The 57671-nt window shown below is 65.2% G+C and carries 43 protein-coding genes, 1 pseudogene and 1 other annotated feature (2 of these 45 running past the window's edge); of the genes and pseudogenes, 16 read left to right on the forward strand and 28 right to left on the reverse strand.

From position 1 onward, the window contains the following. Positions 1-3070, reverse strand: the 5' portion of a protein-coding gene (locus P7644_RS11270; RefSeq protein WP_404299157.1) for a type I restriction endonuclease subunit R. The gene continues 143 nt to the left of window position 1, outside the view; the window shows 3070 of its 3213 coding nt (coding positions 1-3070); the start codon lies at positions 3068-3070; its stop codon lies beyond the left edge, outside the window. Positions 3071-3124: 54 nt separating this feature from the next. Next, entirely contained in the window at positions 3125-4198 is a 1074-nt protein-coding gene (locus tag P7644_RS11275; RefSeq protein WP_404299158.1) for an McrC family protein, read from the reverse strand. Between the two features lie 416 nt (positions 4199-4614). Between P7644_RS11275 and P7644_RS11280 the strand changes: the two genes are divergently transcribed. Further along, positions 4615-5849 (forward strand): IS3 family transposase gene (locus P7644_RS11280; protein WP_085947515.1). Its coding sequence is split into 2 segments (ribosomal slippage): positions 4615-4903 and positions 4903-5849, totalling 1236 coding nucleotides; the frame shifts between segments, so codons are not numbered across the junction. Next, positions 4893-5009, forward strand: a sequence feature (AL1L pseudoknot). Its footprint overlaps the gene before it by 117 nt. On the opposite strand, the gene P7644_RS11285 is transcribed toward P7644_RS11280, so the two are convergent. From P7644_RS11285 to P7644_RS11295, 3 genes are all read right to left on the reverse strand, one after another. Continuing rightward, positions 5841-6494 carry an McrB family protein gene (locus P7644_RS11285; RefSeq protein ID WP_404299159.1) on the reverse strand — a complete coding sequence of 218 codons (654 nt, stop codon included), beginning with the start codon at positions 6492-6494 and terminating at the stop codon, positions 5841-5843. The two genes, P7644_RS11280 and P7644_RS11285, sit on opposite strands and share 9 nt — an antisense overlap. A gap of 146 nt (positions 6495-6640) precedes the next feature. Continuing rightward, positions 6641-7737, reverse strand: a protein-coding gene (locus tag P7644_RS11290; RefSeq protein ID WP_404299148.1) for an IS3 family transposase whose coding sequence is annotated in 2 segments (ribosomal slippage) — positions 6641-7485 and positions 7485-7737 — 1098 coding nt in all. Because the reading frame shifts where the segments join, the coding sequence is not laid out codon by codon here. Beyond that, positions 7715-8479: a DNA-binding protein gene (locus P7644_RS11295; protein WP_404299160.1), complete on the reverse strand. Its 765-nt coding sequence runs from the start codon at positions 8477-8479 to the stop codon at positions 7715-7717. The genes P7644_RS11290 and P7644_RS11295 overlap by 23 nt, the downstream gene beginning before the upstream one ends. Before the next feature lie 131 nt (positions 8480-8610). Between P7644_RS11295 and P7644_RS11300 the strand changes: the two genes are divergently transcribed. Continuing rightward, a complete protein-coding gene (locus tag P7644_RS11300; protein WP_404299161.1) occupies positions 8611-9663 on the forward strand; it encodes a tyrosine-type recombinase/integrase in 1053 nt (350 codons plus the stop codon). A 196-nt stretch (positions 9664-9859) separates the two neighbouring features. Here the strand turns inward: P7644_RS11300 and P7644_RS11305 are convergent. Next, positions 9860-10855 (reverse strand): annotated as a pseudogene (locus P7644_RS11305) (methionine synthase). 104 nt (positions 10856-10959) lie between these two features. Then, a complete protein-coding gene (gene metE / locus P7644_RS11310) occupies positions 10960-13254 on the reverse strand; it encodes a 5-methyltetrahydropteroyltriglutamate--homocysteine S-methyltransferase (protein WP_404299162.1) in 2295 nt (764 codons plus the stop codon). Between the two features lie 101 nt (positions 13255-13355). Between metE and P7644_RS11315 the strand changes: the two genes are divergently transcribed. Next, entirely contained in the window at positions 13356-14255 is a 900-nt protein-coding gene (locus tag P7644_RS11315) for a LysR family transcriptional regulator (protein ID WP_404299163.1), read from the forward strand. Between the two features lie 52 nt (positions 14256-14307). Here the strand turns inward: P7644_RS11315 and P7644_RS11320 are convergent, their stop codons facing one another. The 5 genes from P7644_RS11320 to P7644_RS11340 form a co-directional block, all read right to left on the reverse strand. Further along, positions 14308-15168, reverse strand: a complete 861-nt coding sequence (locus tag P7644_RS11320) for an oxaloacetate decarboxylase (RefSeq protein ID WP_404299165.1) — start codon at positions 15166-15168, stop codon at positions 14308-14310. Positions 15169-15255: 87 nt separating this feature from the next. Beyond that, a complete protein-coding gene (gene prpF, locus P7644_RS11325; RefSeq protein WP_404299166.1) occupies positions 15256-16443 on the reverse strand; it encodes a 2-methylaconitate cis-trans isomerase PrpF in 1188 nt (395 codons plus the stop codon). A gap of 39 nt (positions 16444-16482) precedes the next feature. Beyond that, complete coding sequence (gene acnD / locus P7644_RS11330) at positions 16483-19110, reverse strand: Fe/S-dependent 2-methylisocitrate dehydratase AcnD (RefSeq protein ID WP_404299167.1); 2628 nt, start codon at positions 19108-19110, stop codon at positions 16483-16485. A gap of 115 nt (positions 19111-19225) precedes the next feature. Beyond that, the gene (prpC, locus tag P7644_RS11335) at positions 19226-20395 is read right to left on the reverse strand and encodes a 2-methylcitrate synthase (RefSeq protein ID WP_404299169.1); all 1170 of its coding nucleotides are present in this window, start codon (positions 20393-20395) and stop codon (positions 19226-19228) included. Positions 20396-20397: 2 nt separating this feature from the next. Then, positions 20398-20790: an acyl-CoA thioesterase gene (locus tag P7644_RS11340; RefSeq protein WP_404299170.1), complete on the reverse strand. Its 393-nt coding sequence runs from the start codon at positions 20788-20790 to the stop codon at positions 20398-20400. Positions 20791-20906: 116 nt separating this feature from the next. Between P7644_RS11340 and P7644_RS11345 the strand changes: the two genes are divergently transcribed. The 4 genes from P7644_RS11345 (at position 20907) to P7644_RS11360 (ending at position 25475) form a co-directional block, all read left to right on the forward strand. Continuing rightward, complete coding sequence (locus tag P7644_RS11345) at positions 20907-22319, forward strand: short-chain fatty acyl-CoA regulator family protein (protein WP_404299172.1); 1413 nt, start codon at positions 20907-20909, stop codon at positions 22317-22319. Between the two features lie 187 nt (positions 22320-22506). Then, complete coding sequence (locus tag P7644_RS11350; protein ID WP_404299174.1) at positions 22507-24528, forward strand: ribonucleoside triphosphate reductase; 2022 nt, start codon at positions 22507-22509, stop codon at positions 24526-24528. Between the two features lie 36 nt (positions 24529-24564). Further along, positions 24565-24756: an anaerobic ribonucleoside-triphosphate reductase gene (gene nrdD, locus P7644_RS11355; RefSeq protein ID WP_404299176.1), complete on the forward strand. Its 192-nt coding sequence runs from the start codon at positions 24565-24567 to the stop codon at positions 24754-24756. Continuing rightward, positions 24756-25475 (forward strand): anaerobic ribonucleoside-triphosphate reductase activating protein, encoded by a 720-nt coding sequence (locus tag P7644_RS11360; RefSeq protein WP_404299178.1) that lies wholly within the window; start codon positions 24756-24758, stop codon positions 25473-25475. Before nrdD ends, P7644_RS11360 begins: the two co-directional genes overlap by 1 nt. 318 nt (positions 25476-25793) lie before the next feature. On the opposite strand, the gene P7644_RS11365 is transcribed toward P7644_RS11360, so the two are convergent. The 3 genes from P7644_RS11365 to P7644_RS11375 all read right to left on the reverse strand — a co-directional run bounded on the left by P7644_RS11365 (position 25794) and on the right by P7644_RS11375 (position 28764). Then, on the reverse strand, positions 25794-26735 hold the full coding sequence (locus P7644_RS11365; protein ID WP_404299180.1) for a ribose-phosphate diphosphokinase: 942 nt from the start codon (positions 26733-26735) through the stop codon (positions 25794-25796). Positions 26736-26737: 2 nt separating this feature from the next. Next, positions 26738-28267, reverse strand: a complete 1530-nt coding sequence (locus tag P7644_RS11370; protein ID WP_404303185.1) for a thymidine phosphorylase family protein — start codon at positions 28265-28267, stop codon at positions 26738-26740. A gap of 158 nt (positions 28268-28425) precedes the next feature. Continuing rightward, positions 28426-28764 carry an ArsR/SmtB family transcription factor gene (locus P7644_RS11375; protein ID WP_404299183.1) on the reverse strand — a complete coding sequence of 113 codons (339 nt, stop codon included), beginning with the start codon at positions 28762-28764 and terminating at the stop codon, positions 28426-28428. 106 nt (positions 28765-28870) lie between these two features. On the opposite strand from P7644_RS11375, the gene P7644_RS11380 reads away from it, so the two are divergent. The 7 genes from P7644_RS11380 (at position 28871) to P7644_RS11410 (ending at position 37781) form a co-directional block, all read left to right on the forward strand. Next, the gene (locus tag P7644_RS11380) at positions 28871-29902 is read left to right on the forward strand and encodes an efflux RND transporter periplasmic adaptor subunit (RefSeq protein WP_404299185.1); all 1032 of its coding nucleotides are present in this window, start codon (positions 28871-28873) and stop codon (positions 29900-29902) included. 1 nt (position 29903) lies between these two features. Beyond that, complete coding sequence (locus P7644_RS11385; protein ID WP_404299187.1) at positions 29904-33122, forward strand: efflux RND transporter permease subunit; 3219 nt, start codon at positions 29904-29906, stop codon at positions 33120-33122. A gap of 68 nt (positions 33123-33190) precedes the next feature. Next, positions 33191-34543 carry a TolC family outer membrane protein gene (locus P7644_RS11390; protein ID WP_404299189.1) on the forward strand — a complete coding sequence of 451 codons (1353 nt, stop codon included), beginning with the start codon at positions 33191-33193 and terminating at the stop codon, positions 34541-34543. 54 nt (positions 34544-34597) lie between these two features. Next, on the forward strand, positions 34598-35875 hold the full coding sequence (locus P7644_RS11395; protein ID WP_404299191.1) for an NAD(P)/FAD-dependent oxidoreductase: 1278 nt from the start codon (positions 34598-34600) through the stop codon (positions 35873-35875). 57 nt (positions 35876-35932) lie between these two features. Beyond that, positions 35933-37066 (forward strand): NAD(P)/FAD-dependent oxidoreductase, encoded by a 1134-nt coding sequence (locus P7644_RS11400; protein ID WP_404299193.1) that lies wholly within the window; start codon positions 35933-35935, stop codon positions 37064-37066. Positions 37067-37100: 34 nt separating this feature from the next. Beyond that, entirely contained in the window at positions 37101-37310 is a 210-nt protein-coding gene (locus tag P7644_RS11405; protein ID WP_404299195.1) for a DUF2892 domain-containing protein, read from the forward strand. A gap of 24 nt (positions 37311-37334) precedes the next feature. Continuing rightward, positions 37335-37781: an OsmC family protein gene (locus P7644_RS11410; protein WP_404299198.1), complete on the forward strand. Its 447-nt coding sequence runs from the start codon at positions 37335-37337 to the stop codon at positions 37779-37781. 6 nt (positions 37782-37787) lie between these two features. On the opposite strand, the gene P7644_RS11415 is transcribed toward P7644_RS11410, so the two are convergent. From P7644_RS11415 to P7644_RS11425, 3 genes are read right to left on the reverse strand one after another with little or no spacing between them, the layout of a single operon-like run. Further along, positions 37788-38759, reverse strand: a complete 972-nt coding sequence (locus P7644_RS11415) for a tripartite tricarboxylate transporter substrate binding protein (protein ID WP_404303186.1) — start codon at positions 38757-38759, stop codon at positions 37788-37790. Beyond that, positions 38756-40153, reverse strand: coding sequence for a sensor histidine kinase (locus P7644_RS11420; RefSeq protein WP_404299200.1), 1398 nt, complete (start codon positions 40151-40153; stop codon positions 38756-38758). The genes P7644_RS11415 and P7644_RS11420 overlap by 4 nt, the downstream gene beginning before the upstream one ends. Next, positions 40128-40799, reverse strand: a complete 672-nt coding sequence (locus P7644_RS11425; RefSeq protein ID WP_404299202.1) for a response regulator — start codon at positions 40797-40799, stop codon at positions 40128-40130. Before P7644_RS11425 ends, P7644_RS11420 begins: the two co-directional genes overlap by 26 nt. A 105-nt stretch (positions 40800-40904) precedes the next feature. Between P7644_RS11425 and P7644_RS11430 the strand changes: the two genes are divergently transcribed. Then, complete coding sequence (locus P7644_RS11430) at positions 40905-41912, forward strand: Bug family tripartite tricarboxylate transporter substrate binding protein (protein WP_404299204.1); 1008 nt, start codon at positions 40905-40907, stop codon at positions 41910-41912. 63 nt (positions 41913-41975) lie between these two features. On the opposite strand, the gene bioB is transcribed toward P7644_RS11430, so the two are convergent. The 6 genes from bioB to scpA all read right to left on the reverse strand — a co-directional run bounded on the left by bioB (position 41976) and on the right by scpA (position 50956). Beyond that, positions 41976-43031, reverse strand: coding sequence for a biotin synthase BioB (bioB, locus tag P7644_RS11435; protein WP_404299205.1), 1056 nt, complete (start codon positions 43029-43031; stop codon positions 41976-41978). A gap of 363 nt (positions 43032-43394) precedes the next feature. After that, the gene (locus P7644_RS11440; protein ID WP_404299207.1) at positions 43395-43859 is read right to left on the reverse strand and encodes a VOC family protein; all 465 of its coding nucleotides are present in this window, start codon (positions 43857-43859) and stop codon (positions 43395-43397) included. A gap of 59 nt (positions 43860-43918) precedes the next feature. After that, the gene (locus P7644_RS11445) at positions 43919-45967 is read right to left on the reverse strand and encodes an acetyl-CoA carboxylase biotin carboxylase subunit (RefSeq protein WP_404299209.1); all 2049 of its coding nucleotides are present in this window, start codon (positions 45965-45967) and stop codon (positions 43919-43921) included. Between the two features lie 153 nt (positions 45968-46120). Further along, entirely contained in the window at positions 46121-47653 is a 1533-nt protein-coding gene (locus P7644_RS11450; RefSeq protein WP_404299211.1) for an acyl-CoA carboxylase subunit beta, read from the reverse strand. Between the two features lie 56 nt (positions 47654-47709). Beyond that, positions 47710-48717 (reverse strand): methylmalonyl Co-A mutase-associated GTPase MeaB, encoded by a 1008-nt coding sequence (gene meaB, locus P7644_RS11455; RefSeq protein WP_404299213.1) that lies wholly within the window; start codon positions 48715-48717, stop codon positions 47710-47712. 79 nt (positions 48718-48796) lie between these two features. Then, complete coding sequence (scpA, locus tag P7644_RS11460; RefSeq protein ID WP_404299215.1) at positions 48797-50956, reverse strand: methylmalonyl-CoA mutase; 2160 nt, start codon at positions 50954-50956, stop codon at positions 48797-48799. Positions 50957-51083: 127 nt separating this feature from the next. On the opposite strand from scpA, the gene P7644_RS11465 reads away from it, so the two are divergent. Further along, entirely contained in the window at positions 51084-51719 is a 636-nt protein-coding gene (locus P7644_RS11465) for a GntR family transcriptional regulator (RefSeq protein ID WP_404299217.1), read from the forward strand. A 112-nt stretch (positions 51720-51831) separates the two neighbouring features. Here the strand turns inward: P7644_RS11465 and P7644_RS11470 are convergent, their stop codons facing one another. From P7644_RS11470 to P7644_RS11485, 4 genes are all read right to left on the reverse strand, one after another. Beyond that, complete coding sequence (locus tag P7644_RS11470; protein ID WP_404299219.1) at positions 51832-52968, reverse strand: saccharopine dehydrogenase family protein; 1137 nt, start codon at positions 52966-52968, stop codon at positions 51832-51834. Between the two features lie 339 nt (positions 52969-53307). Beyond that, a complete protein-coding gene (gene alaS, locus P7644_RS11475) occupies positions 53308-55932 on the reverse strand; it encodes an alanine--tRNA ligase (RefSeq protein ID WP_404299221.1) in 2625 nt (874 codons plus the stop codon). 194 nt (positions 55933-56126) lie between these two features. Further along, positions 56127-57458 (reverse strand): HD-GYP domain-containing protein, encoded by a 1332-nt coding sequence (locus P7644_RS11480; protein WP_404299223.1) that lies wholly within the window; start codon positions 57456-57458, stop codon positions 56127-56129. A gap of 145 nt (positions 57459-57603) precedes the next feature. After that, a protein-coding gene (locus P7644_RS11485; protein ID WP_404299225.1) for a 3-oxoacid CoA-transferase subunit B crosses the window boundary here: on the reverse strand, positions 57604-57671 show its 3' portion. Its footprint extends 571 nt past the window's final position; only the last 68 of its 639 coding nucleotides appear in the window; its start codon lies off the right edge, out of view; the stop codon is at positions 57604-57606.

Consider the following 57671-nt stretch of genomic DNA (forward strand, 5'->3'; position numbering starts at 1 on the left):
CCCAGTCCACGGTGATGTTCTTTTTAAGGTTCTCGGTGAGCTCGTGGGCAATTTTCTTGAGGGTCTCGTCGGTCAGTTCCTTGACGGCCGACTCGTTGTTGGCCAACGCGTCGTAGAAGCGCACCTCATCATCTGACAGGCCTAACTGCTCTCCCCTGCTCGCGGCCTCCTTGAACTTCTTGGCCATTTCCACCAGCTCTTCCATCACCTGCGCGGTTTCGATGCTGCGGTTCTGGTAGCGGGTGATGACATTGCTCAGCAGGTCGCTGAACTTCTTTTGCTGAACCACGTTGGTGGCGAATTTGCTCTTGATTTCGCCTTCCAGCAGCCGTTCCAGCAGTTCCACGGCCAAGTTGCGCTCGGGTAGGTTTTTCACCTGAGCGAGGAAGTCATCGTCCAGCAGGCCGATGTTGGGCTTGTCCAGGCCCACGGCGTCGAAGATGTCCACGACGCTTTCGCTCACCACCGCCTGGCTGATGATTTGCCGGATGGCGACCTCGCGCTGCTCGTCGGTCTTCTTTTGGGTACTGATGTCGCGCTTGGTTAGGATGACCTTGACCGCCTGCAGGAAGGCCACCTCCTCGCGTAGGGCCTTGGCTTCGTCCAGGGTGCAGCAAAGGCTGAAGGCCTTGCTCATGGCCAGCGCATTGTCAGCAAAGCGCTTCTTGCCGTCACGCTTGCTGTCCTTGCCCTCGGACTTGATGCCCAAAACGTGGTTGGCTGCACCCGCCAGGGTCTTGTGGCCACCTGTGAGGAAGCCTGAGTAGTCATACCCGTGCAGCATGGCGCGCAGCACGTCCATCTTCTCCAGCAGCACCGACAGGGCCTCGTGGGCATCCACGGTAGGCTTGCCGCGGCCCTGGCTGGCGGTGTACTCCTTCATGGCAGCCTTCAGCTCATTGCCGATACCGATGTAGTCCACCACCAGACCGCCCTGCTTGTCCTTGAATACACGGTTGATGCGGGCAATCGCCTGCATCAGGTTGTGCCCCTTCATAGGCTTGTCCACGTACATGGTGTGCACGCAGGGGGCGTCGAAGCCAGTCAGCCACATGTCGCGCACGATGACCAGGCGCAACGGGTCCGTGGGGTCCTTGAAGCGTTTTTCGAGGCGTTTCTTGACCTGTGCGCTGTAGATGTGGGGGCGCAGCAAAGCTTTGTCGCTGGCGCTACCAGTCATCACAATCTTGATGGCACCTTTTTCTGGGTCGCTGCCGTGCCATTCGGGGCGCAGCTTCACGATTTCGTTGTACAGGTGCACGCAGATGTCCCGGCTCATGGCGACCACCATGGCCTTGCCGTCCTGGGTCTTGTTGCGCTCCTCGAAGTGCGCCACCAGGTCAGCGGCCACGCTGGCCACGCGGGGCGTGGCGCCCACCACCTTTTCCAGCGCGGCCCAGCGGCTTTTGAGTTGCGCCTGGGTACTTTCTTCTTCGTCCTCGGCCAACTCGTCCACTTCATCATCAAGAAAGGACAGGTCCTCTTCCTTGAGTCGAAGCTTGGCCAGCCGGCTTTCGTAATAGATGGCGACCGTGGCCCCGTCTTCCTTGGCCTGCTGCATGTCGTAGACCGAGATGTAGTCACCAAAAACAGCACGGGTGTCGCGGTCGGTACTGCTGACGGGCGTGCCGGTGAAGGCCACGAAGGTGGCGTTCGGCAAGGCATCGCGCAGGTGCTGGGCATAGCCGACCTGGTACTTCGTGAGGTACTCCGGCTCCGCAAAGTCGGCGGTAACGGCTGCTCCCGAGGTCTCACCGTCGGCCAGGACCAGCGCCTTGGCGGCACTGGCACCCTTGTTCTTGATGGTCTTGAGTTTGGCCTCGAAGCCGTACTGGGTGCGGTGGGCTTCGTCGGCAATCACCACGATGTTGTGGCGCTCTGAGAGCACAGGGAACATGTCCTCATCCTCGCCCGGCATGAACTTCTGGATGGTGGCGAACACAATGCCGCCCGAGGGCCGATTGCTAAGCAGTTGCCGCAATTGCTGCCGGGTGCTGGCCTGGGCGGGCTGCTCGCGCAGCAGGTCTCGCGCCAGGCTGAACACTCCAAACAGTTGCCCGTCCAGGTCGTTGCGGTCGGTGATGACGACGATGGTGGGGTTGGCCATCGCGGGCTCTTGCATCACCCGGGCGGCAAAGCATGTCATGGTGATGCTCTTGCCGCTGCCTTGGGTGTGCCACACCACCCCGCCCTTCCCTCGCTGGTTGGCGGCACTGTCAGGCCGGGAGGCGGCCACCACATGCGCGATGGCAGAGCGCACAGCATGAAACTGGTGGTAGCCAGCAATTTTCTTAACAAGGCTGCCGTCGTCTTCGAACAGGACGAAGTAGCGCAGGTAGTCCAGCAGGTACGGGGGCGCCAGGGCGCCGCGCACCAGCGTTTCCAGCTCGTTGAACTCCCCCAGCGGGTCTAGGTTCACGCCGTCGATTGTGCGCCATTGCATGAAGCGCTCGGCATTGGCTGACAGGGAACCGAGCCGCGCCTCGGTGCCATCCGAGATGACTAGCACCTCGTTGTACTGAAAAACGTCCGGTATCTGCTCCTTGTAGGTCTGAATCTGGTCATAGGCTTTCCAGATGTCGGCGGCCTGGTCAGCAGGGTTCTTTAGCTCCAGCAAGACCAGCGGCAGGCCGTTGACGAACAAGATGATGTCGGGGCGGCGCGTGTGGTGCGGCCCCTTGATGGTGAACTGATTGACGGCCCAGAACTCGTTGCGCGACACCTCCGACCAATCAACCAAGCGAACAAAGTCACCACGGGTTTCGCCATCCTTCTGGTACTGCACCGGCACGCCACCGACCAGCAGCTTGTGGAATGCCCGGTTGGCCGACAGCTGGGATGGGATGCCCAAATCCAGCACCCGGTGCAGGGCGTCCTCACGAGCTACCGTCGGGATGAGCGGATTCAGGCGCTGGATAGCTTCGCGCAGTCGGAACGACAGGACGACCTGGCGGTAATCGGCACGTTGAGGGTTGCCGCCGTCCGGGGCGATATCCAGCCCATTGTGGAGCGAGTAGCCAACATCAGCCAGCCAGCCCAGGGTTTCCTTTTCCAGTTGGTCTTCAGTCATGTCTCACTATTAGCTTGATTCAGTACCGTGACGGCTGCAACTTTGATGTGAAGTTCAGGCCAGACGTTGACTTACCACCTCAATGACGGGGGATTGATGCCAAAAGCTGTCGGAGATACAGAGCTTGTCATTCTCCACATCAAATCGAAGTACTTCCATCCGTAACCCAGGCCCCATTTCAAACATCGGCAGCGGAACATCAAACCCCGTCCAGGCTGGATAAATCAGCGCCAGCTTTCCCTGCCCCGTCAGATAGCGCTGACCATAGGCCAGCATCTGATAGAAGTCTCCCTGGGCCAGTCCATAGTTGTTGGCGCGGTTGTCTGCCTCCAGTCGCTTCCATTTGGTGTCCAAAACCATCACAGCGGCACCGTTGTGGTTGCGCAGCAGCAGGTCAGGGCGCAACTGGAACATCCGGCGGCCGTCATGCCAGCAAAGGTACTCGCTGGCGGCCTGCGCAGTCAGGCATAGATGCTGCGGCAGGTGCTTGAGTAGCCAGCGGGCCACGTAGGATTCGAAGAGCTTTTCCATCGGAAACAACAGGCTCAGCCCCTGTTGGTCACCGGCAAGCGCAACGGGCATGCCTTGCCCCAGCACCAGTTGGCACCAAGGATAGATAGGCTGATAGTGCTGCATCAAGCGTGTGCGGGACCACGCCCGCCAGTCCTGCTGTGGCTGTGTGCTGGCGGGCACCTCGTGTAGGCGTGCACTCAGCTCTTGGGCCAATCGCCAGTTGTCGGCCTGGTTGGTTGCGTGGCGCACACGCTCCAGAGCCAGCTTGAGGAGACGGTTCTCCGCCCGGTCTGGCACGAAAACATCATGGCGCACATGGAAGTGATGGGCGCGTCCAGGAAGCTGACGCATTTGGGCGGTCGTGTGAAGTTGGCCCCGCAGGTAGGGCAGCTCTTCCTCCACGCGCACATAGTCTTGTCGCAAGCCCTGCTGTACCAATCTCTGCAAGGCCAGCAGAAATTGGCGCATGACCCATTCGGTCAGCGGCACATCAAAATGCTCAAGCGCAGCCTCCCCCGCTTCTTTTGCGGGAAGGTCCAACAACGACGCAACCATCTTACGGAGCATGGCCCGGCTACAAGAGGCATCGTCTTCATGGTCATGCGTCTTCGGCAAGATTTCTATGGTAGTGCCGCATGGTGTCTGAATCACGCCTACTAGACTGTCCAAGCGCAACCATTGCCGGCCCTCCACCTCCAGAAGGCTTGCGCCCCCCGGGCGCAAGCGTGACTGCAAAGTGCACAGCCAATCAAATGCGGTGGGGCTGACATGGTGAGTATCCAGGCTGTCAATGCAGCTACCTGTAGTCAGGCGTGCGTGCTCTCGGACGGTGACCATGCACGTTTTCACTGCGCCAGCACACTTTCCTTGCTGTCCTCTTTGACCAGAGCGCTTGCCTGGGGCGAGGGCGTGACCGCTGCCGCATTCAAAATTGCAGCGTAGCTGTCCAAACGGTCAAACGCGTCTGCGTTGACGGCCCAGTGAACCGCCCCGGGTTTTGAGGAGGCTCCAACACTTGAGAAGATGGAGCTATGAACAAGTCACCGAAGTTCTCCCCGGAAGTGCGCGAGCGCGCCGTGCGCATGGTGCAGGAGCACCGAGCCGACTACCCGTCGCTGTGGGCAGCGATTGAATCGATTGCCCCCAAGATTGGCTGCGTGCCACAGACCTTGAACGACTGGGTCAAGAAGGCCGAGGTCGACAGCGGCCAGCGCCCCGGCACCACCACCTCGGATGCGCAGCGCATCAAGGAACTGGAGCGTGAGGTCAAAGAATTGCGCCGGGCCAACGACATCCTGAAGACGGCCAGCGCGTTTTTCGCGCAGGCGGAGCTCGACCGCCGACTCAAGTCGTGAAGGCCTACATCGACCGCCACCGTGATGACTACGGGGTCGAGCCCATCTGCCGGGCGCTGCAGATGGCCCCGTCGTGTTACTGGCGCCACGCAGCCCGGCAACGCAACGCGCAACTGCGCAGTGCACGCGCCCAGCGTGACGAGGGTTTGAAGGCCGACATTCAGCGCGTGTGGCACGCCAACTGGCAGGTCTACGGAGCCGACAAGGTCTGGCTGCAGATGAACCGCGAGGGCATCGTGGTGGCGCGCTGCACGGTCGAGCGTCTGATGCGTGCCATGGGCTTGCAAGGGGCACGCCGTGGCAGGGCGGTGCGCACCACCACGCCGGATACCTCGGCCCCGTGCCCGCTGGACCACGTCAACCGGCACTTCCATGCCAGCCGTCCCAACGAGCTATGGGTGTCGGACTTCACCTATGTCTCCACCTGGCAAGGCTGGTTGTATGTGGCCTTTGTGGTGGATGTGTACGCTCGGCGCATCGTGGGCTGGCGCGTCAGTCGCAGCATGCAGACGGACTTCGTGCTCGATGCCCTGGAGCAGGCTCTGTACGAACGCCAGCCAGCGGCCCATGTCTTGACGCACCATTCCGACAGGGGCAGTCAGTACGTCAGCATCCGCTACACCGAACGCTTGGACCAGGCGGGCATACAACCTTCGGTGGGCAGCAGGGGAGACAGCTATGACAACGCGCTGGCCGAGACCATCAACGGTCTGTACAAGGCCGAGTTGATTCACCGCCGGGGACCTTGGAAGACCAGGGAATCCGTGGAACTGGCCACCCTGCAATGGGTGCACTGGTTCAACCACGTCCGACTGCTCACGCCGATTGGGGGCATCCCTCCGGCAGAAGCTGAGGCAAACTACTGGAGGCAACTCGCCGCCAGCGACACCTCGACAGAAGTGTCAACTTAAACCAATCGGCCTCCTCGAAAGCCGGGGCGGTTCACAGCTTTGGCGGTGCCGAGGCACTTGCACATCCGAGCCAAAAAGTGCGTCAAACGATGGTCCGCTGGCTTGTACAAATGTCAGCGCAGCCGCCTTCTTTCGATGGTCGTTAAGCACCCAGCGGATACGCTCCCAATCATCAAAGAAGTATTCCTGCAGCAAGGGCAGCACCTGCTGGCGGAAGATGTGCGCCAACGTCGAAAGTGTGGGCGACTGCCGCAATGGCATGAAGTACGCATGGCCCAGCGTGTGCTCACGGTCCAGCAAAGCCTCGATGCGCTGGTTCATCACCTTAAGCAGCTCGCCCACAGATACGGAGATGCCGCCGACACTCACGCTCACTCCCTCCAGTAACTCAGGCTTGGGCATCAGCTCTTCAAATACAAAGCGCCTGCGCAGCGCCACATCCAGCCCGGCCAGTGAACGGTCAGCAGTATTCATCGTGCCCAGCAAGTGCACGTTTCGCGGCACGCTGAAGCGTTCCTTGGAATACGGCAACACAACTTCCAGAGCCTCATGGGCGCCGGCGCGTTTAGAGGGTTCGAGAAGCGTAATCAGCTCGCCAAAGATGCGCGAGACGTTCCCCCGGTTGATTTCATCAATGATGAGCACATACGGTTCCAGGGCTTTGGAGACGGTGGGCTGAAGTCCATGCAACGAAATTTTGGCGTGGAGCAGGGCCTCGTGCAGCTTGGGCCATGACACATTCCACAACCGGTACACAGTCTGAATGAAGTCCCCTCGAATTCCTGAGCCAGTCAGAAGTAGAGGTTGGGGAACAGTTTGACACGGTACTCGACCGGGGGGATTCGGCCTAGGGATTCATGTGGTCGGTAGTGGTTGTAACGGCGCAGCCAGTCGGCCGTCATGTCGCGCACTTCCTGCAGTGACTCGAACACGTAGCAGTCCAGCACCTCGGTGCGGTAGGTCTTGTTGAATCGTTCCACATAGGCGTTCTGCGTGGGCTTTCCAGGCTGGATGTGGTTGAGGGCAATGCCCTTGGACTGCGCCCATTTCGCCAGCGCATCGGCGATGAACTCGGGCCCGTTGTCCAGGCGAATCGACAGCGGCGCACCTCGGACTTCCACCAACTCGTTCAAGGCGCGGATGACCCGCGCAGCGGGCAGGCTCGTATCGACCTCGATGCGCAGCCCTTCGCGGTTGAACTCGTCGATGACATTGAAGGTTCTGAAGCGCCGGCCAGACCACAAGGCATCGGACATGAAGTCGCAGCTCCAGCCCTGATTGGGCTGGCCCGCAGCCACTAAAGGCTGTTTGATGCGCGACGGCAGTCGTTTCTTGCCCCGCCGGGGCAGGTTCAGCTTCAGCTCGCAATACACGCGCCACAGCACCGTCTTGCCCCAGGGTTTGCCTTGGTGGCGGGCACTGTCGTACAGCAGCCCGAACCCGTGACGCGGATTGAGCGCCATGTAGGTCTGGATGAAGGTGATGACCCCGGAGTCGTCGCGTGGCACAGGCCGGTAGCGCAGCGTGGAGCGGGCAATACCGCTGGCGGCACAGGCCCGGCGCTGGCTCATGCCATGTTCGGTCATGAGGCTTTGAACGACCATCTCGCGACGCTCCGGGGTCAGAGCTTTCGGTCAACGACATCCTTGAGCACGTGGTGCATCAGCGCCAGGTCGGCGTACATGCGCTTGAGCTTGGCGTTCTCTTCCTGCAGCTCGCGCAACTGGGCCAGGTGTGAGACCGTCATGCCCGAGAACTGACTCTTCCACTTGTAGTAGGTCGGTTCGCTGATGCCGTGCTTCCTGCACGTCTCGCCGACCTTGGCGCCCATCTCGACCTCCTTGAGGAGGCCGACTATCTGGGTTTCACTGAATCTGGATTTCTTCATGTAGAGACTCCGGCTGGGGGAATTCTCTACTTCCGGGTGGTTCAGGTTTTCGAGGGGACTTCATTCGGTCAACCTCGGCATGGAGTCTGCGCTCTTGGGCTTGCGCGCGTTCTTCGATGCGGGAGCGCTCGATCTGGTGCTCTGCATCTTTGGAATCATTTCGCCGGCGCTCTGCTTCCGCAACTTGTCGCATTTGCGCGCCTTCTGAGCGCGCGCTGTCTAGTTGCTGTTGGCACCCAAGCAGTTGCTGTTGCAGTTCCTGTGCCTGGCGGGATAACTCGGCAATCTGGGCGTCCTTGGCCCCCATGGCGACCGCATAGGCCTCGCTCCGGTCTTTGAGACGCTGCTGCTCGCGTTTGAACTCTTCCTCAGCCTGGCGCAGTTCTTCGGCGCGCTCCTCCAGTTCAGCGCGGGTGTTCGAAAACTGGGCCGTGGCGCTTTCGTGAGCTTGCTGCAGGGCCCGTCCCCACAAGGTCTTTGCAGCCTTAAGGACAGAATTAGGCAACTGATTGTCGGGGTCTTGGACGCCCTCCACCCCGTCCGCCGGTGTCTGCAGCCGCTTGGCTAGCGATCCGTACCATCCGTCGAGCATAGGCCCCACCGTGTTGGGAGAGCCTCGACCCAGCTGCTGCCGCACACGTTCAATCGTGGGACGCTCCCCCAATCCCAGAACGGTGTCTGCCGCAGCCCAAACCTCTTCCATCTGCACGCCACGAGGCCCTCTAACATTTCTAAGTTGCATCGCCCTACTCCAGCGTCAAAATTGACCACGATAATTGATGGTTATCGTGGCTTATCTGTTAATTATGTTGTAAACAATACATCATATGTAGTGTTATTGGAAATACTGCTCAACCAACCCTTGTTTTGACCATGCGCCTGCCGTCTTTGAGAAATGCTCCGTCCCTGGAACCGTCCGCCCTGTCGCAGGTGACGGCGCAGGCCGTCGAAGAGCTGATGCGTGAGGGCGAGTCGGCGAACACGCTGGCCAGCTACCGCTCCGCGTTGCGCTACTGGGCGGCTTGGTTTGGCCTTCGGTATGGCCAGGCCGTCACGTTGCCGCTACCAGCCAATGCGGTTCTGCAGTTCATCGTGGACCACGCGCAGCGGACCACGGCCGATGGCCTTGTTCACGAGCTTCCGCGCGCGATTGACCAGGCACTGGTGGATGCGGGATTCAAGGGAAAGCCGGGCCCGATGGCGCTCAACACCTTGATCCACCGAATTGCGGTGCTGTCCAAGGCTCATCAACTGCGTGAGCTCAAGAACCCGTGCCAGGATCCCAAGGTGCGTGAGTTGTTGGCCAAGACGCGCCGCGCCTATGGCAAACGGGGGGCGCTACCGCAAAAGAAGGATGCGCTGACCAAGGATCCCTTGATGGCCATCCTGGACACCTGCGATGAATCGCTCAAGGGCCTTCGTGATCGCGCCCTCCTCCTCTTCGCGTGGGCCTCTGGAGGGCGCCGGCGGTCGGAAGTGGCCGGGGCCAGCATGAAAAACCTTCGCCGCCATGGACCGGACAGTTTCTCCTACACCCTCGCCTACTCCAAGAGCAATCAGACTGCTGCCGATCGCCCGGAGAACGTGAAACCTCTTGAGGGCATTGCGGGAGAGGCCCTACAGACGTGGTTGACCGCTTCGGGCATCGTGGACGGAGCGATCTTTAGGCAGGTCAGAAAAGGCGGAAACCTTGGCGCCACCCTCTCCCCTGCTGCCGTGCGCGACATCGTTCGCGCGCGAGCGAAGCTTGCCGGCTTGTCCGATGCGTTTTCTGCGCACTCATTGCGGTCTGGTTTTGTGACAGAGGCTGCAATCCAAAGGGTTCCACTCGCGGATGCGATGGCGATGACAGGGCATCGGAGCGTCTCCAGCGTTGTTGGATATTACCGCCCGTCTAAAGACAACCCAGCAGCGAAACTGCTATGATTTTTGAAGGCTCCGACCATCACAGAAGTCGGCGCTTCTCCAGGCCCCCAGCCAATATGTATCCCTGTCACAACCGTCTAGCGGCGATTAGTAATTAGCTCGGCCGGTCCACGCACAGGCGCACCCCCGTTGGGGGCGCTATGTGCCCCCAATACTTATTAGCAGCGCGGGATGTGTCGCGCCACCGACTTCGCTACTAAGATGATTCGGCTGGACGATCAGGAGTGCGCCATGCCACGTCCCGACCCATCGGCGCCAGGCCGCAATTCGTGCACGCGAACAGTCGTTCCTTCGGCACGAACTCCAGCGCCCGGCCGATGGTGTCGGCGACTTCCTCGGGTGTCTCGACCATGTCGCTGGCCACATCGATCACGCCGACCCGCACGTCCTTGCCGGCCAGCAGCTTCATCAGGTCGGGAGGCACATGGGAGTGGATGTACTCCAGGCTCACTTGGTCGATGCGGCTGCGAGCAAGCGCGGGGAACACCGCTTCATACTGGCGCCATTCATCGCCCAGGGTGCTCTTCCAGTCGGTGTTGGCCTTGATGCCGTAGCCGTAGCAAATGTGCACTGCCGTCGTGCAGGTCAAGCCCTGCGCCGCGCGCTCGAGCGCCTGCACGCCCCAGTCGGCGGCATCCTTCATGTAGACATTGAAGGCGGGCTCGTCGAACTGGATGATGTCCACGCCATCGGCCTGCAGCGCGAGCGCCTCCTGGTTGAGCAGCTCCGCAAACGCGAAGGCCATTTTGACCTTGTCGCCTTAGAAGCGGTCTGCCACGGTGTCGACGATGGTCATGGGGCCGGGCAGCGTGAACTTCAGCTTCTTCTTGGTGTGCGCGCGCGCCAGTTGTGCTTCGAAGGCATGCACGCGGCCCTTCAGACGCAGGGCCGAAACCACCTGCGGCACCATCGCGTCGTAGCGGTTGTCGCGGATGCCCATCTTCACCTTGTGCTCGAAGTCGATGCCTTCGATCCGCTCAAGGAAGCCATGCACGAAATGTTGTCGCGATTGCTCGCCGTCGCACACGATGTCCAGGCCTGCATCTTCCTGGGCCTTGATCCAAAGCAGAGTCGCGTCGGCCTTTGCCTGGCGAAGTGCATCGCCTTCAGCCTTCCACTGGGGCCAGAGCTTGTTGGTTTCAGCGAGCCAGGCTGGCTTCGGCAGGCTGCCAGCGATGGATGTTTCAAACATCTGAGGATTCCTTTACAGCAAAAAAGGGGATGCAAGCGTACTTTGGGACTGTATTTCCCGAGTAGCCACAGAATGGCGTGTCATGTGGAAGATAGCGGCTGAAGTCAGGAAGCGCTGGCGCGCAGCGCCTTCGCCGCAGAAACCATGTTGGCCAGCGCTGCGATCACTTCCGGCCACTGCCGTGTTTTCAAGCCACAGTCGGGGTTTACCCACAAGCGGTCCGTCGGGATGCGCTCGGCCGCCTTCTTCATCAACTGAACGATATGTTCCTGCGTCGGAATATTGGGGGAGTGGATGTCGTACACACCGGGGCCGATTTCGTTGGGGTACTGGAAGTTCTTGAACGCATCGAGCAGTTCCATGTCCGATCGCGAGGTTTCGATCGTGATGACGTCGGCGTCCATCTCTGAGATTGAGGCGATGATGTCGTTGAATTCCGAGTAGCACATGTGGGTATGGATCTGCGTTTCATCGCGCACGCCGTTGGCTGTGATGCGGAAGCACTCCACGGCCCAGTCCAGGTACTCTTTCCAGTGCGCCTTGAGAAGTGGCATGCCTTCACGCAGAGCGGCCTCGTCGATCTGGATGATGCGAACGCCGGCTTTTTCCAGGTCCAGTACCTCATCACGGATGGCCAGTGCGAGTTGCTTGCATGAGACCGAGCGTGGCTGATCGTCGCGCACGAAGGACCAGTTCAGGATGGTGACCGGGCCCGTGAGCATGCCCTTCATGGGCTTGTCGGTCAGGGACTGGGCGTAGGTAATCCATTCCAACGTCATTGCCTTGGGGCGGCTGATGTCGCCGAACAGAATCGGTGGCTTAACGCAGCGCGAGCCATAGGACTGCACCCAGCCGAACTGGCTGAACGCATAGCCTTCGAGCTGCTCGCCGAAGTACTCGACCATGTCGTTGCGCTCGGCTTCGCCGTGCACCAGCACATCCAAGCCCAGCTTTTCCTGCTCGCGCACGCTGCGCTCGATCTCAGCACGCATCGCTGCCTGGTAACCTGGATGGTCCAGGCGGCCGGCCTTGAATTCGCTGCGCGCATGGCGGATCTCGGCGGTCTGAGGGAAGGAGCCAATCGTCGTCGTGGGATAAACGGGTAGATTCAGCAGTGCTGATTGCTTGGGGGCACGCTTGGCATAGGCGCTCTCGCGCCGGCCCAGGTCGGAAGAGATCCGGGCAACCGCAGCTTGGACTGCGGGGTTGTGCACGCGCGGCGAGGCGCGGCGCGCATCCAGCGCGGCTTTGTTGGCGGCCAGCTCTGCTTCCACGGCTGCACGGCCTTCGTTCAGGGCACGGCCCAGCAGCTTCAGTTCATCGAGCTTTTGCAGCGCGAACGCTAGCCAGGATTTGACCTCGACATCGAGCTTTTGTTCGCTGTTCAGGTCCACCGGCACGTGCAGCAGCGAGCACGACGGGGCAATCCAAAGACGGGCTTCCAGCCGCTGTGCCAGGGGCTCCACCCAGTCGAGCACGGCCGTTAGGTCGGTCTTCCATATATTGCGGCCGTTGATCACGCCCAGCGACAGCACTTTGTGCGCAGGTAACAGGTTGATCAATGGTTGTACGCCATCACGGTCGTTGATGACGTCCACGTGCAGGCCAGCCACGGGAAGGTTGGCTGCCAGGTAGGCGTTCTCCTGCAACTGACCAAAATAGGTGGCCAGCAGGATCTTGACCCTGGCCGCCTTCAGTTGGTGGTAGGCGGTATTGAAGGCATGCTGCCAGTCGGCATCCAGCTCCGTCACCAGGATGGGCTCGTCGATCTGCACCCATTCCACGCCCTGCTTAGCCAGGATCTCGAGCAGTTCGGCGTAGACCGGCAGCAGGCGCTCCAGCAAGGCCAGTTTGTTCGAGTCGTCCTTTGCCTTGCCAATGGCCAGATAGGTCACGGGGCCGACGATCACCGGCTTCGGCCTAACGCCCTGCGCCTTGGCTTCGGCCAGTTGCGCCAGCAGGCGCGAAGCATCCAGCTTGAACTGGGTGGGGGCGGTGAACTCAGGAACAATGTAGTGGTAGTTAGTGTCAAACCACTTGGTCATCTCCCCCGCCGCTACGCCGCCGCAACAGGCGCTGTGCTCCTCTGTGCCCTTGGCCGAGCGGCCGCGCGCCACGCGAAAGTAGTTGTCCAGCGCGTCGCCGTGGAAGCCCTGGACGCGCTCGGGCAGGTTGCCCAGCAGGAAGCTCATGTCCAGCACCTGGTCATAGAACGAGAAGTCGCCCACGGGCACCAGATCCAGGCCTGCCTGGTTCTGCCAGTGCTGCTTGCGCAACTGTGCGCCCAGGGCCGTGAGTTCGTCGCGCGAGAAGGCACCCTTCCAGTAGGACTCCAGCGCGAACTTCAGTTCGCGGCGGGCGCCAATGCGGGGAAAGCCAAGGTTGTGAATCGTCGTCATGTCGGTCTTCGTAGAAGCAGGAAACGGGCGCATGTTAGGCACTGCATTACATGAAGTAAAATGGTCTTATTTCACATATCAATCAATTTTGCTCATATATCATGCTAGAGCGCATCCATCTCGCCGTGCTGCAGGAGGTCGAGAAGCAAGGCTCGCTCACGGCGGCAGCCGACAAGCTGTGTGTCACCCAGTCGGCCCTGAGCCACAGCATGAAGAAGCTGGAGCAGCAGCTCGGCACCGACATCTGGCGGCGCGAGGGCCGCAGCCTGCGTCTGACGCAGGCCGGCCAGTACCTGCTGGCGGTGGCGGGCCGCGTGCTGCCGCAGCTCGACCTGGCCGAGGAGCGCCTGCGCCAGTTCGCCGAAGGAGCGCGCGGCAGCCTGCGCATCGGCATGGAGTGCCATCCGTGCTACCAGTGGCTGCTCAAGGTGGTGTCGCCCTACCTCGTCGCCTGGCCCGACGTGGATGTGGACGTGAAGCAGAAATTCCAGTTCGGCGGCATCGGCGCGCTGCTGGGCTACGAGATCGACTTGCTCGTGACGCCCGACCCGCTGTACAAGCCCGGGCTGCGCTTCGAGCCCGTGTTCGACTACGAGCAGGTGCTGGTGGTGTGCAGCGGCCACCCGCTGGCGCAGCAGGCCTACGCCAGGCCCGCCCAACTGGCAGACGAAGTCCTCATCACCTATCCGGTAAGCCCCGAGCGGCTGGACATCTACACCCAGTTCCTCGGGCCCGCGGGCATCGCTCCGCGCAGGCACAAGACCATCGAAACCACGGACATCATGCTGCAGATGGTCGCCAGCGGCCGGGGCGTGGCCGCCCTGCCACGCTGGCTGGTGCTCGAATACGCCGGCACGATGGATGTGGTGCCAGTCAAGCTCGGGCGCCAGGGCATCGCCAAGCAGATTCACCTGGGCGCGCGCGAGGGGGACCTGGACACCGACTACCTTCAGGCTTTCATCGAGCTCGCCCGGCAATCGACGGCCGTAGTCATCCCGTAGGGGACGCGGTGGGCGGCGCCTGACGCAGGGCGTTGGCAGGAGCGTCGCGGATTCAGGTGTAGCGCTTTTCCAGCGCGTCCCATTCGGGCTTACCAACCAGGCGCTGGCGCTCGGCGAACGGGGTGACAAGGCCGCTCGACTCCCGCACTTCCTTCTCGTCGCGCAGCACCGTCAGGGCCTTTTGCATGCCCGCCACCGCACCCTGCAGCGCCGCGTTGGCGTACAGCACGATGCCAAAGCCCAGTTCGCCCAGCTGGTCGGCATTGAAAATGGGCGTCTTACCGCCAATCACCATGTTCACCAGCTGCGGCTTGGAAGTGCGCTGCGGCAGCGCGCGCACTTCCTCAGCTTTGGTCACGGCCTCGACGAATAGGATGTCGGCGCCGGCCTCGGCGAACTTTTGCGCGCGCTCCACGGCGGCCTCGAAGCCGTGCGTGGCGGCGGCGTCGGTGCGCGCCATGATGAGGAAATCGGGGTCGCGCCGCGCATCGACGGCGGCCTTGATCTTGCTCACGGCCTCCTCGGTCGAGATTACCTCCTTGCCGCTGAAATGGCCGCAACGCTTGGGCGCCACCTGGTCTTCGAGCTGGATGCAGTCGGCCCCGGCGCGCTCCAGCGTGCGCACGGTGTGGGCCACGTTCAGCGCGTTGCCGAAGCCCGTGTCGGCATCGACGATGAGCGGCACGTCCACCGCGTCGCGGATGCGCGCGGTGTGGTCGGCGATTTCATGCAGGCCCATGAAGCCCTGGTCCGGCATGCCGAACCACATATTCGTCACGCCCGCGCCGGTCACATAAATGGCCTTGAAGCCTAGGTCGGCGCTTACCTTGGCCGACAGCGCGTTGAACGCGCCCGGAACGATCAGGCCGTTGCGGGCCTCGACGAGTTGCTTGAGTTGCTGCTTGGTGTTCATTGCTTTTCCTTGTGTGCGCATTGCTTGAAACCGGCGCGCGCCCCTTCCCACGCGAAGCGTGAGAGAAGGGGGAAGCGACGAAGTCGCTCAGGAGGTTGTCGGTACTCTCACCCAGCCCTCCATGAGGATGCGGGCGCTGCGGCTCATCACGGCCTTGGTGACCTGCCATTGGCCGTCCACCTGCCTGGCCTCGGCCCCCACGCGCAAGGTGCCCGAGGGGTGGCCGAAGCGCACGGCCTGGCGCTCGCCGCCGCCGGCGGCCAGATTCACCAGCGTGCCGGGAATGGCCGCCGCCGTGCCGATGGCCACGGCGCAGGTGCCCATCATGGCGTGGTGCAGCTTGCCCATGGACAGGGCGCGCACCAGCAGATCGACATCCGCCGCCTCGATCACCTTGCCGCTGGAGGCGGTGTAGCGCTTGGGCGGGCTGACGAAGGCTATTTTGGGCGTGTGCTGGCGCGTGGCGGCTTCTTCTGGGGTCTGGATCAGGCCCATGCGCAGCGCGCTGGCGACGCGGATGTGCTCGAAACGCGCCAGTTGCGCCGGGTCGCCGTTGATGTCCTCGCGCAACTCCGTGCCCTGGTAGCCGATGTCGGCAGCGTTGACGAACACCGTGGGGATGCCCGCGTTGATCATGGTGGCCGGGAAGGTGCCGACGCCGGGGACATGGAGCTTATCGACCAGGTTGCCGGTGGGGAACATGGCTCCGCCCTCCTCGCCATCGTCCGACGGGTCCATGAACTCCAGCACGATTTCGGCGGTGGGGAAGGTCACGCCGTCCAACTCGAAGTCGCCGGTTTCCTGCACCTGGCCATTAGCGATGGGCACGTGGGCAATGATGGTCTTGCCAATGTTGGCCTGCCAGATGCGCACCACGCAAACGCCGTTGTCCGGGATGCGGCTGGCATCCACCAGGCCCGCGTGGATGGCGAACGCCCCGGCGGCGGTGGAGAGGTTGCCGCAGTTGCCGCTCCAGTCGACGAAGTCCTTGTCGATGGACACCTGGCCGTAGAGGTAATCCACATCGTGGCCGGGGCGCGTGCTCTTGCAGAGGATGACGCACTTGCTGGTGCTCGACGTGGCCCCGCCCATGCCGTCGATCTGCGCGCCGTAGGGGTCGGGGCTGCCGATGACGCGCTGGAACAGCCTGTCGCGCGCCGGGCCCGGCTGCTGTGCCGCCTCGGGCAGATCCTGCAGGCGGAAGAACACACCCTTGCTGGTGCCGCCGCGCAGGTAGGTGGCAGGGACGCGGATCTGAGGAAGGTGCTGGGTCATATCAATTTTGATAGCTGCTTGCGCTTGACTAATAAGGATTTAGTCCCGATTCGATGCCAAAAAGTCCTGCGCAAAGCGCTGCAGCACGCCGCCCGCTTCGTACACCGAGACTTCCTCGGCGGTGTCCAGGCGGCAGGTCACAGGCACCTGGAGCATTTCGCCGCTGCGGCGGTGCACCACCAGCGTCAGCTCGGCACGCGGCTGCAGCGCGCCTTGCACATCGTAGGTCTCGGTGCCGTCCAGCTGCAGCGTCAGGCGGTTCACACCCGGCTGGAACTCCAGCGGCAACACGCCCATGCCGATCAGGTTGGTGCGGTGGATGCGCTCGAAGCCCTCGGCCACCACCGTTTCAACGCCCGCCAGGCGCACGCCCTTGGCAGCCCAGTCGCGGCTGGAGCCCTGGCCGTAGTCGGCACCAGCGATGATGATCAGCGGCTGACGGCGGTTCAGATAGGTCTCGATGGCCTCCCACATGCACACCACCCGGCCCTCGGGCTCAATGCGCGCCAGCGAACCCTTCTTCACCTGACCATCGACCACCGCCATTTCGTTGACGAGCTGCGGGTTGGCAAACGTTGCGCGCATCGCCGTCAGGTGGTCGCCGCGGTGCGTGGCGTAGGAGTTGAAGTCTTCTTCGGGCAGGCCCATCTTGGCGAGGTATTCACCGGCCGCGCTGTCGGCCAGGATGGCGTTGGACGGCGACAGATGGTCGGTGGTGATGTTGTCGCCCAGCAGGGCCAGCGGGCGCATGCCTTTGTTCGTGCGCGGGAAGACCGCCAGCGCGCCCACGCCTTCCGTGTCCCAGTACGGCGGGCGGCGGATGTAGGTGGACTGCGGGCGCCAGTCGTACTGCGGGCTCACGGCCTCGCCATCATCCTGGCGAATGGCAAACATCGGTTCATAGACGGCGCGGAACTGCTCGGGCTTGACGGCGCGGGCGACGATGACGTCTATCTCCTCATCGCTGGGCCAGATGTCCTTCAGGCGAATTTCCTTGCCATCCACCACCGTAAGCACGTCGTTCTCGATGTCGAAGCGCACCGTGCCCGCAATCGCATAGGCCACCACCAGCGGCGGCGAGGCCAGGAACGCCTGCTTGGCATACGGGTGGATGCGCCCGTCGAAGTTGCGGTTGCCCGAGAGCACGGCGGTGGCGTACAGGTCGCGGTCGATGATTTCCTGCTGGATCGCAGGGGCTAGCGCGCCGCTCATGCCGTTGCAGGTGGTGCAGGCAAAGCCGACGATGCCGAAGCCCTGCTTTTCCAGGTCACCCAGCAGGTTCGCTTCCTTCAGGTACAGCTCCACGGCCTTGGAGCCAGGGGCCAGCGAGGTCTTGACCCACGGTTTGCGCACGAGGCCCAGGCGATTGGCGTTGCGCGCCAGCAGCGCGGCGGCAATCACGTTGCGCGGGTTGCTGGTGTTGGTGCAGCTGGTGATGGCGGCGATGATGACGGCGCCATCGGGCATCAGCCCCTCGGCCTCTTCGGCGCGGGCCATTTCCAGCTTGATCTTGCCGGCGATGCCGCGGTCCACCAGGGCCGAGGTGGGCAGGCGGCGGTGCGGGTTGCTCGGGCCCGCCATATTGCGCACCACGCTGGAGAGGTCAAACGCCAGCACGCGCTCATATTCGGCGGTTTGCAGGTCGGTGCGCCAGAAGCCGGCCGCCTTGGCGTAGGTTTCTACCAGTTGCACCTGCTCCGGACTGCGGTCCGTGAGGCGCAGGTAGTCGGTGGTCTGCTGGTCGATGTAGAACAGCGCGGCGGTGGCGCCATACTCGGGGCACATGTTGGAGATGGTGGCGCGGTCGCCGATCGAGAGGCTGTCCGCACCCTCGCCGAAGAACTCCACGTAGGCGCCGACGACCTTCTCCTTGCGCAGGAATTCCGTCAACGCCAATGCGATGTCGGTGGCAGTAATGCCCGGCTGGCGCTTGCCGGTCAGCCGCACGCCCACGATGTCGGGCAGGCGCATCCACGAGGCGCGGCCCAGCATCACGTTCTCGGCCTCCAGCCCGCCCACGCCCACGGCGATGACGCCCAGGGCATCGACGTGCGGCGTGTGGCTGTCGGTGCCCACGCAGGTGTCGGGGAAGGCCACGCCATCCTGCACGTACACGACGGGCGACATCTTCTCCAGGTTGATCTGGTGCATGATCCCGTTCCCCGCCGGGATCACATCGACGTTGGCAAAGGCCTTCTTCGTCCACTCGATGAAGTGGAAGCGGTCCTCGTTGCGACGGTCCTCGATCTCGCGGTTCTTGCGGAAGGCGTCGGGGTCGAAACCGCCGCACTCCACGGCCAGCGAGTGGTCCACGATGAGCTGCACCGGCACCACGGGGTTCACGGCGGCAGGGTCGCCGCCCTCTTTCGCTATCGCATCGCGCAGGCCGGCCAGATCGACCAGCGCGGTCTGACCCAGGATGTCGTGGCACACCACGCGCACGGGGAACCACGGAAAGTCGATGTCGCGCTTGCGCTCGATGAGCTGGCGCAGGTAGGTGTTGAGCTGTGCGGGCTCAGCGCGGCGCACCAGGTTCTCGGCGTGCACGCGGGCCGTGTAGGGCAGCCTGGCCCAGGCGCCGGGCTGGAGTTGTTCGACGGCCTCGCGCGCGTCGAAATACTGCAGGGACGTGCCGGGAAGGGGTTTGCGGTGGGCGGTTTTCGTCATGGGGCGGGCAGGTTCACTATTCTTCTGATAGCTGCAAACGCTTTTTCATAGACATTTTCAGCGTAAAAATGGCCTGTAATTGGCAGCTGTAAAACGCTGGCAGCTATGGTTTTTGTCAGATGCGCTCCTCGATGGGCACGAACTTCTGGTCTTCCGGCCCGGTGTAGTTGGCGCTGGGACGGATGATCTTGTTGTCCACGCGCTGCTCGATCACGTGCGCTGCCCAGCCGCTGGTGCGCGCGATGACAAACAGCGGCGTGAACATGGCGGTGGGCACCTGCATCATGTGGTAGCTCACGGCGCTGAACCAGTCGAGGTTGGGGAACATTTTCTTCACTTCCCACATTACCGATTCCAGCCGCTCGGCAATGTCGTACATCTTGGTGCTGCCCGCCTCTTCCGACAGGTGCTTGGCCACGCCCTTGATGATGACGTTGCGCGGGTCGCTCACGGTGTACACGGGGTGGCCGAAGCCGATCACCACCTCCTTGGCATCCACGCGGCGGCGGACATCGGCCTCGGCCTGCTCGGGGTTGTCATAGCGCTTCTGGATCTCGAACGCCACCTCGTTGGCGCCACCATGCTTGGGGCCGCGCAGCGCGCCAATGGCACCCGAGATGCTCGAATACATGTCGCTGCCCGTGCCGGCGATCACGCGGGCGGTGAAGGTGCTGGCGTTGAACTCGTGCTCGGCATACAGGTTGAGCGAGGTGTGCATGGCGCGCACCCAACCTTCCGACGGCTTTTCACCGTGCAGCAGGTGCAGGAAGTGGCCGCCAATGGAGTCGTCGTCGGTCTCTACCTCGATGCGGCGGCCAGAATTGCTGAAGTGGTACCAGTACAGCAGCATGCTGCCCAGTGACGCCATCAGGCGGTCGGCAATGTCGCGCGCTCCGGGCAGATTGTGGTCGTCCTTCTCAGGCAGCGCGCAGCCCAGGGCCGAGACGCCGGTGCGCATCACGTCCATGGGGTGGCTGGCGGCAGGCAATTGCTCCAGGGCCGCCTTCACGCTGCCGGGCAGGCCGCGCAGGGCCTTGAGCTTGGCCTTGTAGGCCTTCAGTTCGGCGCGCGTGGGCAGCTTGCCGTGCACCAGCAGGTGGGCGACTTCCTCGAACTCGCACACCTCGGCGATGTCGAGGATGTCGTAGCCGCGGTAGTGCAGGTCATTGCCGGTGCGGCCCACGGTGCACAGGGCGGTGTTGCCGGCCTCGACGCCCGAGAGGGCAACGGACTTCTTGGGCCTGGTCGCAGTGGTCGCCGTGGTGGGGGCGGTCGTGGAACTCATGATTAGGTCTCCTGATTCAGATAAGAACAATGGATGGCAATGGGACGGCTCGCGGAGTCGACTGCGACCATCTCGAACATTCCCTTGAGCACTTCTTCGGCGGGCAAGCCGGGCAGCTCCGCCAGGCCGGTCACGCACACCGTCATCGACGTGCGCCCCACGCGGCTGACCCAGGCACGCAGCGTGAGCGCGTGACCTACGGGCACCGGGGCCAGGAAGTCGACACCCGACACCGAAGCCATCACCACTTCGCGCTGCGCCAGGCTGCGTGCGGCCAGAAAGGCGACCTTGGCCAGCAACTGCAGGCCCTGCCCTGCGAACAGCGTTCCGTGGTGGTTGGCTTGCGCGGGCAATACCAGTTCATGCAGCTCAGTGGTTCCATGTGGCGTCGTCATTTTTCGCAATTTACGCAAAATAAAACCGCGCCGTAAGCACTAAAAAAGCGAATGAATGCGAAGAAAATGGGTGGCGCTTGCAAATTTTGCGAATGTTTTTTCTGCAAAAATGGAGCATGAAGAAAACATTCATGGGCGTGCGGCTGCGGGCGCTGCGCGCCGAGCGCGGGATGTCGCAAATCGCGCTGGCTCACACCCTGGGGCTGTCGCCCAGCTACCTGAACCAGCTTGAGCAGAACCAGCGGCCGTTGACCGTGTCGGTGTTACTCAAGCTCCACCGGACTCTGGGCATTGATATCCAGCAGTTCGCCGAGGACGATGAGGCGCGGCTCATCGCCGCACTCCAGGAGGCGCTGGTGGATGCCCCCGAGCCCATCGCCTTGCCGGAGCTGCAGGAAGTGGCTGCGCAGATGCCCGCACTGGGGCATGCCATCCTGGCCATGCACCGTCGGCATTTGTCGGCCATGGAGCGCATCGAGATGATGTCGCTGCGACTGGGCGACGGACGGTCGGACGCGGCCGCCTCCGTGGCCATGCCTTTCGAAGTGGTGCGCGACTTCTTCTTCTCGCACAAGAACCATTTCGATACGCTGGACCGTGCCGCCGAGGCCCTGGCCGCCGAAGCCCGCGCCGATTCGACCACCCTCGTGGCGTGGCTGATCCAGCGGCTCACCGCGCGGCATGGCCTGCGTGTAGTGCGGGCACAGGATGCGGAGCAAGGCAAGCGCCACTTCGATCTCGCACATCGGGTGCTGGCCTTAGCCGCCGACCTCGATGCGGCGCAGCAGGCCTTCCAGTTAGCAACCCAGTTGGCGTTACTGGAGCATTCGCACACCATCGATGCGCTGACCGCGGCGCCTGCCTTCACGCACGACACGGCCGCGCGTAAGCTGGCACGCGTCGGCCTGGCCAACTACTTCGCGGGCGCATTGCTGCTGCCCTATGGCGAGTTCCTTGCGGCAGCGGAGTCGCTGCACTATGACATCGCGCTGCTGGAGCGGCGCTTTGGCGTGGGGTTCGAGACCGTGTGTCACCGGCTCAGCACGCTACAGCGCCTGGAGGCGCCGGGCGTGCCATTCTTCTTCGTGCGCGTGGACCGCGCAGGCAACATCTCCAAACGCCAATCGGCCACCCATTTTCACTTCAGCCGAACGGGCGGCACCTGCGCTCTGTGGAACGTGTACGAAGCCTTCGAGCAGCCTGGGCGCATCCTGTCCCAGCTGGCAAGCATGCCCGATGGGCGGCGTTACCTGTGGGTGGCCCGCTCGATCTCGCGCAGCCAGGGCGGGTACGGTTCGCCTTCCAGGACGTTCTCCATCGGCCTGGGCTGCGACGTGCGCCACGCCAGCCGCCTCGTCTATGCCCGGGGACTGGATCTGCATGCCCCCAACGCGGCCGTGCCCATTGGCATGGGCTGCAAGACCTGCGAGCGGGACCGCTGCCCGCAGCGTGCCTTTCCCTACTTGGGACGGCCGCTGGACGTGGATGAGAACCTGAGCCGGTTCAACCCCTACGGCTTTGCTTCCTGATCCCGGCTGGCGCCGGTTGCGGTGTTCCTTGCGTTAACGCAAAAGAAGCACTGGGAGCCCCCTCCAGACGGGGCAGGGTTTGATCTGGATTAGGGCATTGCGGGAATCGGAATTCACTTCCAGGTCATGACGAAAAACACCATAGGTAGTGCTTATGATGAAAGCTAACCACTACCCATAGCGTTTTATGCCCTCAAAGACCCAACTGCCAAACCCTCCTCGGTACGTCATCAAACGGCACGGCGCAGTGGCGGTCTTCAACGCGCAGAAGATTGCGGAGGCTCTGGCGCGGGCCGCGGCGGTCAGCGGTGAATTCGATGCCGCGGTGGCGCAGGCGCTGACGCACGGCGGCGTGCTTGCACGCCTGGCCACGTTGGACGGAGCCACGCCTCACATCGAGCAGATTCAGGACGCCGTGGAGGCCACGCTGTTTGACTCCGGACACCGCGCCACGCTGCGCGCCTACATCGTCTATCGCGAGCAGCACCGCCAGCTGCGCGATGCGCGCAAGAGCCTGGTCGATGTGGAAGCGTCCATGAACGAATACCTGCAACAGAGCGACTGGCGCGTGAACGCCAACGCCAACCAGGGGTATTCGCTGGGCGGGCTGATTCTCAACGTATCGGGCAAGGTGGTCGCCAACTATTGGCTCAACCATGTGTACCCGCACGAGGTGGGGCAAGCCCACCGCGAGGCCGACATCCATATCCACGACCTGGACATGCTCAGTGGCTATTGCGCAGGCTGGTCGCTGCGTACCTTGCTCCACGAAGGACTGAACGGCGTTCCCGGCAAGGTGGAGGCCGGGCCGCCCAGGCATCTGTCGAGCGCCGTTGGCCAGATCGTCAACTTTCTGGGCACCATGCAGAACGAATGGGCCGGCGCGCAGGCGTTCAGCTCGTTCGATACCTATCTCGCGCCCTACGTGCGCAAGGATGGGCTGGGCTATGGCGAGGTGCGCCAATGCCTGCAGGAGCTGATCTACAACCTCAACGTGCCGTCGCGCTGGGGCACGCAGACGCCGTTCACCAACCTCACTTTCGACTGGGTCTGTCCCGAGGACCTGCGCGAGCAGGTGCCCGTGATTGGCGGCGACGAAATGCCGTTCGCCTATGGCGAATTGCAGGAAGAGATGGATCTGATCAATCGCGCCTACATCGACGTGATGACCGCGGGCGATGCCAAGGGTCGCGTGTTCACCTTCCCTATTCCCACCTACAACATCACCCCTGATTTCGACTGGGACAGCCCCAATGCGCTGGCGCTGTTCGAGATGACCGCCCGCTACGGTCTTCCCTATTTTCAGAACTTCATCAACTCGGAACTGAAGCCGAACCAGATCCGCTCCATGTGCTGCCGGCTGCAGCTTGATCTGCGCGAGCTGCTCAAGCGCGGCAACGGCCTCTTCGGCTCTGCGGAGCAGACCGGGTCACTCGGCGTCGTGACCATCAACTGCGCGCGGCTCGGACATGTGCATGCCGGCAACGAAGCCGCGCTGTATGCGCGCATCGACGCCTTGATGGAGCTGGGAAGGCAGAGCCTGGAGATCAAGCGCAAGCTGATCCAGCGCCTCATGGACCAGGGTCTGTTTCCGTACACCCGCCGCTACCTGGGGACGCTGCGCAATCACTTCTCGACCCTTGGCGTCAATGGCATCAACGAGATGGTCCGCAACTTCACGCGGGATGAGCACGACATCACCACGCCGTGGGGCCATGACTTTGCCATGCGTTTGCTCGATCACGTCCGTGAACGCATGGTGGCGTTCCAGGAAGAAACCGGTCACATGTACAACCTGGAAGCCACGCCGGCAGAGGGCACCACCTACCGCTTCGCCAAGGAAGACCGCAAGCGCTTCCCCGGCATTCTCCAGGCCGGCACGCCCAGGAACCCTTACTACACGAACTCGTCCCAGCTACCGGTCGGCTTCACGGACGACCCCTTCGAGGCGCTGGAGCGTCAGGACGACCTGCAGCGCAAATACACGGGCGGCACGGTGCTGCACCTGTACATGAACGAGCGCCTGTCCAGCGCGCAGGCGTGCCGCGATCTGGTGCGGCGCTCGCTCACGCGCTTTCGGTTGCCCTACATCACCGTCACACCCACATTTTCCATTTGTCCCACGCATGGCTATCTCGCGGGACATCACGAGTTCTGCCCGAAATGCGATGCAGAAATTCTCGTTCGCAAGCAGCGAGAGATGGCCTGAACCTTCCTGTCCTCAAACCCTGAAAAGGAGCTACACATGACTCATCCGACCAACACGGCAGTCCAGGCACAACCGATGGTGCTGCGCGACGAGGAGCGCCAGCCCTGCGAGGTCTGGACGCGGGTGATGGGCTATCACCGCCCCGTCGCCTCATTCAATGTGGGCAAGCAAGGTGAGTTCGGAGAGCGCCTGCATTTCCGGGAATCCTGCTGCGACAAGACGCACTGATGGGCTCCGTCCTTGATGGCGTGGCCCGCGAACTTCGCGTCGGCGGGCTCACGCCATTCACCAGCATCGACTTTCCTGGACGGCTAAGCGCGGTGGTCTATGTTCAGGGCTGCCCGCTGCGCTGCGGCTATTGCCATAACCCGCACCTGCAGCAGCGCCGCGCCGGCACGGCCATGCGCTGGGCGCATGTGCTGGATTGGCTTGAACGGCGTCTGGGGCTCATCGATGGCGTAGTGTTCAGTGGCGGCGAGCCAACCGTCGATCCGATGCTGGGGCAGGCCATCGGGCAAGTGCGCGCTCTCGGCTTTTCGATCGGCCTGCACACCGCCGGCACCCATCCAAGGCGGCTGCAAGCCCTGCTGCCTGACATGGACTGGATCGGGTTGGATATCAAGGCTCCGCTTGACGACCTGGCCGTGTATGACGGCATCACCGGCATACGGGGAAGTGGCATTCACGCCGGCGCTTGTCTGCAGGCGGTACTCGATTCCGGTGTCGCGTACGAAGTCCGCACCACGGCCCATCCGCTATGGCTCGATGAACCCGCGCTTCTCAAGCTGGCGCAAGGGTTGGTCCGGCGCGGGGCGCGTCGCTTTGTGCTGCAGATCGCACGGTCGACAGCGCAGCAGTCCGCCCCCATCGTTCCGGATTACCCCTCGCCTGCGGCGATGCGCCAGTTGACCGGTTTGTTTGAACACTTTTCGGTACGCCAGGCTTGAATCCCTCCGGCTTCTTCTTGGCGCCCGGCATCGTTCTCAGACTTGCTGTTACTCGATGGCATCCCGGCTCCAGGTCGCATAGGCTGTCTTTCGCGATGCCTTGCCGGCGGCAACCATGTTGGTTGACGTTGTCCTTGAATGCTTGTCCGTATCGAGCCACTTCTGTCCTTCATCGCCACCCCCCGGAGTTCTTGGTTTTATGGAGGGGACAACTATTCTGACGCGGGGGGTAACAGTCCTACCCAACCCGAATTCCATTCGTTAGGAGTTTGGAGCGGGTCGACGGCGCCTTTACCCGACTTTGCATCGGAACTGAGATCACCCCTGCTGGCAAACCTGCATCTGCGCAGCACAACCCAGCGCCTGGGCCAATACCGGGGCCATGGAAACGACATTGCTCGGGTGGTCCACGCAGTCGGTGCTCCAGAACTGGCCCACCCCCGCCTGATGCAGGGCATGGAGCGAGGCGTCGTCGATCAGCGCATGGGTGACGGCCACATCCACCGAAGCGGCGCCTGCGGCCATCAGCAGGTGCGCGGCCTGTGCAAGAGTATGTCCGGTGCTGGCCATATCGTCGAGCAGCACCACGCAGCGGCCCTGCACGCTGACGGGGGGAAGCGCAATGCTCACGCTGCGGTCACCGTGCCGCAGCTTGGTGCACACAGCGTGATCAAAGCCATGGCGTGCGGCCGCCTGCGCCACCCACTGGGCCGATTCGCCATCCGGCCCCACCAGCATGGCACCCGGGCGTTGCCGGGCGATCCAGTCGGCCAGCAACGGTGCGGCGCTCACCACGTCGGCCCGTGCAGCGGGCACGGCGTCTTGCAAGCCGGGGACGCGATGCAGATGGGGATCCACGGTGATGAGCCGGTCAAACAGGCCTGCCAGGAACCGGCCGACGATGCGCTGGCTCACCGCCTCGCCAGGCTGGAAGGCGATGTCCTGGCGCATATAGGCCAGGTAGGGCGCCACCAGCGTGAGATGCCGCACGCCCAGGCCGCGCGCGGCCTCGGCCGCCAGCAGCAGTTCGACGAGTTTTTCGTTGGGCTGGTGCAGGCTGCGCAGCAGCACGGCGTTCGCGGGCAAGCTGCCCGATCCATCCACCGGCAGCGTGAGCTTGAGCTCACCGTCCGGAAAGCGGTGTCGCGCGACCGGCTGCGCCGGCAATCCGGTGGCTGCGGCCAGGCGCTGAGCCGCCGCCTGCTCATCGTCAAAGTACAGCAGGCAGGTCTCCCTTGCCAAGACTTGAGATGAAGGCATGCTCAGAACTCCACGAACACCCGCGGCACGTCGCCGATGGCGCCGATCCGGTAGGCATTGGAGCGGCTGCAGGCCTGGCGGGCGAACTCCAGATCAGCGCCATAGCCCGCATAGACACGGTACAGCACATCGCCCTGCTCCACCGCATCGCCCAATTTGCGCAGCAAATCGACCCCTGCCCCCTGCACCTTGGGCGCACCGGCCAGCCGAGCGATGCGGGCGATCTGCAAGTTGTCTATGCCGGCCACGACGCCCGCGAACGGGGCAAGAGCCTCGAAGCTCAAGGAGCCGAGTTGCGGGTTGTTGTGGTCGAAATTTTTGCTTCCCTGGGCAGCGATGATGGCCTGCATGCGCGCCAGCGCGCGGCCGGAATCGAGAATGTCGCGCGCAATGCCATATCCGTCGCCTCCGCGCACGTCGGGGTTGCATTCAATCAGACGGCCGGCCAGGCGCAAGGCTTTTTGACGCAGGTCGATCGGTGCGCGGGGATCGTTTTCGAGCACGCGCATCACGTCGCGCGCTTCCAGCACCGGGCCGATGCCATTGCCCACGGGCTGGCGGCCGTCGGTGATGACCACATCGAGCGACAGCCCCATGCGGTGCGCCACATATTCGAACAAGCGGCGCAAGCGCTGCGCCTCGGGCATGGAGCGCACCTTGGCCGACGGACCGATGGGAATGTCGAGTACGAGATGGGTCGAACCGGCCGCAATCTTTTTGGACAGGATGGACGCCACCATCTGTCCCGGTGAATCGATGGACAGCGGCCGCTCCACCGAAATCAGCACATCGTCGGCCGGCGCGAGCTGTGCCGTCCCGCCCCAGGCCAGGCAGCCCCGGTGGTCGCGCACGATCTCGGACAGCTGCTCCAGCGGCAACTCGACATTGGCCAGCACCTCCATGGTGTCGGCCGTGCCCGCGGGCGAGGTGATGGCGCGCGACGAAGTCTTGGGGCACAGCATGCCATGCGCTGCCACGATGGGGACGACCAGCATGGAGGTGCGGTTGCCCGGAATACCGCCGATGCAATGCTTGTCGACCACGAGCGGCTCGTGCCAGTCCAGCCGCTGGCCTGAGGCAACCATGGCATCGGACAGAAAGAAAACCTCCTCGCGGTCCAGTTCACCGCGGTTGCAGGCCACCACGAAAGCCGTGAGCTCGATCTTGGAATAGTGGTGGCCCGCGATATCGTTCACGATCGCGAGAAAGTCCTCGCGCCCGAGACGCTCGCCATCGATCTTGCGAAACAGCGCGCCCATCGAGGCCGGCTGCTCTGCCGGCGACACGGTCACCGTCTGGCCGTTTTCCAGCCCGAGTTGGGCAAATGCATCTTCCGACAAACCCAGCTCATTGCATTCGACGATCGATGCGTCGTCGACCACGTTGACCGTGGCCAGGATGTGCTGTCCGTTGACGCGGACCTCAATCTTGGAGAGCGCCTGAAACCCCTCGGCGCGGTAAACGGAGCAGTCGCGATGGAGATAGGCCACGTTTTCACGCCAGGTGTCGATGGCCACCCGGCGTACAGCCAGGCGCGAGTCAAGGGCGGCGTGTTTGTCGCCCTCCGCGCCACTTGCCGCTGACTTCTCGCCTGGGGGTTTATTGGCTTGCATATCGCTAAAGGCTACAACGGGTTGGACGAAATTTACCCGGCTAAGACGCCCTGTGGGTTGCACGCGGCACCCCTTATTCAGAGCCTGGCGCGAAACGCGCTGTGGGTCGCACTGGCCTGCTCCAGCCGGCGCGCGATGTTGCCGCAGACCAGATCGCATAGGGCGTCCACCGATTCGTCCGTGAGGCGGTAGTACACGGACGTGCCGCGGCTCTCGCGCGCGACGATGCCCTGCTTGGTCATCAACGACAGGTGCCGTGAGATGTTTGCCGCCGTGTAGCCACAGGCCTGCGCCAGTTCGCCGACGTTGTGCTCGCCTTGGCGCAGCAGGTTGAGAATGCGCAGGCGCGTGGGCTCGGCCAGCACCTGGAAATAGGCGGCCACTTGTTCCAGGGCCTCGGGGGGCAGTTCCTTCATTGCGCGTTCCAGTCCATGCAGTGGATGAGATGATACATTATTGACTAATTAGCTGATTAATTAAATAATTGATCGAACCATGCTGTGCCGGAGAAGGGAAAACACCATGCAACGCTTCCTGTGGCTCGTAGCCTTTCTTGCCGTGCCGGGCATCCAGGCCGCGGAGCCGACCCCTGCACTGTCCTACTACCAAGTACAGGGCGCTACCCAGGCTGGCTGGGGCAGCAGCGATGCCAAGGTGGAGGCGGTGCGCGAGACGTTGCTGTCGGCCCAGGTGCCGGGCGCTATCGTGGCCCTGCCCGTCAAGGCCGGTGACCAGGTCAAGGCCGGCCAGGAGCTGACGCGCATCGATGCGCGCATGGCCAGCCAGGGCGCCGCCGCCAGCAACGCGCAGGTGGCGGCCGCACAAGCGAGCTTGCACCTGGCGGGCAAGGAATATGAGCGCCAGAAGCAACTGTTTGCCAAGCGCTACATCAGCCAGGCCGCGCTCGACAGCGCCGAGGCGCAGTGGCGTGCGACCCAGGCCCAGGTGGCCGCGTTGCAGGCGCAGGCGGGCGTGGCGGCCACGCAAACCGGCCTGCACAGCGTGAAGGCGCCCTATTCCGGCGTGGTTGCCAGCGTCCCCGCGAATCTGGGCGACATGGCCATGCCGGGCCGGCCCTTGGTGGCGCTGTACGACCCTGCAGCCCTGCGCGTGACGGCGCAGCTCACCGAGGAGCAGGTGCGCCAATTGCGCGCCGGCGGCGGTGTGCAAGTCGAGCTCACTGACCGGCGCCTGGCCATTGCCGCGTCCCAGGTCCAGGTGCTGCCCACGGCCGACCCCTTGAGCCACACCGTCCCCGTGCGCGTGCAGCTGCCTGCCGATGTGCGCGCCGTGCCCGGCATGTTTGCGCGCCTGTGGTGGCAGGGCGGCGCGGCTGATGCCAGCCAGCGCGTGCTGGTGCCCGCCCAGGCCGTGGTGCGCCGCGCCGAGATGACGGGCGTTTATGTGCAAGGCCAGGACGGCAAGCCTCGGCTGCGCCAGGTGCGCCTGGGGCCACCGGCGGACGCAAAGGGCGAGCTGGTCGAAGTCCTGAGCGGCCTCGGCGCAGGCGACCAGGTGGCGCTTGAACCACAGGCCGCGGCCAAGGTGCGCTGACATGGACAGCCAGAAGCATTCCCTGGGCATCTCGGGCCGCATCGCCCAGGCCTTCCAAGCGGAGAGAATCACGCCGCTGCTGGCGCTGCTGGCGCTGCTGCTGGGCCTGTTTGCCGTGCTGGTCACGCCGCGCGAGGAGGAGCCGCAGATAGACGTGACCATGGCCAACGTCATCGTGCCCTTCCCCGGCGCGTCGGTGGCCGATGTGGAGCAGATGATCGCCACGCCGGCCGAGCAGGTGCTGTCGCAGATGCTGGGTGTGGAGCATGTGACCTCCGTGTCGCGCCCCGGCGTGGCGGTGCTCACGGTGCAATTCAAGGTGGGCGTGCAGCGCAACGATGCGCTGGTGCGCCTGCATGACACGCTGCGCAGCAACGCCGACTGGCTGCCGCGCGGCCTGGGGGCGCTGGAGCCCATCATCCGCCCCAAGGGCATCGACGACGTGCCCGTGGTCACGCTGACGCTGTACAGCCACGAGCAGAACCAGGGCGCGTTCGCACTGGAGCGCGTGTCCCACAGCATGGAGGCCGAGCTGATGCGCGTGCCCGGCACGCGCACCGTGGCCACCGTGGGCGGCCCGGGGCGCGCGGTGCGCGTGGAGCTGGATGCGGCGCGCATGGCGGGCCGGGGCGTCACCGTCGATGAGCTGCGCCAGGCCCTGCAGTCGGCCAACATGGGCCTGCCCGTGGGCGAGCTGCTGTCGGGCAACCGCTCCGTGGCCATCGAGGCCGGGCCGTTCCTCGCGCATGCGCAGGAGGTGGCCGACATTGTCGTCAGCAGCCGCGGCGGCAAGCCGGTGTTCCTGAAGGACGTGGCCAGTCTGGAGGATGGCCCGCCGCCCGCCACGCGCTATGTCTGGTACGGGCAGGTCAAGGACGGCCAGGCGATTGAGTACCCGGCGGTGACGCTGGCCATCACCAAGAAGGCGGGCGCCAATGCCATCGACGTGGCGCGCGCGGTGATGCAGCGCGTCGATGAGCTGCGCGGCACGGTGATTCCGGCCGACGTGCAGGTGGCCGAGACGCGCGACTACGGCGCCACGGCCAACGACAAGGCGCAGAAGCTGATCCAGAAGCTGCTGTTTGCCACCGTCTCTGTCGTCGCACTGGTGTTTGTCGCCCTAGGCCGGCGCGAGGCGCTGATCGTCGGCGTGGCCGTGGGCCTGACGCTGGCGGCCACGCTGTTCGCCTCCTGGGCCTGGGGCTTCACACTGAACCGCGTGTCGCTGTTTGCGCTGATCTTCTCCATCGGCATCCTGGTGGACGACGCCATCGTGGTGGTCGAGAACATCCACCGCCACCAGGCGCTGTACCCCGAAAAAACCCTGGCCCAGCTCATCCCCGGCGCGGTCGATGAAGTGGGCGGTCCGACCATCCTCGCCACCTTCACGGTGATCGCCGCGCTGCTGCCCATGGCCTTCGTCAGCGGGCTGATGGGGCCATACATGGCGCCCATCCCCATCAATGCCAGCATGGGCATGTTGATTTCGCTGGCCGTGGCCTTCACCGTCACGCCCTGGCTGGCGCGGCTGTGGATGAAGGGCCATGGCGGCCAGGCCAAGGAGCACACGGGCCTGGCGGCAAGGCTCGCGCCGGCGTTCGAGCGCATCTTCCGCCCGCTGCTTGACGAGCGCACGGGCCGGCGCAACCGCGGCCTACTGGGCCTGGCCGTGGCAGGCCTGATCGCCGTCTCGCTGGTGCTGCCGGTGCTGGGCTGGGTGCAGCTGAAGATGCTGCCATTCGACAACAAGAGCGAGTTCCAGGTCGTCGTGGACATGCCCGCGGGCACGCCACCCGAGGCCACGGCCGCCGTGCTGCACGAGCTGGGCGCCCACCTGGCCACCGTGCCCGAAGTCACCGACTACCAGGCCTACGCCGGCACCGCCGGCCCCATCAACTTCAACGGCCTGGTGCGCCAGTACGACCTGAGGAGCGGCGGCGAGGTGGGCGACCTGCAGGTCAACCTGCTGGACAAGCACGCGCGCAAGGACCAGAGCCATGCGATCGCCATGCGCGTGCGCCCTGCCCTGCAGGAAATCGGCCGGCGCATGGGCGCGAACGTGAAGGTGGTGGAGGTACCGCCCGGCCCGCCCGTGCTCGCTCCCATCGTCGCCGAGATCTACGGCCCCGATGCCGCAGGACGGCGCCAAGTGGCCAAGGAAGTGCGTGCCGCGCTACAAAAAACAGAGGGCATCGTGGACCTGGACGACAGCGCCATCGCCGATGCGCCGAGGAAGCTGGTGCTGGTGGACCGGCGCAAGTCCGCGCTGATGGGCGTGCCGCAGGCCGCCATCGTTTCCGCCCTGCACGCCGGCCTGGCGGGCGAAAACGCCACCTGGCTGCGCGACGCGAGCAAGTACCCCACGCCGGTGCTGCTGCAGCTGCCCGCCGACCAGCATGGCAACCTTGATGCGCTGCTGCAACTGCCCGTGCGCACCAGCCAGGGGAGCACGGTGCCGCTCCGCGAGCTGGTCACCATCAGCGACAGCCTGCGCGAGCAGCCCATCTACCACAAGGATCTGCTGCCGGTGAACCTGGTCGTGGCCGACATGGCGGGCAAGGTGGACAGCCCGCTGTACGGCATGTTCGCCGCGCGCAAGGCGATAGCCGAGATCACCGCGCCCGATGGCGGCAGGGTCGAGGAGTATTTCATCCGCCCGCCCAGCGACCCCTATCGCGGCTACAGCCTGAAGTGGGATGGCGAGTGGCAGATCACCTACGAGACCTTCCGCGACATGGGCGCGGCCTATGGCGTGGGCCTGATCCTGATCTACCTGCTGGTCGTGGCGCACTTCGGCTCCTACCTCACGCCGCTGATCATCATGGCGCCGATCCCGCTCACCATCATCGGCGTCATGCCCGGCCACGCCATCCTGGGCGCGCAGTACACCGCCACCAGCATGATCGGCATGATCGCGCTGGCCGGCATCATCGTGCGCAACTCCATCCTGCTGGTGGACTTCATACGCCTGCAGGTGCGCTCGGGCATGGAGTTCAAGCAGGCCGTCGTGCAGTCGGCCATCACCCGCGCCCAGCCCATCATGCTCACCGGGCTGGCAGCCATGCTGGGGGCGTTCTTCATCCTGGACGACCCGATCTTCAACGGCCTGGCGATCTCGCTGATCTTTGGCATCGCCGTCTCCACCGTGCTTACGCTGGTGGTCATCCCCATCCTGTATTTCATGGCCTATCGCCACCGCGTGGACGTGGTGCGCGGGTAAGGAGCGGTTCAATGAATAAAAAGATAGCTGCCAGCGCTTATCCAGAGCGCCTTGGAGTCATATTTGGCTTGAAAGTCGTCGCGCTTGCCCTGCTCATCGCACCGGCGGCCCACGCCACCGATCTGCTGCAGGCCTGGCAGGCCGCCGAGCTGCATGACCGCGAGCTGGCCGTGGCCCGCGCCGCGCACGCGACGGCCGATCCGCAGCGCAAGCAGGCCAGCGCCCTGTGGCGCCCCGGCGTTGGGCTAACAGCGGCAGCCGGCTGGGGCCATGGCGAGAGCCAGATGCGCGGCGCCCAGTTCAGCGCCCCCGGCATGGGCACGAGCAGCGGCGTGAACTTCGGCACCTCGATCACCGGCGGCACGGCCACGCGCGTCGCCCTGCAGGCCAGCCAGCCGCTCTACAACCTCGAGCGCCGCGCCCAGCAGCAGCAGCTGAACCTGCAGGCCGACATGGGCGATCTGCAGTGGCTGGCCGCGCAGCAGGCCGCCATGCTGCGCACCGCCCAGCGCTACCTGGACCTGGCCGTGGCGCAGGAGGCGCTGCGCGTGCTCGACGGCCAGCTCGATGCCGTGCGCAAGGCCGCGGCCGAAGCGCAAGACCGCTTCGACATCGGCTCGGCACCGATCACCGCCGTGCACGAGGCCAAGGCCCAGCAGGCGCAGCTACAGGCCCGGCGCCTGGCCGCGCAGACCGACCTGGACATCCAGCGCCGCCAGCTCGCCGACGCCACCGGCCTGCCTGCGGCCAGCCTGCAGGCGCACCTGCCTGGTGCCCTCCAGCCGCCAGAGCAGGCGCTGGCCCTGTGGCAGGAACAGGCGGCAGCCGGCAACCCAGGCATACGCCTGCAGCAACTGGCCGCCGATCTGGCTCGCACCGAGGCCGACAAGCACCGCGCCGGCGCCGCCCCCAAGCTCGACCTGGTGGCGCAGGCCGGCCAGGACCGCCTGTCCGGTAGCGGTGACTACGGCAGTGGCGCGCGCAACAAACAGACCAACGCCATGCTGGGCGTGCAGCTCACCGTGCCGCTGTACACCGGCGGCTACCGCTCGGCCAAGGAAGAGGAAAGCCTGGCCCAGTGGAACCAGGCCCAGGCCCAGCTGGACGCCACGCGCGAGCAGGTGGCGCGCCAGGTGCATGCCGCCTGGCTGGGCCTGCAGGCCGGCGCCCAGCGCGTGCAGGCGCTGCAGGAGGCGCTGGTCTCCGCGCAGCTGCGCCAGGACGCCACGCGCACCGGCTACGAGGTCGGCCACCGCACCCTGCTCGACGTGCTGCACGCCGACAACGACGCCGCCGGCACGCGCCTGGCGTTGGCACAGGCGCGCAGCGCGCTGCTGCTGCACCGGCTGCAGCTGGCGCAGCTGGCCGGGCGGCTCGACGAAAGCGAGCTGCGCCAGGCCGGCCAGGCATTGGCGCCCTGAGATCGACCGCCGATTCAGCACCACCGTTTCACCATCACCGACGAGGAGACGACCATGGCCCATATCGTGATCATTGGCGCAGGCACGGGCGGCATGCCCGCGGCCTACGAGCTGCGTGCAACGCTGGACGCGGCGCACCGCATCACCGTGGTGAATGCGGTGGACTACTTCCAGTTCGTGCCCTCCAACCCCTGGGTGGCCGTGGGCTGGCGCCAGCGCAAGGACACCACCCTGCCCATTGCGCCCAGCCTGGAGAAAAAAGGCATCGACTTCATAGCCCAGCGTGTTCAGCGCATCGACGCCGAGGGCAATGCCCTGGAGCTGGCCAACGGCGAGCGCGTCGCCTACGACTACCTGATCATCACCACCGGCCCCAAGCTGTCCTTCGACGAGGTGCCGGGTGCCGGCCCCGTCGCGGGCCACACGCAGTCGATCTGCACCGTGGACCATGCCGAGAAGGCCTGGGCCGACTACCAGGCCTTCCTGCAGGATCCGGGGCCGGCCGTCATCGGCGCCATGCCGGGCGCGTCCTGCTTTGGCCCGGCGTACGAATTCGCCTTCATCTTCAACAAGGACCTGCAGCGACGCAAGCTGCGCCACAAGGTGCCGCTGACCTTCGTGACCAGCGAGCCCTACATCGGCCACATGGGCCTGGGCGGCGTGGGCGACTCCAAGACCATGCTGGAGAGCGAGCTGCGCGGCATGGACATCAAGTGGATCACCAACGCCAAGACCACGCGCGTGGAGGCCGGCAAGATGTTCGTCACCGAGATGGACGAGGCCGGCCAGCCGAAGAAGGAGCACGAGCTGCCCTTCAAGTACGGCATGATGCTGCCCGCCTTCAAGGGCGTGGATGCCGTGGCCGCCGTTGACGGCCTGTGCAACCCGCGCGGCTTCGTGCTCATTGACGAGCATCAGCGCAGCAAGAAGTACCGCAACATCTTCTCGGCCGGCGTGTGTGTGGCCATACCGCCCGTCGAGGTCACGCCCGTGCCCACGGGCGCGCCCAAGACCGGCTACATGATCGAAACCATGGTCTCGGCCATCGTGCACAACATCGCCGCCGAGCTGGCGGGCCAGCCCGCCGACGCCAAGGCCACCTGGAATGCCATCTGCCTGGCCGACATGGGCGATACGGGCGCGGCCTTCGTCGCCCTGCCGCAGATCCCGCCGCGCAACGTCAACTGGTTCAAGAAGGGCAAATGGGTGCACCTGGCCAAGCTCGCGTTCGAGAAGTACTTCCTCTACAAGATGAAGCACGGCACGGCCGAGCCGGTGTATGAAAAGCATGTGCTCAAGGCGCTGGGCATAGAGCGGCTGGAGAAACCCTGATTGCTCATCTATAGATAGCTTCAGGCGCTTTATTCATCAACGTTTCAGGCGGTTTTAATGAATTCTTCCGGCATCACGGTCCTGGGCGCCGGCTTTGGCGCGCTGTCCACCGTGCGCGAGCTGCGCAAGCGCGATCCCGGCGCCGACATCACGCTGGTGTCGCCGCGGGCCGAGCTGCACTACCTGCCAGGCATCATCTGGATTCCCAGCGGCCTGCGCACGCGCGAGCAGCTCATCGTGCCGCTCGCCCCCTTCTTCGAGCGCATGCGGGTGCGCCACCTTGCGGCCGAGGTGAGCGGCCTGTCGCAGGACGGCCGCACCGTGCACACCTCGGCCGGCGTCGTCCGGAACGATGCGCTGGTGATCGCCACCGGCGGGCGCTTCATCAAGAAGCTGCCCGGTATCGAGCACGCCATCACCCCCTGCGAAGGCATTGCCGCGGCCGAACAAATCCGCGACCGGTTGCGCGCCCTGCAGGGCGGCACCATCGCCGTGGGCTTTGCCGCCAACCCGCAGGAACCCCAGGCCGTGCGCGGCGGGCCGATGTTCGAATTCCTCTTCGGCATCGACACCCAACTGCGTCGCGAGGGCCGGCGCGCGCGTTTCAAGCTGGTCTTCTTCAACCCCAGCCAGGAGCCCGGCAACCGCCTGGGCACCAAGGCCGTGCAGCATCTGCTGGCCGAGATGGCGCGCCGCGGCATCACCACCCAACTGGGCCACAAGATGCTGCGCTTTGAAGCTGACAAGGTGGTGACCGAGGGCGGCGAGATAGCGGCCGACCTGATTCTGTTCATGCCCGGCATGACGGGCAACGCCTGGTTCGACCAGACCACCCTGCCCCGCTCGCCCGGCGGCCTGATCCGCGCGGATGCGCAATGCCGCATAGAGGGCTGGCTGCACGCGTACGTGGTGGGCGACTCGGGCAGCTTCCCCGGCCCCGACTGGATGCCCAAGCAGGCCCACATGGCCGACCTGCAGGCCGCCGCTGCGGCGCAAAACCTGCTCGACGGCCTGGCCGGCCGGCCCCAGACGGCGGGTTTTGAAGCAGAACTGGCCTGCATCATCGATTCCATTGACGGCGGCACGCTGGTGCTGCGCACTTCGCGGCGCAATGTCGTGCTGCCCACCTCACGCGTCTTTCACTGGGCCAAGCGCGCCTTCGAGGCGCGCTACCTGCGCCAGTACCGCTGACCGATCCCTATCGTTTTTTCAAAGGAGAACCACCATGACCTCTTGGCGACTCGTGCGCATCATCGCCGGCACCTTCATACTGCTGAGCCTGGCGCTGGGCATACCCGGCAGCCCGATCTTCGCCAGCCAGTGGTGGCTGGCCTTCACCGCCTTCGTGGGTGCCAACCTGCTGCAAAGCGGCTTCACCCAATGGTGCATGCTGGAAAACATCCTGCGCAAGCTGGGCATCCAGTCCGGCTGCTGAGGCCATGCTGACAAGGATCAATGCATGAACAACGAACTCGTGACCGTGGAACTGGTCCAGCTTGCCGACTACCGCTTCGAGAACCGCTTTGGCGCCGACGTGCCGGCGCTGCACACCGACGAGCCCGCGCCGCTGGGCTCGGGCCAGGGGCCGTCGCCGGTGCAGCTGCTGTGCGCGGCGGTGGGCAATTGTTTGAGCGACTCGCTGCTGTTCGCGCTGCGCAAGTTCAAGCAGCAGCCCGAGCCCCTGCACGCCACCGTGCAGGCCGAGGTGGGCCGCAACGCCGAGGGGCGCCTGCGCATCCTGCAGATGCACGCCACCCTGCGCCTGGGCGTGCCCGCAGGCCAGCTGCAGCATCTGGAGCGGGTGCTGGGGCAGTTCGAGTCCTTCTGCACCGTCACGCAGAGCGTGGGCCAGGGCATACCGATCGCCGTGCAGGTGATCGACGCCGAGGGAAGCGTGCTCAAGTAGGGCCTGTTAACGCATGACGCCGAAATCGCGCGCCAGGCGCCGGTAGCCGTCCATCTGGCGCCGCACGGCGGCGTCCAGCGCCGCGCCCGTGAGCGCGATGGGCTGCAGGCCGAACTGCTCCAGCTCCTGCGCCGCCGCGGGATGCTGCATGGCGCGCTCCAGCAGGCCCGCCCAGTGGAGGTAGTCCCGCTCGCCGACGCCGGGCCCCAGGTACACGCCGCGCAGGATGGGCCAGTCGATGTCCAGTCCCTGCTCGCGCGCCGTGGGCGTGCGCGCCCAGCGGCCCGGCAGGCGCTGCGGCGCGAGCAGCGCCAGGATGCGGATGGGCGCACCCTGGTCAATCTGCCGCGCCACCTCGGCCGCGTCGCCGGGCACCACCTGCACATGGCCGCCCACCAGGGCCGCCAGGGCCTCGCCGCCGCCCTCGAAGGCCACGAAGCGCATTTCCTTGTGGCCCACGCCGGCCGCGCGCGCCAGCAACGCGGCCTTCATCCAGTCCTGGCTGCCGATGGAGCCGCCGGCGCCGAACACCACGCGAGCCGGCTGCGCGCGCAGCGCCTGCACCAGGGCGGGCAGCGTGCGGTAGGGCGCGTCCTGGCGCACGGCGATCACGCCGTAGTCCATGCCCATGCCGGCCAGCCAGCGCACACTGCGCTCGTCGTAAGGGCCGAAGCGCCCCTGGGCCAGGTTCAGCAGCGAACCCGACGAGAACGCCACCAGCGCCTGGCCGTCACCCGGCCGCTGGATGATGCTGCTCTTGAACGCCAGCGCGCCGATGCCGCCGGGCTGGTAGACCGTGGGCAGCGGCTGCGCGAGCTGGCCCGAGGCGTGCAGCAGGCGGCCCAGCGCCTGGCAGGTCAGGTCGAACCCGCCGCCGGGCTTGGCCGGCGCGATGCAGCGCGGGCCGGTCTGCGCCGCGGCGCCGCAGGCCAGCAGCAGCCAGGCCAGCAGCACCCGCAGCAGCAGCCCGGCCTTCATGCGCGCGGCCACCACAGGGTGACGCAGGCGCCCTGCCCGCCCGGGGCAGGCTCCAGGCGCAGCGCGCCGCCGTGGCGCCCGATGGCCGAGCGCGCGATGGCCAGGCCCAGGCCCGAGCCGCGGCTCTTGCGCCCCTTGGCAAAGCGCTCGCCGGCCCGGCCCGCCAGCTCGGGCGGCATGCCGGGCCCGTCGTCCACCACGCGCAGGTGCCAGCCCTGGGTGTCGGCGCCGGCCGTCAGGGTCACCACGCCATGCTCGCGTCCGTGCTCGATGGCGTTGTGGGTGATGTTCAGCAGCGCTTGGCGCAGCAGCTCGCGGTCGCCACTGGCCCAGGCCTCGGAGGCATCGCCCTCCACGCCCAGGTCCACGCCCAAATCCACGCCATGTGTGCGCGCCAGAGGCAGCAGTTCCACGGCCACGTCGCGCGCCAGCTGCGCCAGGTCCACGGGCTCCACCAGCGCCTGGGCCGTGTTGCTGCGCGCCAGCGCCAGCAGCTGGTTGGTGGCGCGGATGGCGTCGGCGAGCGCGGCCGAAAGCGCCTGCAGCGCCAGGCGCTGGCGCGCGGCATCGGGCTCGCGCAGGGCGTAGTCGAGCTGCGCGCGCAGCGTGGCCAGGGGCGTGTGCAGCTGGTGCGAGGCGTCGTCCACGAAACTCTGGCGCTCGTCCATGAGCTGGCGCGTGCGCTCCATCTGCTGGTTCACGGCCGCCACCAGGGGCTCGATGTCGCGCGGCAGGCCGTCGGTTTCGATGGGGCGCAGGTCGTCGGGCGCGCGCGCCCGGGTCTGCGCCGCCAGCCGCGTGATGGGCCGCAGTGCCACGCCCAGCACGGCCACTACGCTGGCCAGCAGCACGGCCAGCAGCAGCAGGTCGCGCAGCGCGGCGCGGCGCACGAAGCCGGCGGTGAACTGCGCGCGCGAGGCCGTACCCTCGGCCACCTGGATGACCAGGTACTGGCTGTCGCTGCCCTCGGGCGCCGCGTCGAGCGCGCGCATGAAGGCGCCGACACGCACGTTCTCGCCAAAGTAGCGCGCATCGTAGAACACCGGCTGGCCCGGCCGCAGCGCCGAGGGGGGCGCGGGCAGGTCGGGGTTGCCCAGCTCCACCAGGCCGTCGGCGGTGGCCACGCGAAAGTACACACTGCCCTTGGCGGTGAGCTGGAAGAACTCGAACAGCCGGTAGGGCAGCTCCACGGACAGGCCGCCCGAGGCGGTGGACACATTCAGGTCCAGCGACTTGATGGCGCCGAGCAGCGAGCGGTCGTAGGCCGCGTTGGTGGAGGCTATGGCGTCCTCGCGCGTGAACCACAGACCCGCCGCCGCCATCAGCGTCATGGCCGGCAGCAGCAGCGCGAGCAGGCGCTGCCTAGTGCTAGGGCCTGTCCAGTTCCAGGACATAGCCGAGCCCCCGGTAGGTGTGGATGCGCACGCCGCTGCCCTCCAGGCGCTTGCGCAGGCGGTGCAGCAGCACGTCGATGACGCTGGTCTGCACGTCCTCGTCGTCGCCGAACACGCGGTCCATGGCCTGCTGGCGCGACAGCGGCTCGCCGCTGCGCTGCACCAGCGCCTTGAGCAGCGCATGCTCGCGCGGCGACAGCGAAAGCAGCTCGGTGCCGAGCGTGAACTGGCGCGTCACGGTGTCAAACTGCAGCGGGCCGCAGGCCAGGCGCGGGTGTTCGCTGCCGCGGGCGCGCCGCACCAGGGCCGTGAGGCGCGCCTCCAGCTCGGCCAGCTCGAAGGGCTTGGCCAGGAAGTCGTCTGCGCCCTCGTTGAGGCTGCGTACCTTGTCGCCCAGCGTGTCGCGCGCCGTGAGCACCAGCACGGGGATGCGCTCGTCGCGCGTGCGCAGCCGGCGCAGGATGCTGGCGCCGTCGCGCCCGGGCAGGCCCAGGTCCAGCACCAGGGCGTCGTAGTCGCGTTCGGCCAGCGCGCGCTCCACCAGGCGGCCGTCGTCGCACCAGTCCACGCGGCAGCCGCCCTGTTCGAGGGCCTTGGCCAGCCACTCGCCCAGCGGTCGTTCGTCTTCGGCCAGCAGGATGCGCATGGCGCGGATTATCGGTGGCCGCGCTCTGCGCACCTGAAAGGTAACTGATAGGTTGCGCCGTGCACCATCGCGCGCTAACCCATGTTTTTCCGCCGGAGACACACCATGCACCCATCCCTGATGAGTTCCCTCAAGCGCCGCCAGCTGCTGGCGGGCGGCGCGGCCGCCGCCACGTCGCTGTGGCTACCCCAGGCGCGCGCCCAGGCCGCCTGGCCCACCAAGCCGCTGCGCCTGGTGGTGCCGTTCGCGCCCGGCGGCAGCTCGGAGATCGTGGCCCGCGCCGCGGCGGCCGAGATGGCCAAGACCATCGGCCAGAACGTGTTCGTGGACAACAAGCCCGGCGCGGCCGGCAACATCGCCATGCAGGAAGTGGCGAGCAGCACCGACGAGCACACGCTGATCCTGGGCCACATCGGCACGCTGGCCGTGAACCCCTTCATCTTCCCCAAGCTGCCCTACGACGCCAACCGCGACTTCGCGCCGATCACGCTGCTGTCCAAGGTGCCCAGCCTCTACGTGGTGCACCCGGACCTGCCGGTGAAGAACCTCAAGGAATTCATCGCCTACGTGAAGGGCAAGCCCGGCCAGCTCAACTACGGTAGCGCGGGCAACGGCAGCGCCGGGCACCTGGCGTTCGAGTACCTGAAGATGGTCAGCGGCACCTTCATGCTGCATGTACCCTACCGCGGCACGGGCCCGATGCTCACCGACCTGATGGCCGGGCGCCTGCAGGCCGCCTCGGTGGGCGCGCCCGCGCTGCTGCCGTTCATCAAGTCGGGCAAGCTGCGCTGCATCGCCACCGGCACCACCCAGCGCCTGCCACAGATGCCCGACGTGCCCACGGTGGCCGAGCAGGGTTTCAAGGACTTCGAGATGACGCAGTGGTACGGCCTGATCGCGCCGAGCAAATGGCCCAAGGCACACCTGGCCAAGCTGGAGGCCGAGGCCGTCAAGGCCGCGCGCAGCACCCTGGTCAAGGAGAAGCTGGCGCAGGAGACAGCCCTGGCCGTAGGCAATACCAGCGCCGAGTTCGACGCCTTCATCAAGGCCGAGCAGGCACGCTGGAAGCCGGTGATCGAGCGCGCGCAAATCCGGCCCGAGGGGATGGGCTGATCCACACGGATACAAGCCGAATAGGCCTTTATCGCGCATCCAGCAAGCGCAGGCAGCTATGAATCAAGTAGCGTCGCAGCATGCATCCTCGGGTACATGCGCGGGCGCGGGCGTGCGCATGCCATTCAGGCCCAGCTTGGCGAGCAATTGCACATCGGCCTGCACATCCGGGTTGCCCGTCACCAGCAGCTTGTCGCCATAGAAGATGGAATTCGCGCCGGCCAGAAAGCACAGCGCCTGCACGGCATCGCCCAGCTGCTGGCGCCCGGCGGACAGGCGCACGCGCGCCTTGGGCATGGTGATGCGCGCCACCGCAATCACGCGCACGAAGTCCAGCGGGTCCACGGGCGCGCTATCGGCCAGCGGTGTGCCGGGCACGGGCACCAGGCTGTTGATGGGCACGGATTCCGGGTACGGGTCGAGGTTGGCCAGCTGCGCAATCAGCCCGGCGCGGTGCACCGGCGCCTCGCCCATGCCGATGATGCCGCCGCAGCACACGCTGATGCCCGCGGCGCGCACATGCTGCAGGGTGTCGAGCCGGTCCTGGTAGCTGCGCGTGCTGACCACGTCCTGGTAGTACTCGGGCGCGGTATCCAGGTTGTGGTTGTAGTAGTCCAGCCCGGCGTCTTTCAGCGCCTGCGCCTGGTGCGCCTGCAGCATGCCCAGCGTGGCGCAGGTCTGCAGGCCCAGGCCCCGCACCGCGCGGATCAGCTCGGCCATTTTTTCGATGTCGCGGTCCTTGGGTGCGCGCCAGGCCGCGCCCATGCAAAAGCGCGTGGCGCCGGCCTGCTTGGCCGCCTGGGCGGCGCTGCGCACCTCCTGCACGTCCATCAGCTTTTGCGCCGGTACGCCGGTATCGAAATGGCTTGACTGGGGGCAGTAACCGCAGTTTTCCGCGCAGCCCCCGGTCTTTACCGAGAGCAGGCTGGCCAGCTCAATGTCTCCCTCCGGCCAATGCAGGCGGTGCACCGCCTGCGCCTGCCAGAGCAGGTCCATAAAGGGGCGATCCAGCAGATCCTGCACCGCCTGCACGCTCCAGCGCACAGGTGCCGCAGGCCCGGGGCTGGGCTGCACATGGGACAGGGGGGTTGGCGCATCGGCCAGGGCAATCGTGGTCATTCATCACTCCAAAACGCAGCCGGGCTGCAAAGCGGTTGCGATTGTGTGAAGGGCGGCCGGTGCTGTGAAGCCCCCGGGAAGCAAAAAGTCGGCACAAAAAAGCTGTTGGCAACGGAGCTTAATACACGGTATTTTGAGATCAAATAACGGCATATTGCATGCATTTGCAGTCTTTTGATTGGCTACCAGCTTGCGTGCGCCAACACCACCGATTTGCCCGCAAATGCCGCGAATTCTGCGGTAACGCATGGCTACCACAACGTGGATGTCTGCACATGAATACGCCGCATATGCGCCAGCCACCAAAAAAAGGCCCTGGCTGTTTCCAGCCAGGGCCTCGGTGTGAGAAAGCGGCGAGGGGCGTCAACCCAGCGCGGCAATCACCTCCGGTGGCGCCTGCACCAGCTCGATGAGCACGCCCTCGCCAGCGATGGGAAATTCATCGTTGCTCTTGGGATGCAGAAAGCAGATGTCGTAGCCCGCGGCACCCTTGCGGATGCCGCCGGGCGCAAAGCGCACGCCCTGGGCCGTGAGCCAGTCCACGGCCTTGGGCAGGTCGTCTATCCACAGGCCGATGTGGTTCAGCGGCGTGGCGTGCACCGCCGGTTTCTTGTCGATATCGAGTGGCTGCATGATGTCCACCTCGACCTTGTGGGCGCCCTGCCCCATGGCCAGGATGTCTTCGTCCACGTTCTCGCGCTCGCTCTGGAAGGTGCCGGTCTGGGTCAGGCCCAGCATGTCCACCCAGAGCTTTTTCATGCGGCCCTTGTCGGTGCCGCCAATGGCCACCTGCTGCATGCCCAGGACCTTGAAGGGGCGTTGACTCATTCGCTTACTCCTTTATTGATAGCTTACAACGCTTGCCTATAAAGCGTAGACGCCATATATCACTCAAACTCCAGGATCACATCGTCCACGGCCAGCGACTCGCCCTTGCCCGCGACGATCTTGGCCACCACGCCGTCCTGCGCTGCAAAGAGGATGTTTTCCATCTTCATGGCCTCGATCACGGCGAGCTTCTCGCCCGCCTGCACCTTCTGCCCCGGCTGCACGGCCACATCGACCAGCAGGCCCGGCATGGGCGAGAGCAGGAAGCGGGACAGGTCCGGCGGTGCCTTATAGGGCATGAGCTTGAACAGCTCGGCGCGCGCGGGCGTGAGCACCAGGGCCTCGACCTGCGTGCCGTTGTGCACGATGCGCAGGCCCAGCGGGTTCTTGGGCGTGCCGCGCTCGACCTGGGCGGTGAAGCCTTGGCCATTGCAAGCGCCCTGGATGCGGCGGCTGCCCAGGTGTGCATTGCTGCTGATCTTGTAGCTCTTGCCATGGATGGCAATGGCGCTGGCGCCCGTCTGGTTTTCGTAGTCGCTCACGGTGACGGGGTGGTACTGGTGCTGGCCCTCGGCCCCCAGGGTGACAACGACGAATTCCTCGCCCACCTGCACCTCGTGGCCCGCCAGCTGCCCGCTGATGCCGCAGGCGCGCGCGCGGTAGCGGCGGTGCATGTAGGCGGCCAGCGCCACGAGGAAGTCCGGATCTTCATGCGGCACGTCCTCGGCCACGAAGCCATGCGCGTAATGCTCGGCAATGAAGCCCGTGTTGAAATCTCCGGCAACAAACCTGGGGTGCGCCAAGAGGGCCGCCTGGAACGGGATGTTGCTGCTGATGCCACGGATGACGAAGCCGTTGAGCGCGGCGCGCATCTTGGTGATGGCGTCGTTGCGGTCGGTACCGTGCACGATGAGCTTGGCGATCATCGAGTCGTAGTACATGGGGATCTCGCCGCCCTCGTACACGCCCGTGTCCACGCGCACGCCGAGTTTTTTCTCGGTGTCGGCCTGGAACATGCTCTGCTGGGGCGGCGAGAAGCGCACCAGGCGGCCGGTGGAGGGCAGGAAGTTGCGGAACGGGTCCTCGGCGTTGATGCGGCACTCGATGGCCCAGCCGTCGCGCTTCACGTCGGCCTGCGTGAGCGGCAGCTTCTCGCCCGCGGCCACGCGGATCATCAGCTCCACCAGGTCCAGGCCGGTGATGCACTCGGTCACCGGGTGCTCCACCTGCAGGCGGGTGTTCATTTCGAGGAAGTAGAAGTCCTGGTCCTTGCCGACCACGAACTCCACCGTGCCCGCGCTCTGATAGCGCACGGCCTTGGCCAGCGCCACGGCCTGCTCGCCCATGGCCTTGCGCGTCGCGTCGGAGATGAAGGGCGACGGCGCCTCCTCGATCACTTTTTGGTGGCGGCGCTGGATGGAGCATTCGCGCTCGTTCAGGTAGACCACGTTGCCAAAGGCATCGCCCAGCACCTGGATCTCGATGTGGCGCGGCTCCTGCACGAACTTTTCGATGAACACGCGGTCGTCGCCGAAGCTGTTGCGCGCCTCGTTGCGGCACGAGGTGAAGCCGTCGAAGGCCTCCTTGTCATTGAAGGCCACGCGCAGGCCCTTGCCGCCGCCGCCGGCCGAGGCCTTGATCATCACGGGGTAGCCGATGCCCTTGGCGATCTCCACGGCCTTCTCGGCCGTCTCGATCGGCTCGTTGTAGCCGGGGATGCAGCTCACGCCGGCCTCCTGCGCCAGCTTCTTGGAGGCGATCTTGTCGCCCATGGCGGCAATCGAATAGTGCTTGGGGCCGATGAAGACCAGGCCCTCGTCCTCCACGCGCTTGGCAAAGGCCTCGTTCTCGCTCAAGAAACCGTAGCCCGGATGGATGGCCTGCGCGCCGGTCTGTTTGGCGGCGGCAATGATCTTGTCGGCCAGCAGATAGGACTCGCGGCTGGGCGCGGCGCCGATATGCACGGCCTCGTCGGCCAGCTTGACGTGGCGCGCTTCCTTGTCGGCGTCGGAATAGACGGCGACGGTAGCGATGCCCATCTTCTTCGCGGTGGCGATCACCCTACACGCAATCTCGCCCCGATTCGCGATCAGGATTTTGGTAAACATTCTCTGGCTCCTTAAGCGATGGGGTGGCGTGTAGCAGCCCGCTGCGCGGGCTGCGGCAGGCAATCTGTCGAAACGTCCGCTGCGCGGCCGTTTTCGCCACGGTTGGCAATCAGAATTTTTGTAAACATGTTTTTTCTCCTTGGGCGGCAGGCATCACAGCGGAATGTTCCCGTGCTTGCGCCACGGGTTCTCCAGCTTCTTCTCGCGCAGCATGACCAGGCTGCGGCAGATACGCCGGCGCGTCTCGTGCGGCAGGATCACGTCGTCGATGAAGCCGCGCGCGCCGGCCACGAAGGGGTTGGCAAAGCGCTGCTTGTATTCGGCCTCGCGTGCGGCGAGCTTCTCGGGATCCTTCTTCTCCTCGCGGAAGATGATCTCCACCGCGCCCTTGGCGCCCATCACGGCGATCTCGGCGTTGGGCCAGGCAAAGTTGACGTCGCCGCGCAGGTGCTTGGAGGCCATCACGTCGTAGGCGCCGCCGTAGGCCTTGCGCGTGATGACGGTGATCTTGGGCACGGTGCACTCGGCATACGCATACAGCAGCTTGGCGCCGTGCTTGATGATGCCGCCGTACTCCTGCGCCGTGCCGGGCATGAAGCCGGGCACGTCCACGAAGGTGACCACGGGGATGTTGAAGGCATCGCAGAAGCGCACGAAGCGCGCCGCCTTGGTGCTGGACTTGATGTCCAGGCAACCGGCCAGCACCAGCGGCTGGTTGGCGACGATGCCCACGGTCTGGCCCTCCATGCGGGCAAAGCCGATGATGATGTTCTTGGCGTATTCGGGCTGCAGCTCGAAGAAGTCGCCGTCGTCCACCGTCTTGACGATCAGCTCCTTCATGTCATACGGCTTGTTCGGGTTATCGGGCACCAGGGTGTCCAGGCTCAGGTCCATGCGGTCGGCCGGATCCTGGCTGGGGCGCACGGGGGGCTTTTCGCGGTTGTTCAGCGGCAGGTAGTTGTACAGGCGGCGCAGCATGAGCAGCGCCTCCACGTCGTTCTCGAAGGCCATGTCGGCCACGCCGCTCTTGGTGGTGTGGGTGATGGCGCCGCCCAGTTCTTCGGCCGTCACTTCCTCGTGCGTCACGGTCTTGACCACCTCGGGGCCGGTCACGAACATGTAGCTTGAATCCTTGACCATGAAGATGAAGTCGGTCATGGCGGGCGAGTACACCGCGCCGCCCGCGCAGGGGCCCATGATCATGCTGATCTGCGGCACCACGCCGCTGGCCATGACGTTGCGCTGGAACACGTCGGCATAGCCGCCGAGCGACGCCACGCCCTCCTGGATGCGCGCGCCACCCGAGTCGTTGAGGCCGATCACGGGTGCGCCCACCTTCATGGCCTGGTCCATGATCTTGCAGATCTTCTCGGCATGCGCCTCGGACAGCGCGCCGCCGAACACCGTGAAGTCCTGGCTGAAGACGAACACCAGGCGGCCGTTGATCATGCCGTAGCCCGTGACCACGCCGTCGCCGGGGATCTTGTTGTCCTGCATGCCGAAGTCGGCGCAGCGGTGCTCGACGAACATGTCCCACTCTTCGAAGGTGCCCTCGTCGAGCAGCAGCTCGATGCGCTCGCGCGCGGTGAGCTTGCCCTTGGCGTGCTGCGCGTCGATGCGCTTTTGCCCCCCGCCCAGGCGGGCGAGTTCGCGCTTCTTCTCCAATTGGTCGAGGATGGTTTGCATGAGGTTCGTTCCTTCGTTGGTATCCAGGTTACTATTTGTTTGATAGCTTATGGCGCTTATCCAGCCTGCGCTGCGAGCAAATTTCTTGCTGCTGTACTGGCGGCTATGCGGCCCGCGGCCACGTCGGCCTGCATCTGCGGCAGCAGCGCGCGCACCTGCGGGTGGGCGCGGAACGCCTGCTTGAGGCCGTGGTCTATGCGCTCCCACATCCAGGCCAGGGCCTGCTTCTCGCGCCGCGCGGCCAGGCGGCCGTTGGCGGTCTGCATCTGGCGGAACTCGCACACCACGGCCCAGAAGTCTTCCATGCCCTGGTGCTGCAGGGCGCTGGCCTGGATGACCCTGGGACGCCACTGCGCGGCGTTGTGCGGATCGTGCTCGGGGTTGCCGTGAAAGCCCAAGAGGCGCAGGCTGGACGTGATCTGCGCCTGGGCGCGCGTGGCGGCGTGGGGATCGATGTCGGCCTTGTTGATGACCACCAGGTCGGCCAGCTCCATCACGCCCTTCTTGATGGCCTGCAGGTCGTCGCCCGCGTTGGGCAACTGCAGCACGCAGAACATGTCGGTCATGCCGTGCACGGCCGTCTCGCTCTGGCCCACGCCCACGGTCTCCACGATCACCACGTCGTAGCCCGCGGCCTCGCAGACCAGCATGGCCTCGCGCGTTTTCTCGGCCACGCCGCCCAGCGTGCCGCCGCTGGGGCTGGGGCGGATGTAGGCGTTTTCCTGTGCGCACAGCTGCTCCATGCGCGTCTTGTCGCCCAGGATGGATCCTCCGGTGACGCTGGACGAGGGGTCGATGGCCAGCACCGCCACCTTCAGGCCCTGGCCAATCAGGTAGATGCCCAGCGCCTCGATGAAGGTGGACTTGCCCACGCCGGGCACGCCGCTGACGCCTAAGCGCAGCGCCTTGCCCGTGTGCAGCAGCAGTTCGGTGAGCAGCGCGTCGGCCTGGGCGCGGTGGTCGGGCCGGGTGGATTCGAGCAGCGTGATGGCCTTGGCCATGGCGCGGCGGCGCACCGCGGGCGTGCCCTGCGTGATGGCTTCAAGCAATGGATGGGGTGTCATGCCGAATTACAAAATCTCCAAGCCGCGTCCATCGGGCAGGCGGCAGCGGGGAAGGTCGCGCCGATTTCAAGCCCGCGGGTCAGGCAATGGCCTTCTTGATCTGCTCCAGCACATCCTTGGCGCTGGCCGGAATCGGCGTGCCCGGGCCGTAGATGCCCTTGACGCCCGCATTCCACAGAAAGTCGTAGTCCTGCGCCGGGATCACGCCGCCGACGAAGACGATGATGTCGTCGGCACCCTGGGCACGCAACGCCTGGATGATGGCGGGCACCAGCGTCTTGTGGCCGGCGGCGAGCGTGCTGACGCCAATCGCGTGCACGTCGTTCTCGATCGCCTGGCGCGCGCATTCCTCGGGGGTCTGGAACAGCGGGCCGATATCCACGTCAAACCCCAGATCGGCAAAGGCGGTGGACACCACCTTGGCGCCCCGGTCATGCCCGTCCTGGCCTAATTTTGCGATCATCACGCGTGGGCGGCGACCCTGGGCTTCGGCGAAGGCGTCGATCTCGCCCTTGAGCTTTTCCCAGCCCTCGGAGCCATCGTAGGCGGTGGCGTACACACCAGTGACCATTTGCGTATCGGCGCGGTGCCGTCCAAAGGATTTTTCCAGGGCGTCGGACACTTCGCCCACCGTGGCGCGCAGGCGCATGGCCTTGATGGCCAGATCCAGCAGGTTGCCCTGGCCCGATTCTGCTGCAGAAGTAAGAGCTGCCAGCGCTTGCTCCACGGCGCTTTTATCGCGATTTGCCTTGATATTGTTCAGGCGCGCAATCTGGTTCTCGCGCACCTTGACGTTGTCCACCTCCAGGATGTCCACCGGGTCTTCCTTGGCGAGCTTGTACTTGTTCACGCCGACGATGACCTCCTTGCCCGAGTCGATGCGCGCCTGCTTTTCGGCTGCCGCCGCCTCGATCTTGAGCTTGGCCCAGCCGCTGTCCACGGCCGCCGTCATGCCGCCCATGGCCTCGACCTCCTCGATGATCTTCCAGGCCGCGTCGGCCATGTCCTGGGTCAGCTTCTCCATCATGTAGGACCCGGCCCAGGGGTCGATGACGTTGGTGATGTGGGTCTCTTCCTGGATGATGAGCTGCGTGTTGCGCGCGATGCGGGCGCTGAATTCGGTCGGCAGGGCGATGGCCTCGTCCAGCGCGTTGGTGTGCAGGCTCTGCGTGCCGCCGAACACCGCGGCCATCGCTTCAATCGTCGTGCGCACCACGTTGTTGTACGGATCCTGCTCGGTCAGCGACCAGCCCGAGGTCTGGCAGTGCGTGCGCAGCATCAGGCTCTTGGGGTTCTTCGCGCCCGTGGCCTTCATGATGCGGCACCACAAGAGGCGCGCGGCGCGCATCTTGGCGATCTCCAGGTAGAAGTTCATGCCGATGGCCCAGAAGAAGGACAGGCGGCCGGCGAAGTCGTCCACGTCCATGCCCTTGGCGATGGCAGTCTTCACATACTCCTTGCCGTCGGCCAGCGTGAAGGCCAGTTCCAGCGCCTGGTTGGCCCCGGCCTCCTGCATGTGGTAGCCCGAGATCGAGATCGAGTTGAACTTGGGCATGTTCTTGCTCGTGTACTCGATGATGTCGCCGATGATGCGCATCGAGGGCTTCGGGGGGTAGATATAGGTGTTGCGCACCATGAACTCTTTCAGAATGTCGTTCTGAATCGTTCCCGAGAGCTTGTCCTGCGGCACGCCCTGCTCTTCCGCCGCCACCACATAGCCCGCCAGCACCGGCAGCACGGCGCCGTTCATGGTCATCGAGACCGAGACCTTGTCCAGCGGAATCTGGTCGAAGAGGATCTTCATGTCCTCCACCGAGTCGATCGCCACGCCCGCCTTGCCCACGTCGCCCGTGACGCGCGGGTGGTCGCTGTCATAGCCGCGGTGCGTGGCCAGGTCGAAGGCCACTGACACGCCCTGCCCGCCGGCGGCCAGGGCCTTGCGGTAGAAGGCATTCGATTCCTCGGCCGTGGAAAAACCCGCGTACTGGCGGATGGTCCAGGGCCGCACGGCGTACATCGTGGCCTGCGGGCCGCGCAGGTAGGGCTCGAAGCCCGGCAGGGTGTTGGCGTAGGGCAGGCCCTCGGTGTCGGCTGCCGTATACAGGGGCTTGACGCTGATGCCGTCGGGCGTGAGCCAATTGAGCGCGCCCACGTCGCCACCGGGGGCGGACTTGGCGGCGGCCTTGGCCCAGGCGGCAAGGTCGGCGGACTGGAATGTGGGGTCGGAAGGGCTGCGCATGGCGTTCGTGCTTTCGCGAAGAGGGCAAGAAAGGAGGTACGGTCACGGGGCGGTTTCCCGCAGGTTGATGCGAGTTTACCCGATCCGTAATTATTAATTCTTAACTTTTTTGCGCTACATTTGGCCCATGTCCGCCATTTCCCTCACGCCCAAGGCCTTGTACGAACAGGTCGCCGAACAGCTGCGCCAGCGCATCTTCCGGCGCGAGCTGGAGCCCGGCAGCTGGATCGACGAGCTGAAGATCGCCGAGGAGTTCGGCATCAGCCGCACGCCGCTGCGCGAGGCCCTCAAGGTGCTGGCGGCCGAGGGCCTGGTGACCATGAAGGTGCGCCGCGGTGCCTACGTCACCGAGATGTCGGACAAGGATTTGCGCGACGTGTACCACCTGCTGAGCCTGCTGGAGAGCGATGCCGCGGGCGCGGTGGCAGCCCAGGCAACGCCGGAGCAGCTGCGCGAGCTGGAGCAGCTGCACGCCGAGCTGGCCAAGTCCGTGCATGACCGTGACCGTTTCTTTGCCATCAACGAGCGCATCCACATGCGCATGTTGGAGATGGCCGACAACCGCTGGCGCAGTCAGATGGTGGCCGACCTGCGCAAGGTCATGAAGCTCAACCGACACAACTCGCTGCTCAAGCAGGGGCGCATAGAAGACTCGCTGGCGGAGCACGATGCCGTCCTGTCCGCCCTGCGCGCCCACGACCCGCAGGCCACGATACAGGCCATGCGTGCACACTTTGCCCACGGGCTCGAAGCGGCGGGCTGACGCTAGACTTGCCGCGCATCCATGAGCGCGCGCATGCCAGGCTGATCGCCCCCCGCGCGCATTTCCGCGCCTTTCAAGCCGCAGCTGTTCCAGGCTGCGCAGGCCGTGGGGTTCAAGCGCCTGTGCGCCGCCCTGCGCCTTCCACGTCATAGACACGGCCGAAGCGGTTGGCCAGGAAGTCGGCCAGCGCAATGCTCTCCTGCTGGACAAAGCCCGCCGGCGCCAGCCGCCCGCTGGCCACCAGGTCCAGCGCGGCGCAGATGCTGGCGGCCGTGGTGTGCTGTATGGCGCTCAGCCACTGCCCGCCGCTCAACTGCCGGCCCAGGATGCGGGCGCTGTAGCTCTCCTGCACCAGGCGCCCGCTGCGCAGTCCGCTGGCGCTGGCCAGGATCACAATCACATCCTGCCGCGTCGCGGCCACGGCATCCTCCAGCAGCTCCTTGAGCAGCCCGCGCCGCTCGCGCAGGCGCAGCTCGTGCAGCAACAGATGCATGGCGGCGCGGTGGCCGGGGTAGCGGATGGTCTTGTATTCCAGATGCCCTATGCGCCCCTCCCAGGTCCGGGGCAGCGTGCCCAGGCCGCCCGAGGTGTGAAAGGCCTCGTACTCCACGCCGTCGATGAGCAGCGTCTCCAGGCCGTCCAGCGCCGGCACCTGGGCAAGCTGGCCGTCGATGATGGCCTCGCAGGGGTTGCAGTATTCGTTGATCAGGCCCTCGGTGCTCCAGGTCAGGCTGTAGCGCAGCGCTCCCTGCGGATAGCGCGGCAATGCGCCCACGCGCAGGTGCAGGGCCTGCGCGCTGTCCAGGCGCCGCGCCAGGTCATTGCCCACGATGCCGATGAAGCCCGGCGCCAGCCCGCACTGCGGCATGAGTACGCAGCGCGCCCCGTCGGCCAGTGCGCGAATCGCCTGGGTGCTGGCCACGTCCTCGGTCAGGTCAAGGTAATGCACGCCCAGGCGCGCGCACAGTGTGGCCACGGGCACGGCCTGGTGAAACGGCAGGGCATTGAGCACCGCGTAGCGGCCGGCGATGGCAGACTCCAGCGTCACGGCATCGGGTACATGCACGGTGGCCACGCCGCACGCAGCCCGCAGCTGTTCGAGCGCGGCGAGGTTGCGGTCCGCCACCTGCAGCGCGTAGCCGCCGGCCTCGGACAATAGCAGCGTAATCGCCTGGCCAATATGGCCCGCGCCCAGGACCAGCACCGGGCGTGGATCCGTGAGGGCGACTGGGGATTGCGGGGTGACCATGGTGCGCCTCCTTCCAAACGACCTTATCTACGCGGCCATCATCTCCAGGGATCTGCTTGGCAATTGCCGGAACATGAAGGCGCGCCTTTGTATCGCTTTCATTGTGTTCCTTGAATTGCCAAAAGGCCACGCAAGAGCATCAAGGCGATGCAGATCGTGGCGATGGGCGGGTCTTGAGTGGCGCACAGGAGCAGGCCATCCAGCGCCTGGTCATCGACCAGCGCCCTGAGCCGCTCAAGAGGGTCTTCAGCCTGTGGCGCCGCGCGGCCAAGTCAGCAGCGGCAAGCGGCGGCTTCCAACTCCAGGCAGGCTCCTCGTACGAGGAGCCCAAGGGTGGGATCAGGCGCGCTCGGCCACCCAGCCAGCGACCGAGGCCAGCGCCTGCGGCAGCGCCGCCGCGTTGGTACCGCCGGCCATGGCCATGTCGGGCTTGCCGCCGCCCTTGCCGCCCACCTGCTGCGCCACGAAGTTGACCAGCTCGCCGGCCTTGACGCGGGCCGTGCTATCGGCCGTCACGCCGGCGGCCAGCTGCACCTTGTCGCCATCGACGGCGGCGAGCACGATGGCGGCGGTCTTGAGCTTGTCCTTGAGCTTGTCCATGGTCTCGCGCAAGGTCTTGGCGTCGGCGCCGTCCAGTTTTGCCGCCAGCACCTTGATGCCCTTGACATCGACGGCCTGGCCGGCCAGCTCGTCGCCCTGGGCCGAGGCCAGCCTGCCCTTGAGCTGGGCAAGTTCCTTTTCCAGCGCCTTGATCTGGTCGAGCGCGCCGCCGATGCGGTGGGTCAGCTCGGCCACCGGCGCCTTCAGCGCGGCGGCGGCCTGATCCACCGTGGCTTCGAGCGACTGCAGGTAGGCCAGCGCGTTCTCGCCCGTCACGGCCTCGATGCGGCGCACGCCCGCGGCCACGCCGCCCTCGGCCACGACCTTGAACAGGCCGATGTCGCCCGTTCGCTGCACATGCGTGCCGCCGCACAGTTCGCGGCTGCTGCCGATGTCGAGCACGCGCACGCTGTCGCCGTACTTCTCGCCGAACAGCATCATGGCACCCGTCTTCTGGGCGCTCTCGATGTCCATCACGCGCGCCTGGGTGGCGCTGTTGGCCAGCACCTCGGCATTCACCAGGCGCTCGATCGCGGCAATCTGCGCGGTGGTGACCGGCGTGTTGTGCGCAAAGTCAAAGCGCGTGCGTTCGGCATTCACCAGGCTGCCCTTTTGCTGCACATGCTCGCCCAACACTTCGCGCAGCGCCTTGTGCATGAGGTGGGTGGCCGAGTGGTTGCGCATGGTGGCAGCGCGCAAGGCGCCATCGACCTGGGCCTGCACCGTGTCGCCCACGTTGAGCGTGCCCTCTTGCACGACGCCATGGTGGCCATACACGTCGGCCTTGATCTTCTGCGTGTCCTGCACGGCAAAGCGCGCGCTGCCGGCGGTGATCAGGCCCTGGTCGCCGACCTGGCCGCCGCTCTCGGCATAGAACGGCGTGCTGTCGAGCACGACTACGCCACTCTTGCCGGCTTTTAGGGCTGCAACGCTTACTCCATCTGCGTAAAGCGCTACGATTTTTGCCGTACTAGTGAGGTGTTCGTAACCCGTGAACTGGTTGGCCGTGCCGCTGTAGTCCAGCGCCCGGTCCATCTTGAACTTGCCCGCCGCGCGCGCCGCGCTCTTTTGCAGCTCCATGGCGGCGGTGAAGCCCGCCTCGTCCACGCCCAAGCCCCGCTCGCGGCACACGTCGCAGGTCAGGTCGAGCGGGAAGCCGTAGGTGTCGTGCAGCTTGAAGGCCACGTCCCCGGGCAAGGTCTTGGCGCCGCCGGCCAGGGCGCTGTCCAGGATCTCCATGCCGTGGGCCAGGGTCTCGAAGAAACGCTCTTCCTCGACGCGCAGCACCTCGGTGATGCGCTCCTGCTGCTCGCGCAGCTTGGGGTAGGCCTCGCCCATTTGCTGCACCAGGTCCTTGACCAGCTTGTGGAAGAACGGCGTCTTGCAGCCCAGCTTGTAGCCATGGCGTATCGCCCGGCGCACGATGCGCCGCTGCACGTAGCCGCGGCCCTCGTTGCTCGGGATCACGCCATCGGCCACCAGGAAGGCGGTGGCGCGGATATGGTCGGCGATCACCTTGAGCGACGGGTTGGCCAGGTCGCTGATGTGCGTCTCGCGCGCAGCGGCCTTGATGAGGGCGTCGAACAGGTCGATCTCGTAGTTGCTGTGCACATGCTGCAGGATGGCCGCCAGGCGCTCCAGGCCCATGCCCGTGTCCACGCAGGGGGCGGGCAGCGGCACGACCGAACCGTCCTCCTTCATGTCGAACTGCATGAACACATGGTTCCAGATCTCGATGAAGCGGTCACCGTCCTCGTCCGGGCTGCCCGGGGGGCCACCGGGGATGTGCTCGCCGTGGTCATAGAAGACCTCGGAGCAAGGGCCGCAGGGGCCGGTGTCGGCCATCATCCAGAAGTTGTCGCTCTTGTAGCGCCCGCCCTTGTTGTCGCCGATGCGGATCACGCGCTCGGGCGGCAGGCCGATCTCCTTGGTCCAGATGTCATACGCCTCGTCGTCCTCGGCGTACACGGTGGCCAGCAGGCGCTCGGCGGGCAGCTTGTAGACCTGGGTCAAGAGTTCCCAGCCCCAGTGGATGGACTCGCGCTTGAAGTAGTCGCCAAAGCTCCAGTTGCCCAGCATCTCGAAGAAGGTGTGGTGGCGCGCGGTGTAGCCCACATTCTCCAGGTCGTTGTGCTTGCCACCGGCACGCAGGCAGGTCTGCACCGAGGCGGCGCGCACGTAGGGGCGCTTGTCCGAGCCCAGGAACACGTCCTTGAACTGCACCATGCCCGAGTTGGTGAACATCAGCGTCGGGTCGTTGCCCGGCACCAGGGGGCTGGAAGCCACCACGGTATGCCCCTTGGCGGCGAAGAAGTCCAGGAAGGTCTTGCGGATGTCGGCAACGGAGAAGGTGAGTGTGCTCATGGTGGTGTAAGGGGTTCTTGGGCGGGGTCAACAGTGCATGCCGCCCCGTCGTGGCCAACCCGGCATTATCCTAGGATTATAAATTTCGACCCTGCGCTCTGATGCGCCGCGCGGGCCTGCCCGCCTGCTGCCAACTGTCGTCTGCGGCCAAGCGGCGCTTGGCCTGCCGACGAAAGGACAAAAGCCCGTGTGCCTCAACCACCTGCCAGCCGCGCCGCGCAGGCATTGCACCATTGCACTACGACAATGTCGCCCACATCCTGGCTGTCCTGCAATTGGGGCCAGCGGCCGTGGATGAAGTCGACGATGCTTTGCAGCTGCCACAGGGCCTCGCGTCCCAACAGGGCCAGCTCGACCAGGCCTTGTGCATCGTCTTGCAGAAACTCCAGTACCTCGGCCAACTGCCGGGGGTGCGAGCCGGCCTCGAACAGCGTTTTTTGCAATGCCGCCAAGCGCTGCGCCACAAGGGCACAGGCCCGCTCGGACGGCGGCTGCGGCGCCCCTTGCGGCAGGCCGGCGCAATGCCTCTCCCAATCGTCAAAGGCACTGGACAGCAGCCCTATGGTGCGCTGCACATCCTCCTGCGTGACCTGCATGTCGGACTGCATGGCCCGGCTCTGCAGCACCGGCAGCACATGGGCCACCAGATCCGCCGGGAACTTGCGGTGATTCAACCTCAGCGTCAACGACAGGCGCTGGGCAGCCGCCTCTCGGGCGTACTTTGCGAAGATGGCATCCATCACCTCGGCCAGCAGCAATATCTGTCCCATGCGAGAAATCTGTTCGCCTCGCAGGCCGCGCGGATAGCCGCTGCCGTCCATGTATTCATGGTGCTCAAGCACCGCCCGCTCCACAGAGCGTGGATAGACATTCCGCTCGCGGACCATCAGCATGGCCGTGACCGGATGCACCAGGAGCTGCTTGCGCCCCGCCCCGGTCACCTTGTGTGCCTGATCGTGCCAGACGGGGTCCATGTGCATGACGCCGATGTCGTGCAACAAGGCCGCAGTGGCCAGGGGCACGCATTCGCGTTCGCTCCATCCGCTCTTGATGCCCAGGTACACGGCCAGCAGCATCATGCGCACGCTGTGGCTGAACAAGGCCGGATGCTGCTCGCGCATGACCGTGAGCTTGAAGGCGATGGTCGACGGCAGCAATATGGCGCGTATGGGGGCGAGCAAGCTGTCGGGACTCATGCCGTCGAGCGCATGCACCAGCAGGCAGGCCAGGGTGTCGCTTTCACATTGCGCGCCGGCCATCTGTACCAGGGACTGGACGCTGACCATATCCTCCACGGCCAGCTGCTCTTCGATATTGCCGCGCAGCTTGTGCTTGACGAGCCGGTCATAGAGCCGGCTGTCCACGCGCACGCCTTTGTCCACCAGTTTGATGCCCCGGTCGCTGTAGAGGGCCTCCTGAGTAACCACGCCGCGGCGCTCGGCCATGTCGGTGAGAGCGCGCAGATAGTGGCGGTTGTCGCCGGCAGCATCTGCAGCCGCGGCAGGGCCGATGTCGGGGGGATTCATGCGGGAGAGGCTGGAGATGTTCGCAAGTGTCACGGGCGACTATACGGCCCTTTGCCCCCGCGCAAATGCACGAAAGCCGGGCATTCCTCCCGGCTTGGCGCATGGACTTGCTCCGCCCCGCATGGCGGGAGCGGCCCTCAAGGGATCAGCGCAGCAGCGTCACGCCGGTCTTGGACTGGATGTCCTCGAAGCTCACGCCCGGAGCCAGCTCGA

The organism is Alicycliphilus denitrificans, from assembly GCF_044792555.1.
Taxonomy (GTDB): Bacteria; Pseudomonadota; Gammaproteobacteria; order Burkholderiales; family Burkholderiaceae_C; genus Alicycliphilus; species Alicycliphilus denitrificans_A.

Excerpts from the sequence above, each read along its gene's own strand:
- P7644_RS11295 (WP_404299160.1), bottom strand. The coding sequence starts at position 8,479 with ATGCAACTTAGAAATGTTAGAGGGCCTCGTGGCGTGCAGATGGAAGAG.
- P7644_RS11300 (WP_404299161.1), top strand. The coding sequence starts at position 8,611 with ATGCGCCTGCCGTCTTTGAGAAATGCTCCGTCCCTGGAACCGTCCGCC.
- metE (WP_404299162.1), bottom strand. The coding sequence starts at position 13,254 with ATGACGACGATTCACAACCTTGGCTTTCCCCGCATTGGCGCCCGCCGC.
- P7644_RS11315 (WP_404299163.1), top strand. The coding sequence starts at position 13,356 with ATGCTAGAGCGCATCCATCTCGCCGTGCTGCAGGAGGTCGAGAAGCAA.
- P7644_RS11320 (WP_404299165.1), bottom strand. The coding sequence starts at position 15,168 with ATGAACACCAAGCAGCAACTCAAGCAACTCGTCGAGGCCCGCAACGGC.
- prpF (WP_404299166.1), bottom strand. The coding sequence starts at position 16,443 with ATGACCCAGCACCTTCCTCAGATCCGCGTCCCTGCCACCTACCTGCGC.
- acnD (WP_404299167.1), bottom strand. The coding sequence starts at position 19,110 with ATGACGAAAACCGCCCACCGCAAACCCCTTCCCGGCACGTCCCTGCAG.
- prpC (WP_404299169.1), bottom strand. The coding sequence starts at position 20,395 with ATGAGTTCCACGACCGCCCCCACCACGGCGACCACTGCGACCAGGCCC.
- P7644_RS11340 (WP_404299170.1), bottom strand. The coding sequence starts at position 20,790 with ATGACGACGCCACATGGAACCACTGAGCTGCATGAACTGGTATTGCCC.
- P7644_RS11345 (WP_404299172.1), top strand. The coding sequence starts at position 20,907 with ATGAAGAAAACATTCATGGGCGTGCGGCTGCGGGCGCTGCGCGCCGAG.
- P7644_RS11350 (WP_404299174.1), top strand. The coding sequence starts at position 22,507 with ATGCCCTCAAAGACCCAACTGCCAAACCCTCCTCGGTACGTCATCAAA.
- nrdD (WP_404299176.1), top strand. The coding sequence starts at position 24,565 with ATGACTCATCCGACCAACACGGCAGTCCAGGCACAACCGATGGTGCTG.
- P7644_RS11360 (WP_404299178.1), top strand. The coding sequence starts at position 24,756 with ATGGGCTCCGTCCTTGATGGCGTGGCCCGCGAACTTCGCGTCGGCGGG.
- P7644_RS11365 (WP_404299180.1), bottom strand. The coding sequence starts at position 26,735 with ATGCCTTCATCTCAAGTCTTGGCAAGGGAGACCTGCCTGCTGTACTTT.
- P7644_RS11375 (WP_404299183.1), bottom strand. The coding sequence starts at position 28,764 with ATGAAGGAACTGCCCCCCGAGGCCCTGGAACAAGTGGCCGCCTATTTC.
- P7644_RS11380 (WP_404299185.1), top strand. The coding sequence starts at position 28,871 with ATGCAACGCTTCCTGTGGCTCGTAGCCTTTCTTGCCGTGCCGGGCATC.
- P7644_RS11385 (WP_404299187.1), top strand. The coding sequence starts at position 29,904 with ATGGACAGCCAGAAGCATTCCCTGGGCATCTCGGGCCGCATCGCCCAG.
- P7644_RS11395 (WP_404299191.1), top strand. The coding sequence starts at position 34,598 with ATGGCCCATATCGTGATCATTGGCGCAGGCACGGGCGGCATGCCCGCG.
- P7644_RS11400 (WP_404299193.1), top strand. The coding sequence starts at position 35,933 with ATGAATTCTTCCGGCATCACGGTCCTGGGCGCCGGCTTTGGCGCGCTG.
- P7644_RS11405 (WP_404299195.1), top strand. The coding sequence starts at position 37,101 with ATGACCTCTTGGCGACTCGTGCGCATCATCGCCGGCACCTTCATACTG.
- P7644_RS11410 (WP_404299198.1), top strand. The coding sequence starts at position 37,335 with ATGAACAACGAACTCGTGACCGTGGAACTGGTCCAGCTTGCCGACTAC.
- P7644_RS11415 (WP_404303186.1), bottom strand. The coding sequence starts at position 38,759 with ATGAAGGCCGGGCTGCTGCTGCGGGTGCTGCTGGCCTGGCTGCTGCTG.
- P7644_RS11420 (WP_404299200.1), bottom strand. The coding sequence starts at position 40,153 with ATGTCCTGGAACTGGACAGGCCCTAGCACTAGGCAGCGCCTGCTCGCG.
- P7644_RS11425 (WP_404299202.1), bottom strand. The coding sequence starts at position 40,799 with ATGCGCATCCTGCTGGCCGAAGACGAACGACCGCTGGGCGAGTGGCTG.
- P7644_RS11430 (WP_404299204.1), top strand. The coding sequence starts at position 40,905 with ATGCACCCATCCCTGATGAGTTCCCTCAAGCGCCGCCAGCTGCTGGCG.
- bioB (WP_404299205.1), bottom strand. The coding sequence starts at position 43,031 with ATGACCACGATTGCCCTGGCCGATGCGCCAACCCCCCTGTCCCATGTG.
- P7644_RS11440 (WP_404299207.1), bottom strand. The coding sequence starts at position 43,859 with ATGAGTCAACGCCCCTTCAAGGTCCTGGGCATGCAGCAGGTGGCCATT.
- P7644_RS11445 (WP_404299209.1), bottom strand. The coding sequence starts at position 45,967 with ATGTTTACCAAAATCCTGATCGCGAATCGGGGCGAGATTGCGTGTAGG.
- P7644_RS11450 (WP_404299211.1), bottom strand. The coding sequence starts at position 47,653 with ATGCAAACCATCCTCGACCAATTGGAGAAGAAGCGCGAACTCGCCCGC.
- meaB (WP_404299213.1), bottom strand. The coding sequence starts at position 48,717 with ATGACACCCCATCCATTGCTTGAAGCCATCACGCAGGGCACGCCCGCG.
- scpA (WP_404299215.1), bottom strand. The coding sequence starts at position 50,956 with ATGCGCAGCCCTTCCGACCCCACATTCCAGTCCGCCGACCTTGCCGCC.
- P7644_RS11465 (WP_404299217.1), top strand. The coding sequence starts at position 51,084 with ATGTCCGCCATTTCCCTCACGCCCAAGGCCTTGTACGAACAGGTCGCC.
- P7644_RS11470 (WP_404299219.1), bottom strand. The coding sequence starts at position 52,968 with ATGGTCACCCCGCAATCCCCAGTCGCCCTCACGGATCCACGCCCGGTG.
- alaS (WP_404299221.1), bottom strand. The coding sequence starts at position 55,932 with ATGAGCACACTCACCTTCTCCGTTGCCGACATCCGCAAGACCTTCCTG.
- P7644_RS11480 (WP_404299223.1), bottom strand. The coding sequence starts at position 57,458 with ATGAATCCCCCCGACATCGGCCCTGCCGCGGCTGCAGATGCTGCCGGC.